The organism is uncultured Algibacter sp. (assembly GCF_947495675.1).
Taxonomy (GTDB): Bacteria; Bacteroidota; Bacteroidia; order Flavobacteriales; family Flavobacteriaceae; genus Algibacter_B.
This window is the reverse complement of sequence record NZ_CANLZX010000023.1, coordinates 1-57,146: the sequence shown is the minus strand read 5'-3', so window position 1 is coordinate 57,146 and position 57,146 is coordinate 1. Positions and strand designations below refer to the sequence as shown.

Sequence of the window (57,146 nt, the reverse complement as noted above, 5' to 3'; positions counted from 1 at the left end):
CTCTATTGCTAAAGCTAAAGAAGAAACTAGAAAACAAGCTAAAATTAAAAAACGTAACGATTCTATTGCTAAAGCAGAAGAGGTTCTTAAAATGCAACGTATTGCACAAAGAAAAAAAGATTCTCTTGATAGCATTATTAAAGAACAAAATAGAATTTTAGACCAAAAACGCAAAACTGACTCTATTGCTAAAGCTAAAGAAGAAACTAGAAAGCAAGCTAAAATTAAAAAACGTAACGATTCTATTGCTAAAGCAGAAGAGGCTCTTAAAATGCAACGTATTGCACAAAGGAAAAAAGATTCTCTTGATAAATTAATTAAAGAACAAAATAGAGTTTTAGCCGAAAAACGTAGAGCTGATTCTATTTTGCAAGAAAAAGAGAAACAAAAAAAGGCGCTTGAATTATTAAAAAAACGAAACGACTCTATCACCAAGATAAAAAAGAAAGAAAAAGAGTTAGCTGAAAAAAAATATAATGATTCTATTAAAAAAGTTCAAAAGGACAATCAAATAGCATTAGAAAAAATAAGAAAACATAACGATTCAGTTGCTAAATTAAAAGCTCAAAAAGAGGCATTAGCAGAAATAAAAAAGCAAAATAAATTAAATGACGCCAAAAAAGAAGAGCAAAAAATACTAATCGAAAAAAGGCGCTATGACTCCATACTAAAAGTAAGGGAGCAAGAAGCAAAACATTTAATAGCGTTAAGAAGGCAAAACGATTCTATAGCTAAAATTATAGAACAAGAAAGAAAAGAGCTAGAAACTTTAAGAAAAAATAATACTCAAGCTCAAAATAACAATAATTCACCAATTAATAAAGAGGATATAAAGAAACAAGCAATGCTTGAAAGATTGAAATTTAGAGATTCTTGTCATTATCAAATAAATGAGTATGATAGGTTTTATAACATCACAACAATTAGAACTGAGCCTTATAGCATTGGAAATAATTTAACTGTAGAATTATATAAACAAGGGAGAAAAGAAAATGTGTTTTTTAATTATGAAGGAGATTTAGGTTGTGCATCTTACTTGCCTAACCAAAGGTCAAGTGTTAAAATTACTTTAGAGAACAATAAAACTATTGCGTTTTATCATTCCTGGGATATTGAATGTGGAGAAACATTTCTTTTTAAAGCCAGTTTATCAAGTACTCAAATAGATATTTTAAAAAGTTCTCCAATTAAATCCATAGTACTTCGAGGAACCGAAGGTTATAAAGAAATAAACTTTATAGACTATAAAGAGTTTTTTATTGATAAATTAAAGTGCTTAGAGTAAAATAAACTTAAATAAAAAAAGCTTTCAAGAAATTGAAAGCTTTTTTTATTTAAATACTTTAAACTCTTGAATCTGTAATATTTTTAGTTAAAGAACACAGATTATAAACACTTAAGTAGTTTTATAAAAAAAGCGAGTTTCAATTTTGAAACTCGCTTAGAAACTCACTTTTTATTTGTGAATTATTCGTGACCATGGCAGGATTCAAACCTGCAACCTCTTGAGCCGTAATCAAGTGCGCTATTCAGTTGCGCCACATGGCCTTTTTTCGTGGGTGCAAATATACATTTTTTATTAAAACTGTACCAAATCTTATTTCATTTTAATCAAAATAAATTTTTCTTTTAATCTAATTTTAAAAATTACCTGAGTAACCATTGTTACAATACATTACATATTAATAAAGTATTTTTATATTTCACATCAAATCTAAATCACAAATGATAAAATTTGTAACACTTGTTCTACTTTCAATCTTTGTATTAAGTTGTAATAATTCCAAAAACAAAGAATATTCTGCTTTTGAAAAACAGTTAAAAGCTAACAAACATCCAGGTAAAAAATTAATGGAAACCAACTGCTATGTTTGTCATAGTCCTTCTGCAAGCCATGAGGATAGAATTGCACCACCAATGATAGCTATTAAAAAACATTATATTTCTGAAAATACAACAAAAGAAGAATTTATTACAGCTATGCAAACTTGGATAAAAAACCCAAATGAAGAAGATGCAAAAATGTTTGGTGCTGTAAGACGTTTTGGAGTTATGCCTAAAACACATTATCCTGAAAAAACAATTAAAGAGATTGCAGACTATATGTATGATTTTGATATTGAAGAACCAGAGTGGTTTGAAGCTCATTATAATGAAGAAAAAGGGAAACATAATGGGCAAGGAATGAAAAAAGGAAATGGAAAAGGGTTTGGAAATGGTTATGGAAAACAACAATCTAGACTCCAATTTCAAAATTTACCTTACGGCGAACGTGGCTTAAAATATGCTATAACTACAAAATCTGTACTAGGTAAAAATCTAATGGGGTCCATTCAAAAAAAAGGCATCCTAGAGGCATTATCATTTTGTAATGAAAGAGCATATCCTTTAACTGATAGTATGTCTGTTTTACATGATGCCATTATTAAGCGAGTATCTGATAAACCAAGAAATGAACAAAACCAAGCTAATACTGAAGAGTTAAAATATATTGAAACATTTAAAAAAGTTATTTCAAACAAAGAAGAACCAAACCCTATAGTAAAAGAATTAGATAATAAAGTACATGTTTATTATCCTATAACCACAAATGACATGTGCTTGAAATGCCACGGAACACCAAATAAAACAATCGAAAATAAAACCTTTAAAAAATTAAAAGCTTTGTATCCAAAAGACAAAGCTATTGGTTATAATGTAAATGAAGTTAGAGGTATTTGGAGTATTACTTTTGATAAATAATCAAATCAGGTATGAGCAAATTATTAAATTTAATATTCCAAATCCTTAATTAAATAAATACTTCTATTTTATTAAAATTAAAGATATTAGACAAGTTTAGGCAAATTAACATCAATTTAATTCCATACTGACAAATATCATATTTAATACATACTAAGATTAATATTTTTACCCATATAAAAACGAAAACCATTATTTATGATAACTCAAAACATTGCATTATATAATTGGAGCAACGGCGTAATAATGATTGCCATTTTTGGATTAGTATGCTTAACTTTAGTAGGTATATTAGTAAAATTCATGGCAAGTGGAGACAGAAACAAAGATAAACCTAAAGAAGAATAATTAATAGTTATTTTATAAAAAGGAGCGCATGTATTATGCGCTCCTTTTTTGTTATTAATAGTTTTATATTAAAATTTATATTGCAAAAAAGCTGAAAAATTTCTTCCAGGTTCTGTAATTGGTGTTCTTCCAAAATCTGATTGATTTGTAAAAGAGAAGTTTAAATGATTGTTGTAAGCTTTATCAAAAACATTAATAGCTGCAACACCTAAAGTAATATTCTTAACTGGTTTTATGCCAAATCTAACATCAAGAGTTTGATATCCATCTGTTTCAGTTTCGCCAAAACTTCTAGAAATATTGTCTTGTTTTGATACTATATTGTACTGTAAGTTCGCCCATAACTTTTCTTTTTGAAAACCTAAACTCAATTTTGTATTAAATGGAGGTGTTAAAGGTAATGACTCTTGTAAATCTTTATTTTTAGCATAAACATAAGAAAACTCAGTTTTAAAATAATAATCTTTTAAGAAATCTATTTGTACCATCGTTTCAAAACCAGTTTTATAAGCTTCATCTAAATTCTGAAATACTTTCACATTTCTAGGGTTAGCCATTGGCATGAACTTTCTTGAAATACCCGGATCTATAACACCAACTATATAGTTTTCAAAGAATGAATAATAAAAAGATGTTTCATATTTAAAACGATCAAAGCCATTTTTTAAAGCTAGATTTCCTTTAAAACCAATTTCAAATTGATTATTAACTTCGGCTTTTAAATTTGGGTTTCCTAAATACTCATATGGGTCTTGGCCTACTGTAAAATGATTAATAAAACGTTCAATCATATTAGCAGATCTTACACCACGACCATAAGCAGCTTCTAAAGTAAAATTTTCTGTAACTCTTTTTTTAATTGAAACAGTACCACTAACATAATGTTCTGTGCGTTTTTCTAAATTGTACATTTCAGCAAAATCTGCTTCTGGGTCTTGTATGTCTGATGTTATATTATCATAACGTATACCTGCTGTAATAACCGTTTTTGGATTTACATTATATTTTGCCTCTGTAAACACACCTAAATCTGTTATATATGAATCTTGCCAAACCTTGTCGTTAAACTCCATAGGCATAGGTAATGTATTACCATTCATAATTTTTACTAATCTAGTTCTTCCTCCATCTCTAGAGATATGCATAGCATCTATACCTGAAAAAATATTTAGTTTTTCTAGTGGCTTCCAGTTTAATTCTAATTTACCGCCTATTGTTACGGCATCAACTGAAGAGGCTGCTTCCATCATCATAAACGAAGGTCTGTTATAATTAGTCATTAAATGATCTACATAACTATAATAAGCTTTAGCCGTTAACGTTTTTGCTACATTACCAATATTATCCAATTTATAATCTAATGATATAATACTACTATTATCATACGCTGTATCCATTGGCAATGCAGCATGTAATACGTCGCGCCCAAAAGACTGTCTCCAATGTACTTGAAAACGTTGATCATCAGAAAAATTATAACCTAATTTAATACCATAATCGGTACTTCTAAAGGATGAAGGGATAGTAATTCCGTTCCCATCTTCATAATTTCCAAAATCTCTGTAACCTGCATTAGCTACAATATCATATTTTTTTTGAATGTATTGTATTTCTGCTAAGTTTACTAAAGAGTTCCCGTTACTTTCATAACCAGCAGATACTTTTCCATGTATTCCATAATCAAGATAATCTGGTTTTTGACTTACTAAGTTTATTATGCCGCCAAAAGTAGCCCCATACCTAACTGTATATGGCCCTTTAATTATTTCAATTCTTGAAATCTCTTCAGGAATAATATGTGTAGTTATTGGGTCCATTCTATTTGGACAAGCATGCATAGCTTTTACACCTCCATCATATTGAATATTTAATTGCTCGTATTGCGAGGCTCTAAATGAAGGATCAATAGCATAATTCCCTCTTTTAATAACCGAAAAACCATTAATGTTATTAAATAAATCGGCTACATTTTTAGGTTGTACAATTTGTTCTTCATATTTATTTGAAACTACAGTTAAAACAGGATCTGTTTTTAAATTTCCTGTAACAATTACCTCGTTTAGTTTAGTGATTTTTTGATCTGTGGTGTCTTTTTTTATGGCATTTTTTTCTTGACCATAAGACACAGTTGTAATTAGCATGCATAAAAGCATACCATATAATGTTTTCATTTTATAGTAATATTATATTAACTTGAATAATTAGTGTAGTAATGACTACAAATTAAAGAAGTATTTACACCCGTGGGGGTTGAAAACAATCATACGAATTAGTGAATGAATATAAATTTTGATAACCAGTTGGGTTTTGCTTTTCTATGTATTCTTTTTTTAGAAATACAATAGGTTCTATAGTATTTGTGAATAATAGGAGCTCTTTAAAATCAATAATATTATCTGGAGTATCTTGTTTTTTATTTTGCGATTTCGCTACTTTCATTAATTGGCATTTACCGTTACATTCTAACTCTGGCTTATCTGTATTCTCGCAGAGGTTTTCAATAAAACCAATAGGATCTAATTCAAAATACACATATGTCATTGAGACTCTTAAACTATTGAAAACAACCAATATTAAGAGAAGTAGCGCAACGATATAATTACTTTTATTCATTACCACAAAAATAAAAAAATATCCATAAAACAGTAATGACTTTTATCATATAAGTTTTATTATTTATAATAGATTTTTTTTATGGTTAGAGTTAACAAATTTCATGTTAAAAAAGCTTTTTGTGGTAACTTTGGTTACATAGTTAAATGCTATTACATATTACATTTGTTATAAATTATACTAATACCATATATTATGAATACAAATGAAATAATAAAAGAAGAGCAATCATTTTCAATGCCAAGAATTGGAGATAAAGCACCCGAATTTAAAGCAGTAACTACACAGGGAGACATTAATTTCCCCTCAGATTACAAAGGCGAATGGTCTATATTGTTTAGCCATCCAGCAGATTTTACTCCCGTTTGTACATCTGAGTTTATGACATTTGCTCATTTAGAAGAAAAGTTTAAAAAAGCAAACTGTAACTTAATAGGATTGTCTATTGATGGTTTATATAGTCATATTGCTTGGTTAAGAACAATTAAGGATAAAATAAAATTTAACGGCATGGAAAATATTGAGGTTAAATTTCCTTTAATTGAAGATATTTCTATGGATGTTGCCAAAAAATACGGAATGATTCAACCAGGAGAAAGCAAAACACAAGCTGTTAGAGCTGTATTTTTTGTTGACCCCGAAAGTACTGTGCGTGCTATAATTTATTATCCATTAAGCTTAGGGCGTAATTTTGATGAGTTGTATAGAGCTTTAATTGCTATGCAAACATCAGACAAATTTAATGTGGCAACTCCTGCAGACTGGAATCCTGGTGACGATGTTATTGTTTCTCCTGCTGGATCTTGTGGTGTGGCAGAAGAAAGAATGACCTCAACAGAAGATTTAGACTGTAAGGATTGGTTTTTCTGCACTAAAAAACTTGATAAAGATTTAGTTTTAAACGAAATACTAAAAAAATAATTCCTCAAATAAATTACACAAAAGAGACTGTTTACTATGTAACAGTCTCTTTTGTAATATTAGTTACAATTAACTTTAAATAAAGAGTATAAATTTGAAATCTAAATTTATACCAACATGGTAAAAGAACATTTATATCAGGTAAAAGTAAATTGGAAAGAAAATAGAGTTGGAAAACTTTCTTCTCAAGTGTTAGATGAAAAATTAACAATAGCTACTCCTCCAGAATTCCCAAATGGCCAGCCAAATATTTGGTCTCCAGAACATTATTTTATTGCAGCTATTAATGGTTGCTTAATGACAACTTTTTTAGCAGTTGCAGAAAACTTCAAACTGAATTTTATTGATTTTGAATCTGATGCTGAAGGAAAATTAGAAATGATAGATCGTAAATTTAAAATTACTGAAGTGGTTTTAAAACCAGTTATTACTATTACTTATAAAGCAGATACCGAATTAGCTATGAAGGTTATTGAGAAATCTGAAAAAGCTTGTTTAATATCTAATTCCGTTAATTCAAAAATTAAAATGGATATAACTATTTTGGTGCAAAAAGATTAAAAATTTAAACAAAAAACAGATAAGTTTAAGTATCAAATTACTTACTTTTATTTGCAATTATTTTAAACAAATATTTTATAGATTTTAAATAAGTTTTCTATGGAAGACATGCTCTTTTATGATAGAATGCAATTTGCTTTTACTATCACTTTTCACTATTTATTTCCACAATTAACAATGGGATTATCTTTAATGATAGTCTATTTTAAATGGAAATTTCTAAGATCAAAAATTGAAAAATATAACGATGCAGCAAAATTCTGGATGAAGATTTTTGCTCTAAACTTTGCCATGGGTGTAGTTACAGGAATTCCAATGGAATTTCAATTTGGTACAAATTGGGCTAAGTTTTCAGAACTTACTGGCGGTATTATTGGACAAACATTAGCCATGGAAGGCATGTTTTCTTTCTTTTTAGAGTCCTCATTTTTAGGGCTCTTTTTATTTGGCGAAAAACTACTTGGCCATAAACTACATTTTATTACTGGTTTTCTTGTCTTTTTAGGCTCTTGGGCAAGTGGTTATTTAATAATAGCAACCCATTCTTGGATGCAGTATCCTGTTGGATACGAAATTTTAGAAAATGGAAAATTTGTGCTAACTAATTTTGGCGCTTTATTTTCTAATCCTTGGTTGTTACCATCTTATTTACATAATCAAGCAGCTTCTTTAGTAACATCATCATTTGTGGTTGCCGCTATTGGGGCCTTTTATTTATTAAATAACAAACATCATGATTTTGGTAAACTTTTTGTAAAAACAGGCGTTGTTTTTGGTTTAATATCTAGCTTATTAGTAGCATTTCCTACTGGAGATTTAGCTGCTAAAAACGTTGTAAAATACCAACCTGTAACTTTTGCTGCTATGGAAGGTATTTTTGAAACCGAAGAAGGAGGTTCAGAAATAGTACTAATTGGACAACCAAATGTTTTAGAAAAAAAACTAGATAATAAAATAGCTGTACCTAATATTTTAAGCTTCTTAACCTATCAAAAATGGGATGCCCAAATAAAAGGACTAAATGAATTTGACGAAAAAGACTATCCTACAAATATACCAGGTTTATATTACGCCTATCATATCATGGTTGGTTTAGGAACTATCTTTATTGGTTTAATGTTGTTAGCAAGCATACAGTTATTTAGAAAAAAACTATACAAAACCAAATGGATTTTATGGTCGTTAATGTTTATGTTACCGTTTCCATATATTGCAAATACCACAGGTTGGTACACAGCAGAATTAGGCAGACAACCATGGCTAGTTTACAACTTATTACATACAGCAAAGGGAGCTTCGCCAACAGTTTCTTCAGGCAACACATTGTTTACTCTACTTGGGTTTATAGGTTTATATTTACTACTTGGCCTATTATTTTTAATGCTTGCAGGAAAAATTATTAATAAAGGGCCACAACTAAATCAACACTAATTATGGAATTATTTTGGTATATCGTTTTAATGACAATGTTAGCTGTTTATGTAATTTTAGATGGTTACGATTTTGGCGCAGGAATCATTCATTTATTTTTCGCTAAAAAAGAAAAAGACAAAAAAGCAATTACAAATGCCATTGGTCCTTTTTGGGATGCTAACGAGGTTTGGTTAATTGCTTCTGGAGGTGTGTTATTTTTTGCATTCCCAACATTATATGCGTCTTCGTTTAGTGGTTTTTATTTACCATTAATGATGATTTTGTGGTTGCTAATTTTTAGAGCTATTGGCTTGGAATTAAGAGGACAAGTACACAATAAGATATGGGAATCTATTTGGGATAAAGCCTTTGGGATTTCTAGTTTATTATTAGCTCTATTTTTTGGTGTAGCATTAGGTAATGTTGTTAGAGGTGTAAATTTAGGAGGTGTTGTTAATGGCGTTTCTACTCACGAAGCGCATTATTTCTTTTTACCGCTTTGGAATCCAACTTTTAGCCCTCAAGCAGAACAATTAGGGATTATAGATTGGTTTACATTATTATTAGGTATTATTGGTGTAGTAGCATTAACAATACATGGCGCTAATTGGATTATTTTTAAAACCAATTCTGATTTAAACGAAAAATTAAAAAAAGTAGTATTCAATCTAAATATAGTATTACTATTATTAGTTATTGTATCTCTTTTAGTTTGGCATATTATTGAACCTAAACCTTTTCATAATTTTTTAGACAAACCACTATTATGGATATTTCCAATTATTACATTTACAGGACTATTTGGATTATTTAAAGTAAGAGCATTCAAAAAACATGGTTTAGGCTTTTTGTTTTCGTCTTTATTTTTATTTGGAGGTTTAACATCTACAGTAGCTTCTATTTTCCCTAAAGTATTGCCTTCAACCAATTCTATAAATCCAGATTTAACTTTATATAATGTGGCAGCTCATGAGTACGGCCTATCTGTTGGTGTATATTGGTTTGCCATTGCTATCGTTTTAGTAGGTATTTATATGGTAATTCAATATAAAGTATTTAAAGGTAAAATGGACAATGTAGGTTATGGTGAGCACTAATTTACACGACCATCATGACAGGTACTTTAATTTCTTTAATTAGTGTTTTTATAGGCATAATTGCTGCAAACGTATTTGGCTATTTCAAAAAAAACTACTCTTTTGGTTTTACTGGAAATACTTTAATTGGTGTTTTTGGGAGTATTTTTTTAATCAAATCTTTTGGACGATTAGGTTTCGATCCTTGGTCGATTATGGAAAATGAAATATTTGATATTACCAGATTTATAATTAATTGTTTAGTGTCGCTTTTAGGAGGTGTACTTGCATTAATTATAATAAGAAAGACTTATAATGTAATGAATAAAAAAGCAGCAAAATAGCTGCTTTTTTTATGTAACAATAGTTACCATGCATTTACAATAAAAACACAATCTTTATTGCATTAAATAATTACTTTATTCAAATGATTATCTAATTGATATATATCATTTTACAACCTTAATTATTTAATTAATTTTAAAATATCAAATCATACAAAATGTCTAAAATTGTTATTTTAGGAGCAGGTATTTCTGGTCACGTTGCAGCATCGCATCTGCGAAGAAAATTAGCAAAAAAACATCAAGTTGTTGTGGTGTCTCCAAATAGTAATTATCAGTGGATTCCATCAAATATATGGGTTGGCATTGGTAAAATGAAATCAGAAAAAATTCGCTTTCCATTAGCACCTTTATATAAAAAAAAAGGCATTGAATTCAAACAAGCAAAAGCCATCTCCTTTTTTCCAGAAGGTGATAAAACTGAACAAAAACCATATGTTTTAGCTGAATATGTAACTGAAGAAAACAAAGGAAAACAAGAAAAGGTAACTTATGATTACTTAATTAATGCTACTGGCCCCAAACTAAACTTTGAAGCAACAGAGGGATTAACCCCGGGCAAAAATAAAACCTATTCTGTTTGTACATATACTCATGCAGATTATGCCTGGGAAGGCTTAAATACATTAATCCAAGAAATGAAGCAAGGTAAAAAAGCAAAAATATTAATTGGTACAGGCCATGCTAAATCCACTTGTCAGGGAGCTGCTTTTGAGTATATTTTAAACGTTGAGCAAGAATTGCACAAACACCATGTACGGGATATGGCTGAAATTACTTGGATTGCTAACGAACATCAATTAGGTGATTTTGGAATGGACGGCATGTTATTAAGTTATGGTAGTATGACCATGAAATCTAATGAAATGGTTGAAATGATTTTTGAAGACCGTGACATAAAATGGATAATTGGTGCTGGAGTCAATAAAATTGAAGACGGCCTAGCTTATTACGAAACTCTAGGAGGAGAATACAAAACAGAAACCTACGATTTTGCCATGCTCATTCCAGCATTTGCTGGCCATGGTTTTAAAGCTTTTGATAAAAACGAAAACGACATTACAGAAAAACTATTTAAAGGGTTTATGATAGTTGATGCTGATTATACTCCAAAACCCTACGAAGAATGGTCTGTTAAAGATTGGCCTGAAACTTATCAAAACCCAAATTATAAAAATATTTTTGCTCCAGGAATTGCCTTTGCGCCTCCTCATGCCATTTCAAAACCTAGAAAGAGTAAAAACGGAACCGATATTTCACCTTCTCCTCCACGTACAGGCATGCCCTCTGGTATAACTGCTAAGTTGGTTGCAGATAATATAATTGATTCTATAAAAAATGGAAAAGATTCGTTACATCATAAAGGTAGTTTAGGAAATATGGGGGCTGCATGTATTGCTTCTGCTGGCTATGGTATGATGACTGGTAGCGGAGTAAGCATCACAACCTATCCTATTGTTCCAGATTACGAAAAATACCCTAAAACACAAGGAAGAAAACTAGGTAAAACTTTTGGCGAAATAGGTTTAGCAGGTCATTGGCTAAAATTAGCTTTACATCATGCTTTTATTTACAAAGCTAAAATGAGACCATTTTGGTGGCTAATTCCTGAATAAAAAACATCATATCATGACACAAAGAATTTCAAAATATCAAAGATTTAAAATGATGAACCCCATCATTCAGTTTTTCAAATTCATTTATTTAAGTATAAAAATAATGATTATTGTAGCTGGTGGTCATGGTGGTACTAGAAAAGTTGACTGATGTGGTTATCAGTTTTTTTGGTTTGTTTGTTAAAGGCACTTTTAAGTAATTATAAGTGCCTTTATTATGTAACATAAGTTACTGATATTATTCTATTTATTACATAATTTTAGATAACTCAAAATCTTTTAAAAGATGAAAAAGAAACTAGTATATAAGGTAATTTCTATTTTTATTATATTTTTCTCAATTACACTTTTATCTGCATGTAGTGATAATGATAATAATGATGATGACTATAACATTAATGATGCCCCATTAACCCAAACAATAACAGAGATTGACGAAGCTGCTTTACTATTCATGCTAGAAGAAGAAAAACTAGCTAGAGATACTTATATTTATTTAAATAATTTGTGGTCTATAAATCAATTTGCAAACATTCAGAAAAGTGAACAATCACATATGAATGCTGTTGAAAATTTATTAATTAAATACAATATCACATATTCCATTTTACCCTCTGGAGAATTTAAAAACCCAGATTTACAAAATTTATACAATAAATTTATTGTTGATGGAAAAATAAATCAAGCCAATGCATTACAAATTGGTGCTACAATTGAGGATTTAGATATTGTAGATTTAGAAACACATATCGATGCTTCTAACGATGCAGAAATAATATCTGTTTTTGAAAGCTTACAATGTGGGTCTAGAAATCATTTAAGAAGTTTCGTATCAAATATTGAAAAAGGAGGTGATACTTATACACCACAGTTTTTAACTAAAGATGCTTATAATACTATTATATCATCAAGTAACGAAAAATGTAATTAATTTATAAAAACAGTATTCTTACTATGGGTGACTACTAAATATTAGGTAATTGTAAAGTCATTCTTGAATAAGGGTGCCTTTTTTAATGTAACGTTTGTCACATCATAAAAATAGAAAATTCTAGTATTTTTATCTTCTAAAAAATTCAAGTTACTTGGTTTCATTATTAATCTAAGGGATTAAATTTTATTTTTAAAATTAATATCAAATAAAAGCACTCAATTACTAGAGTGCTTTTTTTATACAAAACACTTAACTTTTATATTAATCTGTCTGATGGATATCATTGTAACAATTAGGCTTCTCTAATACATTTGGTTGTAAATTATAAGTCACAATGATTAGATCTATAAAAGGAATTCGAAAACCCATCTTAAATTTTACTTTAAACACTATAATGACATTATGTATGTCTGTTATTATAGGAACTGGATTTTTAATAAAATACACGTTAATATCTGGGCAAGAACGTTGGGATGTTTACGGACATAAAGTAGAGCTCTATTTATTAGGTTTAGATAGACACCAATGGGGCATGATTCATCTTATTTTAGGGTTTGTTCTTATAGGTTTATTAATAGCGCACATTGTTTTTCATTGGAAGGTTATAGTAAATGTTTATAAAAAAATAATTAAAGAGCCTATTACAAAAAAAATAGTGGCATTGATTTTTATAATCCTTTGTCTTCTAATGATTTTAATTCCATTTTTTGTACAACCAGAAGTTGAAACTATTAAAAAAGGTAACGGACGGCGAGTAACATTAGTTACAAACTTACACCAACAATACAAGTAATTTCGCAACAGAAATAAACAAATAATGAAAAAAAATAAACGTATCCTAATATTTAGTTTTTTACTAAGCTTTGTATCAATACTTCAGGCCCAAGAACTCAAACCAATTTCAAAATCTGAAGTTTTGAGTAGAGTTTCTGAAAACAATCAAAGCCTAAAGATTTCAGAACAGGAATTTAAACAAGCTAGAGCAGATTTCAGACAAACTAATGCTGTGTTTTTACCAAATATAACAGCAAGCCATACTGCTATGGCAACTACAAATCCGCTTATGGCTTTTGGCTCTAAATTAAATCAAGAAATTTTAACGCAAAACGATTTTAATCCAGTTTTGTTAAACGATCCTTCCCAAATTGAAAACTTTGCAACAAAACTTGAAATCCAGCAACCATTAATAAATCTAGATGGTATGTTTCAAAGAAAAGCAGCAAAATCTAAAATGGAAGCCATGTCTTTAAAAACGGAGCGAACTCAAGACTATTTAGTGTTTGAAGTTGATAAAGCCTATATGCAATTACAACTATCCTATAAAGCTGTTTATGTATTAGACAAGGCTTTGGAAGCTGCCATTGCTAACAAAAAATTAGCCGACAATAGTTTTAAACAAGGCTATTTACAACGTGCCGATTTGTTGAATGTAGAAGTACGCGTTACAGAAGTACAAAACCAATTACAAATGGCAAAAAGTAACGTGCAAAACGCTTCAAATTATTTATCTTTTTTAATGAATGATGACAGTTTTGTGGTTTACACACCAACCGATGAATTAACAGTAACAACAATCTCTTTGGAAGATAAAAAGGTATCTGAAAACCGTTCGGATATTAAAGCAATGCAATTAGCATCAAACGCTTATGAAGCTATGAATAAAGCAGATAAAATGGCGTTTTTACCAAGACTGAATGCCTTTGGCAGCTATGAGTTATACGACGATCAAATTTTTAAAACTGATGCCAATGGCTATTTATTTGGAGCTCAATTAAGTTGGGATCTTTTTCAAGGCTCAAAACGTTTTGGAAAGGCACAAAAAAGTAAAGCAGAATTCGAAAAATCTAAACTTGAATACAAACAATATGTATCGCAAAGTCGCTTAGAATTAAACAAAGCTAAACGTGCATTTTTAGATGCTGAAAACAAATTAAAACTTACCTCTTTGGCTTTGCAACAATCTGAAGAATCTTTAAGAATACGAACAAATAGATTTAAAGAAGGACTTGAAAAAACTTCCGATTTACTTATTGCCGAAACTCAATATGCACAAAAGGAATTAGAATATTATCAAACCATTTTTGAATACAATTATACACAAGCATATTTACAATTTTTAACTAAAGAATAATTTTTAAGATGAAAAATATATATACAATACTAACTGTAACAGTTGCTTTATTATTGGCTAGTTGTGGTGGTGATAGCAAAAAGTCAATTGAAGATAATGTACCAGCAATTACTGTAAAAGTAAACCAAGTTGAAGCTAATGGTAATAATCCATTTTTATCTGTTAGCGGAAAAATACAAGCTACTAATAGTGCCGACTTAAGTACCAGAATGATGGGATATGTTAATAACGTACATGTAAATGTTGGAGACAAAGTACGTAAAGGACAATTATTAGTTTCTATTAACAATACAGATTTACAAGCAAAAAAAGCACAAATAAATGCTGGAATCACAGAGGCTACAGCTGCTTTTAATAGTGCAAAAAAAGATTACAATCGTTTTAAAAATTTATTTGCAGATAATAGTGCATCACAAAAAGAAATGGACGATATGACTGCCAACTTTGAAATGGCTAAAGCACGTTTGGAAGCTGCTAAACAAATGAAAAACGAAATTAATGCTCAATTTACTTACAGTAATATTACTGCTCCTTTTAACGGTACTATTACCAGTAAAAATGTAAAAATTGGTGATATGGCAAATCCAGGAATGCCTTTAATAAGTATAGAAACACCAGGACATTTTGAGGTAATAGCTATGGTACCCGAAACTGAAATTTCTACTATTAAAAAAGGAACTACAGTTAATGTATTGGTAAAATCAATCAATAAAACCCTTAAAGGGAAAGTTACAGAAGTAAGTACATCTGCAAAAAATACTGGTGGACAATATTTAGCTAAAATAAATTTAAATAAAACAGACACCAACATTTTATCTGGCATGTTTGCTACAGTTCAATTTCCAATAGAAAGAAAAGCAACAACATCCATGATTTTAATTCCTACTGATGCTATTGTAACTAATGGGCAATTATCTGGAATATATACCGTAAGCCAAAGTAATACAGCACTATTACGTTGGATACGTTTAGGCAAAGTTTTTGAAAATCAAGTTGAAGTATTGTCTGGGCTAAATGCAGATGAGGCCTACATAGTTTCAGCTGAAGGAAAATTATTTAATGGTGCTAAAATTTCAATTCAATAACTAAAAAGTCGCGTTAAGGATAGTAATGGAAATCCTTTTTTTGCTGCCATATATGGCAAAAAAAGATTGTAATGAATAGCCTGTTAAAACGCCCAAAAATTAAAAAATAATGAAAGAAGGAATCGCAGGTAAAATTGCCAAAATCTTTATGCAATCTAAGCTAACAGTTTTGTTAATGATTGTATTTATGGTAGTTGGTGTATACAGTTCGTTTTTAATTCCGCGTGAAGAAGAGCCACAAATTGATGTGCCTATGGCAGATATTTTTGTGGGTTATCCTGGTGCTAGCCCAACCGAGGTAGAGTCGCGAGTTATTAAACCTTTAGAGCAACTCATTTCAAATATTAAAGGTGTGGAGTATGTGTATTCTACATCTATGAAAGAGCAAGGCATGGTGATTGTTCAGTTTTATGTTGGCGAAGACATTGAACGTAGTTTCGTAAAATTATACAACGAAATTAACAAACACATGGACCAAATGCCTGCTGGTGTTACGTTTCCGTTAGTAAAAACACGTGCTATTGATGATGTACCCATGCTAGGCTTAACGTTGTGGAGTAAAAACTACGACGATTACCAATTAAGTCAAATGGCACAAGAGTTAGAGAGTGAAATTAAAAAAATAAATGATGTAGCTATGACACACAAAATTGGTGGTAGAAATCGCCAATTGCGTGTCGTTTTAGATAAAGACAAATTGGCTGCCAGCGGATTGGATTTCTTAATGGTTTCTGAAATGATTAAAGCAAATAACAGCCAATTGAATTCTGGAAGCTTTGATAAGAATGATACCGAATTTTTGGTAAATACAGGGAGCTTTTTAACATCGTTAACAGATGTTGAAAACTTAGTGGTTGGTGTGCAACAAAATCAACCCATATATTTAAAACAAGTTGCTACTATTATTGATGGCCCAGAGGTTCCTCAAAACTATGTGAGCTTAGGTTTTGGTAAAGGAAGCGAAAAGGCTACAGATTACAAATCGGAATATCCAGCAGTAACGATATCTGTTGCTAAACGAAAAGGTGCCGATGCTATGAAAATTTCAGAAGTAATTATTGAAAAAGTAGACCATTTACGAACCACTTTAATTCCTGATGATGTACATGTGGAGATTACTAGAAACTACGGCGAAACGGCGTCTCATAAAGTATCAGAATTACTACTACACCTTATAGGCTCTATAATTGCCGTAACTATTGTTGTTATGCTGGCTATGGGCTGGCGTGGTGGATTGGTAGTGTTTTTATCGGTTCCAATTACGTTTGCATTAACGCTTTTAAGTTATTACATGCTAGATTATACATTAAACAGAATAACACTTTTTGCTTTAGTGTTTGTAACAGGAATTGTAGTAGACGACTCCATAATTATTGCCGAAAACATGCATAGGCATTTTAAAATGAAACGATTGCCTTTTAAACAAGCTGCATTATATGCCATAAATGAAGTTGGAAACCCAACCATTTTAGCCACTTTTACAGTTATTGCTTCGGTGTTACCAATGGCTTTTGTATCTGGATTAATGGGCCCATATATGGCACCAATGCCTATTGGAGCATCTATTGCCATGATTCTTTCGTTATTTGTAGCCTTAACAATTACACCATATTTAGGCTATATTTTCTTAAAAGAAAAAGATAAAAAAGGAGCAGAAGAAACACCAGAAAAAGCAGTTGAAGACACCCTTATTTATAGAGTTTACAATAAGTTTGAGCGCCCTTTATTAGAAAGCAAAGGGAAACGTTGGTTGTTTTTAGGTGGAACATTTTTGTTACTAATGGGAACCATGGTCCTGTTTTTCACAAAATCGGTTGCTGTAAAAATGTTGCCTTTTGATAATAAAAACGAGTTTCAGGTTGTAATAGACATGCCTGAAGGCACAACACTTGAGAGAACAGGCGTTGTAGCCCAAGAAATAGCTCAGTATTTATCAACTAGACCAGAAGTGGTTAATTACCAAAACTACATAGGTACATCTGCACCAATAACATTTAACGGTTTGGTACGTCATTACGATTTACGTGGTGGAAGTAATATGGCAGATATTCAAGTAAATTTATTGGACAAAGAAGAACGCTCTGCACAAAGTCATGATATTGCTAAATTATTACGACCAGATATTCAAAAAATTGCCGCTAAGTACAATGCTAATGTAAAGTTAGTTGAAGTACCACCAGGACCACCTGTATTATCTACAATTGTAGCCGAAGTTTATGGGCCAGATTATGATAAGCAAATAGAGATTGCTAATAACATTCAAAATATCCTTAAAAACACAGATGATGTTGTTGATATTGATTGGATGGTAGAAGCAGACCAAACGGAATATAAATTTGAAATTAACAAAGAAAAGTCCATGTTATATGGAGTAGCACCAAAGCAAATTGCCTACACAATGAATATGGCATTGTCTAACAGAGCAATTACTAATTTATATAATGAAGATGCCGTTAATCAAATTGGTTTAGTATTAGCTTTAGATGAAAAGGAAAAATCTACAATTTCTGATATTTCTCAATTAAAAGTTAAATCGAAACATGGCAATATGGTGCCAATTGCAGACTTAGTAAACATTACAGAAACAACGGCTGCAAAAAGCATTTATCGTAAAAACCAAAAACGTGTAGTTTATGTAATGGCAGATATGGCTGGAGAATTAGAAAGCCCTGCATATGCAATTTTAGGTATGGAAGAGAAACTAAAAGAAATTCCTTTACCAACAGGCTATCAAATTAACGAAATGTATTTAGGCCAACCAGATTTTGAAGATGATTATACGGTTAAATGGGATGGAGAATGGCAAATTACTTTAGAGGTTTTTAGAGATTTAGGTATCGCCTTTTTAGGAGCAATCATTTTAATATATATTTTAATTGTTGGGTGGTTTCAAAACTTTAAAGCACCAATCGTAATGATGGTTGCAATCCCTTTATCGTTAATAGGAATTATTCTAGGGCATTGGATTATGGGCGCTTTTTTTACGGCAACATCATTTATTGGTATGATTGCTCTAGCTGGAATTATGGTTAGAAACTCCGTTTTACTTATTGACTTTATAAACTTAAGAACTGCCGAAGGTGTGCCGCTTAAACAAGCAGCTATTGAAGCCGGAGCAGTAAGAACAACACCCATTTTACTAACAGCAGGAACCGTTGTTATTGGTGCATTCGTAATACTTTTTGATCCAATATTTCAAGGTTTAGCTATCTCTTTAATGGGTGGTACAATTGTATCAACTGTGCTTACCCTATTAGTGGTACCATTAGTTTATTATATGATAGAAAAAAAGAATTATAAATAAAATTCTTAATTAAGTTAAAAACGACAAATTAAAAAGTTAATTCATGAAATTAGTCATAGTTACAGCAGTAGAAGAATTTCAAAAAGAAGTTTTAAAATTATTCAAAAACGCTAATATCGAAAATTTAAGTAGCTCGGATATTGATGGTTATAAAAACAGCTCATCATTATTAATGGCTTCAAGTTGGTTTCCTGGTGAAAAACTTGGTAATGAATCGCGCTTATTCTTTTCGTTTGCTAGTGAAGAAAACATTGATGCCTTATTCAACTTAATAAAAGAATTCAATAAAAATTTAGAAACCAATAATCCTTTAAAAGCGATTGTGGTTCCTATTGAAAAATTTATATAAATTTAAATTCAAATAAAATGTTAAATACATATTTTAGAGTTATTGTTGGTTTTATGGTGCTTTTAAGCGTTGTATTAACCGTTTATGTAAACCCTAATTGGATGTGGTTTACAGTATTTATAGGTGTAAACCTAATACAGTCTGCTTTTACAAAGTGGTGTTTACTAGAAACTATTTTAGTAAAGCTAGGAGTTAAGAAAGAAGGTAAAAGTTGTTCTTCTTGTTAATTTATATTGCAATAAAATTAAGTATCATTTATACTTAACAAACATTTAATTAAATATTAAATTGTTATTTTTGGGTATGGATAATGACTTATTACAGCAAAAATTTGCGCATACTTTAGATGAAGATTTAATTACTGAAATTTCTACAAAGGGAATTTTTAAAAATTTTAAAAAAGATGATATTATAATTGATATCAATCAGACATTAAATTTCATTCCGCTATTGTTAACTGGTGATATTAAAATTATAAGAGAAGATAGTGATGGTAACGAGTTACTCATTTATTTTCTAGAAGCAGGAGACACATGTACTATGTCACTTACCTGTTGTTTGGGCACCTCAAAAAGTAAAATTAGAGCTGTTGCCGAAAAAGACTCCACTCTAGTTATGATCCCTGTTAAAAACATGCAAACGTGGTTTCATAACAATGAAAGTTGGAGGAATTTTATTTTACAAAGTTATCAAATACGTTTTGATGAAATGCTTGAAGCTATTGATAGTTTAGCATTTATGAAAATGGATGAACGCCTTTATAAATATCTAAAAAACATGTCTATGGTAGATGAGTCTAAAACCATATCAATCAAACATCAAGAAATTGCCGAAGACTTAAACACATCGCGAGTTGTAATATCTAGACTCTTAAAAAAGCTAGAAAATGAAAACAAAATTGAATTAGGCAGAAATAAAATAGTTGTTTTATAAATTACTATTAAGATCTGGTTTTCAACTAAATACTTAATGTATAAAACTTGTTTCAAATCCTAACTAAGTCTCTATAATTAGCTTATAGTATCGATTTTAACATATCTCATTAAAAGTTTAATAAGTTACTCTTAAAAAATAAACTTCAATTTTAAATTAGTATTAAACAACATATATGGACTATATTTTAAACCCTTGGCCTTGGTATGTTTCAGGCCCATTAATTACTTTTGTTATGGCTCTCCTACTCTACTTTGGCAAAACATTTGGTATGTCATCAAACCTTCGCACCATGTGTACAATAGCCGGGGCAGGTAAATTTTCAGATTTTTTTAAATTTAATTGGAAAGATCAAATCTGGAATTTAATTGTTGTTTTGGGAGCTATAATTGGTGGTTTTATAGCCGTTCATTTTCTATCAAATAATAATGCAACAGATTTAAATCCAACAACAATTAAGGAACTTCAAAATATGGGGTTTCTAAATCCAGGCGCAACACTAGTACCTAATGAAATATTTAGCTTAAATGTATTATCATCACCTAAAGCATTAATTATTTTAATTGTTGGTGGCTTATTGGTTGGGTTCGGTACACGATATGCAGGTGGTTGCACATCAGGTCATGCCATTGCTGGTTTAAGTAGTTTACAAAAACCCTCATTAATAGCTGTTATAGGCTTTTTTGTTGGTGGTTTAGTTATGGCAAATTTTATTTTACCTTTAATTTTTTAAGCACATGAAAGCAATAAAATTTCTGTTAGTTGGTATATTTTTTGGTATCGTTCTAGTAAAATCTGAAGCCGTTTCATGGTATCGTATTTACGAAATGTTTAGGTTTCAATCCTTTCATATGTATGGCATTATTGGAACTGCTATAGCGTCTGGAATTTTATTTTTACAAATTTCAAAAAAGAGCCACTTAAAAAGTGTAAAAGGTGTTGATATTTTTGTTCCAAAAAAAGAAAATGGTCTTATTAGATATATTGTTGGCGGAATCATTTTTGGATTAGGATGGGCATTAATTGGAGCATGCCCCGGCCCTATGTATATTCTTTTAGGCACAGGTGTTTGGAGTATGGTTATAATAATAGCTGCAGCCATTTTAGGAACTTTTATCTATGGGCTCTTAAAAAACAAACTTCCTCATTAGATGGATACTACCCAAATATTAGGATACATAGGCGCACTAATAGTAGGTTTAGTATTAGGACTAATAGGTGGTGGTGGTTCAATACTAACCGTACCTCTTTTAGTTTATCTTTTGGGTTATAATCCTGTAGTAGCAACAGCATATTCGCTTTTTGTTGTAGGTACTTCTTCTATGGTTGGCACATATCAAAAACATAAAAAAGGTTTAGTAGATTTTAAAACAGGTTTAGCCTTTTCATTCCCATCTTTTGTTGCTGTCTATTTATCAAGACGTTACTTAGTTCCTGGTATTCCAGAAACCTTATTATCAATTGGAGGCTTTCAAATTTCAAAAGGGATGGGTATTATGATATTTTTTGCAATTATTATGCTTTTAGCTTCAATTTCCATGATTAAAAAAGGAAAAGTAAAACAAGTATCATCTAAACCTCAACCCTATTATAAAACTTTTATTCAAGGCTTAACAATTGGTACAATTACAGGAATTATTGGCGCTGGTGGTGGCTTTCTATACGTACCTGCTTTGGTATTATGGGCTAATATTCCTATGAAAAAAGCAGTTGGAACATCTTTAATTATTGTAACTATAAATTCATTAATTGGTTTTATGGGAGATGTTCAAACTTTAAATATAGACTGGGCTTTTCTATTAACATTTACCATTATTTCGATTTTAGGCATTGTAATTGGTGTGTTTCTTTCAAAATTTATAAGTGGTGAAAAACTAAAAAAAAGTTTTGGTTTTTTTGTATTAGTAATGGCCGTTTACATCATTATTAAAGAGTTAAAATAATTACAAAAGTGATATTAGTCACATAGCAATATGGCAAGGTTTTGTAATTTTGTTTAGCTTATATGAGATTTTCTAATATGCAGAAGTATTAAAACAGTATTGAAATGAAAATAGAACAAATATATACAGGTTGTTTAGCTCAAGGAGCTTACTACATAGAATCAAATAATGAGGTAGCTATCATTGACCCTTTAAGAGAAACTCAACAATATGTTGATAAAGCAACTAAAGAAAATAGTACAATCAAATATATTTTTGAAACTCATTTTCATGCAGATTTTGTTTCAGGTCATGTTGATTTAGCAAAAAAAACTGGAGCTAAAATTATTTTTGGACCAGGAGCAGAAACTAATTACGATATTCATTCTGCAAAAGATAATGAAGAATTTAAACTAGGGAACATTATAATAAAAGTTTTACATACTCCTGGACACACTTTAGAGTCTTCTACTTACCTTTTAATTGATGAAAACGGAAAAGAGCATGCTATCTTCTCTGGAGACACTTTATTTCTAGGAGATGTTGGAAGACCAGATTTAGCTATTAAATCTGATTTAACAAAAGAAGATTTAGCTGCGATGTTATATGACTCGTTAAGAGATAAAATAATGACACTTCCAGACGATGTTATTGTTTATCCTGCACATGGTGCAGGTTCTGCCTGTGGAAAAAATTTAAGCAAAGAGACTGTAGGTGTATTAGGTGAACAGAAAAAAACAAATTATGCTTTAAGAGCAGATATGACAAAAGCCGAATTTGTAAAAGAAGTATTAGCTGGTATAGCGCCTCCTCCACAATATTTTGCAAAAAATGCCATGATGAATAAATCTGGTTACGATAATTTTGAAACTATTTTAAAACAAGGAGACACACCATTAAACCCCAATCTATTTGAATCGGTTGCTAATAATGAGGATGCTCTTGTTCTTGATGTTAGAACTGAAAAAGAATTTGTTAAAGCACACATACCTAACTCAATTTTTATAGGATTAAATGGAGCCTTTGCTCCTTGGGTAGGAGCATTAATTACCGATTTAAAACAACCTATTATATTAGTAACACCAGAGGGTAAAGAACAAGAAACAGTAACTAGGCTTTCTCGCGTTGGTTATGATAATACTTTAGGATACTTAGAAGGTGGTATTGATGCTTGGAAAAAAGCTGGAAAAGATATTGAAACCATTGAATCTATTCCTGTTGATGAATTTTCTAAAGCTTATAAAAATAATTCTATACATATATTAGATGTTAGAAAAGATGGCGAATATAAATCTGAGCATCTTGAGGGAGACCAAGTGCAACATTTTGCTTTAGATTTTATAAATGAAAATATGAATGCCATTAACAAAGACAAAACTTACTATATACATTGTGCAGGAGGTTACCGTTCTGTAATTGCAGCCTCTATATTGAAAGCTCGTGGTTTTGAAAACTTAATTGATGTTGCAGGTGGCTTTAATGCTATAAAAAACAGCGATTTACCTACTACTAATTATGTTTGCCCATCTACATTATAACAACTATAACTAATCAAACTAATAGATATGAAAAAAAATATGGGAAGTTTAGACAAAGGCATAAGAATAGTGGTTGCTCTTGTTATAGCGTTACTTTACTATTTTAATATTATTTCTGGAACATTAGCATATGTACTTATGGCGATAGCTATTATTTTTCTTATAACTAGCTTAATTAATTTTTGTCCTTTATATAGAATTTTTAAAATAAATACTTGTAATATAAAAAAATGAAAACAATACTTGAAATACAAAATTTAAAGTGTGGCGGTTGTGCAAACACTATATCTAAAAAAGTTTCTAACATTGAGGATGTTACTGCATTAGAAATTAATAACGAGAACAACACGGTTTCATTTAATTACGAAAATGAAAGTACTGTTAATAAAGTAAAAGAACTACTTAATAATATAGGATACCCTGTTGTAGGAGACAAAAACGCTTTAACGACTAAGGCTAAATCTTTTGTTAGTTGCGCTATTGGAAGAATGAATAATTAAATTATTTCAGCACTTAATCCAGCTTCTAAAAGCATAGAACAACGCGGTTTTAAATCGTCGTACAGACCTGTTTTAACTGTGCATTTACCTTTATAATGCACAAGTAATGCACATTGTTCAGCCTGTTCTGCTGTATGCTCGCAAGCATAAATTAGTGTTTCTATAACGTGATCAAAAGTGTTTACATCATCATTAAACAATACTATCTCATTTTGAGTTAATACGGCTTCTTCAACCAATAATTCTTCTGATGTTTTTTCTTTTTCGCTCATAATTTTACTAATCTTTGGGGATTAATGATACTACTAATTTAAAAATTTTAACGATACCCAATTGTTTCTTTCCAATTTTTCTTCAAATTTTAACAAATGTTTTTCGCATTCTTTTTGAATCATTGGGATATCATCATTATAAAATCCGCTTAAAAATAATACTCCTTTTTCATTTAAACATGACACATAAGTTGCCATATCTTGCATTAAAATATTGCGGTTTATATTGGCTATAATTATGTCGTATTTATTTTTTAAAACTGACGCATCTCCTTCAATTACTGTTATGTTTTTACAATTATTACGCTCAACATTTTCTAGACTATTTAAATAACACCAATTATCATAATCAATAGCATCAATTGGATTTGCACCTTTCATTTCTGCTAAAATAGCTAAAACACCTGTACCACAACCCATATCTAAAACTGATTTTCCTTCAAAATCGTTTTTTAAAATATGCTGTATCATCATATGTGTGGTTTCATGGTGGCCTGTACCAAAACTCATTTTTGGTTCGATTATAATATCGTATTCGGTATTAAATTTTTCATGAAATGGCGCCCGAACTGCACATACATCATCAACAACAATGGGGCTAAAATTCTTTTCCCATTCTTCGTTCCAGTTGGTTTGTTCTATTTCTTCAAAAGTATACGTTATTTCGAACTCATTAGAATTTAGAATTTGTATATCTTCAAGAATGGCCTCGTTCCATTCTTCTTTTTGAATGTATGCTGTAACACCGTCTTCGTTTTCTACAAAGCTTTCAAAACCTGCATAACCCAATTCGGCAATAAGAATTTCTACTGCTGGTTGTAAAGGTTGCACTTTAAAGTAATAACCAATATAGATAATATTAGACATGGCTTAAGATTTTGTTGTTGCGGATAGGCCCGCGTTAGTGATTGAAATGAAAAGCCCACAGCTATACCGATTTTTATCGGGATAGTGAGGACTTGTAATGTAAAGCGCGACCCCGATTTTTACGGGGTAACGCCCAAATTTATATTAATTTACTTTTTCAAGGAAATAATAAATGTATTTATTAAAATGCATTTACAATGGCAAAAAAGTCGTCTGCGTTAAGTGCAGCTCCACCAATTAAACCACCATCTACATCTGGTTTAGAGAAAATCTCTTCGGCATTTGCTGGTTTTACGCTACCACCGTAAAGTATTGACACCTCGTCTGCTATATCATTTCCGTACTTATCTGCTAGTGTAGCTCTAATAAATGCATGCATATCTTGCGCTTGCTCTGGACTTGCTGTTTCGCCAGTACCAATAGCCCAAACAGGCTCGTAAGCTAATACTATGTTTTGAAATGCTGCTGCATTTAAATGAAATAAGGCATTTTTAATTTGACTACCAACTACAGCTTCTTCTTTTCCTGCTTTTCTATCTGCTAACTCTTCTCCAAAACAAAAAATTACACGCATCCCTTTTGCTAAGGCTGCATCTACTTTTTTAGCAAGTAACTCGTCTGTTTCATTAAAATATTCACGACGCTCACTATGACCTAATATTACAGTATTAACGCCAATGCTTTTTAACATACTAGCACTAATTTCGCCTGTATATGCTCCATTTTCTGCAAAGTGCATATTTTGTGCAATTACTTCTATTTGAGTACCTTTTAATGCATTGTAAGCTTGCCATAGATTAGTTGCTGTTGGTGCAATCATGACTTCTGCATCGGTCGTTTTAGTTTGATTTTTTAAAGCTGATATTAGCGCTTCTGTTTGTGCTAAATCATTATTCATTTTCCAGTTTCCGGCTACGATTTGTTTTCTCATAATGTTTTGAAAATCTTTGTTTTATATTAAAGTATCTTTTTAATTTTAGCTAATTACTATCTCTTTAAAAACAAAAATAACTAATTTTTTATTGCTTCTATTAACTTTTCATCATTAGCTTCAATAACATTAAATACAACGATTTCGCCAGCTTTATTTATTACCATATATCTTGGAATCCAGCTAATATTTACAAAATTAGCAAAGTCACAATCTTTTGCATTTGGCAAGTAATAATGATCGCCAATTACATTATATTTTTCTATACCACGTTTCCATGCTTCTTGCCCTCTATCTAGAGATAAAAACACATATGCCACATCTGGAAATTGTTCTTGTAAAACTTTAACTTTTGGCATGCCTTTTATACAGTCTCCACACCATGAGGCCCAAATATCGATGACGATAGTTTTACCTTGATGCTTGCTTATAATATTTTTGAATGCTATGTTATCGCCTTCTAAATTTAATAAAGTATCGTTTAATGCTTGTTCTGAAAATTGTTTTGGTGCTTGAGAATCGCAACTAATTACGGTTATAAATAAGGCTAGAGTGTAAATTATTTTTTTCATATAGTTTGTTTCAGTTTGGAAGCATACTATTAAATGAAAAACTATTGTAATTTCACTTTAGGATCTAGCCAAACATAGATTAAGTCCACAAAAATATTGATAATTATAAACATTACGGCTATAATTAACACCGAACCCATAATAATTGGCAAGTCTAGAGTATTTAGTGCATTTACTATTTCTTTTCCTAATCCGTTCCAACCAAAAATATATTCTACAAATACTGCACCAGCCAACATAGATGCAAACCAACCTGAAATTGCTGTTACCACCGGATTTAATGCATTTTTAACAGCGTGTTTTTTTATTATTTGAAATTCGCTTAATCCTTTTGCTCTGGCTGTTCTGATATAATCTTGATTAAAGACTTCTAACAAAGAATTTCGCATAAGCTGAATAACAACAGCCAACGGACGGATACCCAACACTACTGCTGGTAATATTAAGTTTTTCCATTTAATGTGCATGGCTTCTCCAAAATCGTCTAACTCGTATAAACTACCTGTCATTTCTAAATTAGTGACATCGTGTAATAAATAACCAAAAAACCATGCAAATAAAATAGCACTAAAAAAGGATGGTATACTCATGCCAAAGGTGCTAAATATTTGTATTGTTTTATCTAGCCATTTATCTTTATAAAGTGCAGAAACTATACCTAATAAAACTCCTAGAATGATAGCAATTATAATGGCTGATACTGCCAAAACAAATGTATTTGGCAAGGTTTCAGATAATACTTGACTAACGCGTTTGCCTTGTTTTGCAAAAGACTCCCTTAAATATGGTTTTTTTAAAACAGTTGTTGTATTTCTTATTGAAAATAATTTTGAAGCACTATACTTTCCTTGGCTAAGAAATGTATAATCTTCTGGATTGTTTGAATGAAATGAAACGGGAGACAAATCATTTAAATAATAGAAATACTGTGTACTTATGGGTTTATCAAATCCATATTTTTTCTTGACTATAGCTAATTGTTCACTATCGTCGTTTTGCCCCATCATCATTTGAGCAGGGTCTCCGGGAAGCACACTAAATAAAAAGAAAATAACTGTGACTACTCCAAATAATGTGAGTAAGGCGTAAAAGATTTTATTTAGTAAGTAGTTTATCAGTTGTTATTGGTTTAATTATTCGTTCTTTAATTTTACTTCTACTATTCCTGTGTAAAAAGCATGGTCTTGCTTGTTTAATTCTTTAAGTTGAATAGAGTCTTTAATTACATTTACACTTTCAATTTTATCAGTATCAATAGCATCAACTGTTTCTTTAAGAGACCTTTCACCATTCAAAAAATAAGCAATATTATTTTTCGAATTCTTTAATTCAACTGTAATAATATTATAATAACTGGTATTGTTTTTTTTGTTAAATTCTTTTACTGGCTCTTTATCTTTATAAAAATATACATTCTTAATATCGTAATCTTTTAAAGCCTCTACTTCTTTCTTAGATGATAATTGACCATCAATAATAACAGCAACATTTTCTATAGTCGATAAGCCATTCAACTTACTTTCGACTTTCGGTAACTGTAAATCCTCAATATCATTCCAATGTACTTTTTGTTTTACCGTTGCTTTATCTAACTCTAAAATTCCAGGGTTAGAACGCACCACCGTTTTAAGTGCTTTTTCATCACATAGATACCAATTAAAATCTATATTGTAGGCTTCGTTAATACGTTGTTTAGCCTCGTCTCCTGAAGCAGTTAAACCAATAATTTGATAGTTATTTTTTCTAGCTTGATCTTGTAATGCTTTTAATTTTAAAGCACCGCCTTGCTCAATACTTTCTAAATTATAAGATACTACTACTATTAAATTATCTTGCTCAAGAAAATGTGTTGTTAGGTCTTCATCATCACTTTCAATTGAAAAATCGACTACTGGTGGTGTATAACCTTCTTGTATAACTTTGGTCTCAACACTAATAAAATCACCTTCAACTGATGGATAAGAGCCATTCGTTTTAATAATTTTTTCTTCACCATTTATATTAAATTTCCAACTATATTCTTGTATTGGCTTAGGTGCATCTTCTGGAACTAACATCCCTTCTTGAATATTTTTACCTATTGCATAGGCTCTAAAATCAATGGTTGGCAAATGCATTAATACATGATATCCAAACCATAAACTTACTATAAACCCTAGTAATGCCATAACTGTTGTTGGAAGTTTTCCAAATACAGGTTTTATATGTTTTACACCTACAAAAAGAATTAAGATTAAAACTAATAGTGCTACATCTTTCCAGAATGTTTCCCAAGGTTTTAATTTTATAAAATCTCCAAAACATCCACAGTCTTTTACTTTTTCAAAATAGGCTGCATAAAAGGTTAAAAACGTAAAAAACACCATCATTCCTAGCAAGCTCCAAACTGTAAATTTAGGTTTGTAACCAATAAGTAAAAATACACCCAAAACAACTTCGAACACCACCACAAAAACCGAAATTATTAATGCATAAGGTTCAAAAAACGGCATATTTAAAACATCTGGACTAAAATACTCCTGTAATTTATACGAAAACCCTAATGGATCGTTTAGCTTTATGAACCCTGAGAAGATGAATAATACACCAACAAGGATTCGTGATAGATTTACTAATACTTTCATATTTGTTTTTTTAAAAAGACCTTTAGACTATGCTCAAGGTGATATTACATTTTTAAATTATTTTTCGTTTAAGTGAATCATTGCAAAAACTGCATAATTAATCATGTCTTGATAATTAGCATCAATACCTTCGCTTACTAAAGTTTTGCCCTTATTGTCTTCAATTTGTTTTACACGAAGTAATTTTTGTAATATCAAATCTGTTAAGCTACTCACTCTCATATCGCGCCAAGCCTCACCATAATCATGATTTTTGTCTTCCATGAGCTGTTTAGTAACAGCTACTTTTTCTTCGTATAATTTTGTAGCTTCATTAGTAGACATGTCTGGCTGTTCTACAACACCTTTATCTAATTGAATAAGTGCCATAACACAATAATTAATAATGCCTATAAATTCACTTTCCTGCCCTTCATCTACCTTCTGAACTTCATTTTGCTGTAAACCTCTAATTCGTTGCGCTTTTATAAAAATTTGATCTGTTAATGATGGTAACCTAAGGATTCTCCATGCACTTCCGTAATCACTCATTTTCTTTATAAATAAACTTTTACAGGTATCTATTACGGCATCGTATTGTTTTGAAGTATCTTGCATTTATAAATTGTATTTTGCGTAAATTTCGCATAAATATTTAAAACCTTCAAGGTTTATGGTTTAAAGTTTTAAACTATGTACCAACACCTTACAAAACTGTATAAATGACTATTAATTGTAAAGGCAAACTTATTGATTTATCATCGCCAAAAGTAATGGGGATTTTAAACATAACACCCGATTCCTTTTATGATGGCGGCTCACATAAAAATGAAGTAGAAGTTTTAAAACATGTTGAACAAATGCTTAACCAAGGCGCAACTTTTATTGATGTTGGAGCCTACAGTTCTCGTCCAAATGCAGATCATGTTAGTGAAGCTGATGAATTAAAACGTATACTACCCATAGTTGCATTAGTATTAAAAGAATTCCCAGACATCTTACTTTCAATTGATACGTTTAGAAGTAACGTAGCAAAACAAACTATTGAAGCAGGCGCATGTATGATTAATGATATTTCTGCTGGATTATTAGACGACAATATGTTGCAAACTATTGCTAAATTAAAGGTGCCATATATTATGATGCATATGCGAGGTACACCTCAAACCATGCAACAACAAACCCATTATGACAATTTGGTTAAAGAGGTTATATTTTATTTTACTGAAAGAATTGCCGCTGCTAAAGCATTAGGTATTAATGATTTAATTATTGACCCTGGTTTTGGATTCGCTAAAAATTTAGAACAAAATTTTGAATTATTAAATAAACTAGAATTGTTTAATATGATTGAAAACCCTATACTTGTTGGGGTTTCAAGAAAATCTATGATTTATAAAACTTTAAAAACCTCAGCGAAAGAAGCTTTAAACGGCACATCGGTTTTAAATACAATAGCTTTACAAAAAGGTGCTTCAATTTTAAGAGTTCATGATGTTAAGGAAGCTTTGGAATGTATAACACTAGTTAGGTCTTTAAAAGGTTAAAAATGAAAAAATTTATTTTACTGATTACTATACTTATTATATTTTCTTGCGGAAATGAAAAAGTGCTTGAATTACCTCAAATTGAACATGCCAAAATTACAGATATAAAAGATGTCTCTCATGCGTATTTATTTTATGATGAATCAAAAGCAGATAGCGTAGAACTAAACAGAAAAAACCTTATTAGCACTACAAATTGGCTAATTAATGTAGATAAACGTTTAACACTAAAACAAGCTATCCCTCACATTAAATACTTGCAAGATAAAAAGGCTAATTCTAGTCATAAAAAAGAAGGTGTTAAAAACTATTTTACTTGTAATGATATCAATATAAATAATTTAGGCTTTATTGAGTTTACAGATATAGCCTATTTTACAGACGAAAAAGGTTATAATCACGACTTAAAAACCAACCACGCTAATATTGTATTCCTTAACCAAAACGATATAAGAATTATAACATCTGATAATAATGTTGTACAAACAAAAAAAACAACATTAGCAAAGACTATTATGGAACTTTTCGAATTAAAAGAAACCCTTTTGTATCTAGAATTTAATGACAGTCTTAGCTTTCAAGATTATATAACAATAAAGACTTTAATGTCTAAATTAGATTTAGAAAATATTGAGATATCAAATCACGAAATTATTTTTAATTAACCCTTTTTTACTAAATTTACCAAAACCCACTACTATTGGATATTTTTAAAGACCTTTTAAAGTTTACTGTTGTAGATATTATAGATGTTATTTTAGTAGCACTATTACTCTACTATGTTTACAGGTTAATAAAAGGCACAGTTGCCATTAATATTTTTATAGGTATTATAATTATTTATGGGGCTTGGAGATTAACCGATTTCTTAAACATGGAACTCCTAACAGGAATTTTTGGTGGTTTTATGAAGGTTGGTATTATTGCTTTAATTGTCGTCTTCCAACCAGAAATTAGGAAATTTTTATTGATGGTAGGTTCAACAAATTTAGGCTCACGAGGTAAATTTTTTCAGCAAATAAATTTCTTAAAAACAGAAACAAGTGACACAACTGATGTTGATGCTGTAATTTCAGCATGCAACAAAATGTCTATGTCTAAAACTGGGGCGCTTATTGTTTTTGAACGTAACAACAATTTAGATTTCTTAATGCAATCTGGTGACGAGATGAATATAAAAGTCACCCAGCCCATTATAGAAAGTATATTTTTTAAAAACAGCCCGTTACATGATGGCGCTATTGTGGTTAGTAATAATATTGTAAAAGCTACGCGTGTTATTCTTCCTGTAAATAACGAAAAAAACATTCCACAACGTTTTGGTTTACGACACAGAGCAGCAATTGGTGTTACCGAAAAAACAGATGCTTTGGCCTTAGTGGTTAGTGAAGAAACTGGACATATTTCCTATTTTAAAGATGGTGAATTTGTTGTTTTTGAAGACTCAACCGAGCTTAATACTATGATAAAAAAGGATTTAGCATAATGACTTGCAGAAACTGTAATAAACAAACTATTACTAATACTAACTTCTGTTCTTATTGTGGAGAAAAAATAGATTTTAAACGATTGACTGTAAAGTCATTTATTTTAAATTTTTTTTACGAGTTTTTAAGTATCGATAACAAGCTTATAAAAACAATTAAAGTCTTATTTACTAAACCAGAAAATGTTATAAATAGCTACATAAATGGTTTCAGAAAAAAATATATTAATGTGATACCATATCTTGGATTAACTTTAACATTAATAGGTTTACAATTTTTTATTTTGAAAAAATTCTTTCCAGAACTATTAAATATTTCATTTAATAAGGAAACAAAAGATGGTGTATTTGATATGCAAACCATCATGAAATACATTTATGATTACCAAGGATTGATAACAATAATTTCAATACCTATTTATGCCCTAATTTCAAGATTAGTTTTTATTGATTCAAAAAAATATAATACTGCAGAGCATTTTGTTATTGTTTCTTACGCATCAGCCCAACTATATTTTGTTTCATTTTTTATAGTTCTTTTATCTTTACCTGTAGGTGTAAATTATAATAGTTTATCTACTTATTTGGCTATTCCCATGTTTTTTTACATGATAATTATGTACAAGAGACTTTATAAAATTTCATTTATGTCAAGCTTTTTACGTGCTTTGTCATATACTATTTTGTCACTAGTATCAATTTCTATATTTTCAGCTGTAATTATGATTGTGTATTTATTAATTACAAAATTACTATAGTAAACTACGCTACTTCTTCTTGTAAAAACTGAACTTCATATAAGTTTCTATAAAATCCGTTTTCTTTTTTAAGCAACTCATTATGTGTACCTTGTTCTACAATTTTACCAGCGTCCATAACAATAATCTTATCTGCTTTTTTAATGGTTGCTAATCTGTGAGCTATAACAATTGATGTTCTACCATTTGTGATTTTATCAGTTGCATTTTGAATGAGTTGTTCTGAATATGAATCTACAGATGATGTTGCTTCATCTAAAACCAAAATACTAGGGTTAGTTACATACGCTCTTAAAAAGGAAATTAATTGACGTTGCCCTGAAGATAGCATTACACCACGCTCTTTAACATTATAATGGTAACCCTCTGGCAATGTCATAATAAAATCATGAATACCAATATCTTTGGCTGCTTGATAAACTTGATCTTCAGTAATCTCAGGATGATCAAGTGTAATATTATTCAAAATAGTATCAGCAAACAAAAACACATCTTGCAATACCACGGCAATTTGAGTTCTTAACGATGATAAAGTCACATCTTTTATATTTATACCATCAACAGAAATGACACCATCACCAATTTCATAAAAACGATTCAGTAAATTAATAATAGTCGATTTGCCTGCACCAGTAGCACCAACAATGGCAACTGTTTCTCCTGCTTTAACATCAAAAGAAATACCTTTAAGCACTTCTTCATCTTCAACATAACTAAAATGAACGTTATCAAATTTTATATCACCGTTAAAGGCTTGAGCTACATGTGTTCCTAAATCATCTATTTGAGAGGTGGTATCAATTATTTTAAACACTCTTGTTGCTGCTACCATTCCCATTTGTAAAGTGTTAAACTTATCTGCTATTTGGCGTAACGGTCTAAATAACATGGGTACAAACATGATAAATGCCACTAAATCACCTTGAGATACTGAACTATTTTGTAAAACCACATTTAAACCACCATACCAAGCTACTAAACCAATAGTAATTGACGATGATAAATCGGCCAACGGAAAAAATATAGAGTTATACCAAACTGTTTTAACCCAGCCTTTTTTATGGCGTTCATTAATAGCCTTAAAATTCTTTAATTCTAAATCTTCACGAGTAAATAACTGCAAAATTTTCATACCTGTTAAACGCTCTTGCACAAAACTATTTAGGTTAGAAACTTCTGTACGCACTTCCTCAAAAGCTTTTTTCATATACTTCTGGAAAATGCGGGTAGCATAAAGTAATAAAGGCATCATTATAAAAACAATACCACTTAACTTAAAATTCAAGTAAACCATAACTCCAAAAACAACAGCCATAGCTAATAAATCTTTAAAAATCATGAATAAACCTTGACCAAAAATATCGGCAATACGTTCCATATCTGTTACAGCACGTGTTATTAATAAACCAACCGAAGAATTATCATAATACTTCATTTTAAAACGCAGTAAATGATTAAAGAGTTTCACACGTACATCTTGAACCAAATTTTGCCCTAACCATGCCGCATAATAGATAAATAATAATTGAAAAATTGTTTGAAAAATTAAAACACCAAGCATTAAAATAATGTAAAACAAAAAGTCTTTTTCAATTTTATTTGTAATACTATCATCAATAGCATATTTAGTTATATATGGTGTTGCGGCACTAAAAACAGCCAATAAAACTACCAATAAAATTAGTCCAAAGAAAACCACTTTATAAGGCTTTATGTACTCAAAAAGGCGCTTAAAAAGTTTAAAATCAAATATGCTTTCTTTCTTATTACTCATTTATAATAGTATATCTTTTGGGTATTCAACATGTGTTAAAAATAAACCATGAGCCGGGACCGAAAATCCAGCTTCACTCCTATTTTTAGATTTTATAATAGTATGCAATTCTTCAACTTCTATTTTTTCTAAACCAATATTTATCATGGTTCCTACAATGGCTCTCACCATATTTCTTAAAAATCTATTAGCTTTAATAACAAAATGTAACTCATCATCCTTAACTAGCCATTCTGCTTGTACAATATCACAATTATACGTTTTTACATCTGTATTACTTTTCGAAAAACATTGAAAATCTTTATACTCCAATAAAATTTTGGAAGCTTCGTTCATTTTATCAACATCCAAACCATGCTTAACATAAAAACAACTATCAACGTTAAACACGTTTTTCTTAACAGCCACGCGGTACAAATACGCTCTACTCAAAGCATGAAAACGGGCATGCACATCAGGTTTCACTTTAAAAATATCATGAATTGCAATATCGGCAGGCAAAAAAGAATTTAATTTAAAAATTAAATTAGGTGTGTTAAAAACAGTATCTGTATCAAAATGAGCAAACATTTGCGTTGCATGCACACCAGCATCGGTACGTCCGGCCCCCATTATAGAGACAGGCTCATTTAGCAAAGTTGATAAAGCTTTCTCAACAACTTCCTGAACAGTTATTGCATTTGGTTGATTTTGCCAACCATGATACCCTTTACCATTATAAGAAAGTTCAATAAAATATCGCAATTCGTTAGTTTTTCAAAAAGCAAAGATAACTAGATTTGGCGGGCCTAAAAAAAGCAGAATCTTAATTAAATATTAAATGATTTGCACGTTACCACAAGGGTCGTGCTTTCACTACTCACTCCTTCCTGCGTCAGGGAGTTCAAACATGCCGTTCAATCCCTAACGCGGGTTGTGTTTACAAAGGTTTAGGTTTTAACTAACAAAGTTTCTTATACAATAAATCTTCAGCGTAAATTGAAGCTTTCATTTTATATTTTACTTTTTTATTATCAGCTTCTTGATAAATTCACCATGATCATGTTTAAGCTTAACAAAATAGAGTCCTGGTTCAAAATTTAAAACGTTAATTTGAAGTGTTTTACTAAGCCTGTCTTGTAAAATAATTTTACCTTGAACATCTACAATTTCAACAAAAACATTGCCACTTAAAGCACTATTTAATTTAATATTTACAGCCTCTTTTACCGGATTTGGGTATAATGAAAATGTATTAGTATTAAATTGAGATACCGATAATGTATTTACATACTCCGTTATAAAAGTGTTTGTTATAACTGGAGCATTAAAATCAAAATAAATCTCTGCAGAATCTGGTATTAAGGTACCTACATTGTAACCTGCTGTTGGTTTTATTTTAAGATATACATAACCGTTACTACCTAAATCGTCTTGCGATTGGGCTGGTAAGTTTATATTATCAAAAGTCCATGTTAACTGGTTGCCATTTTGTACCATCACATAATCATGACTCGAACTAAGCATTTGCATGGTGCTAATATCTAATAGCGCATTTATGGTGTTTTCTATACGTACTGTTATGGCTTCGGCAGTTCCTACATTTTGAAACCTGATGGTGTAATATAAATACTCATCAGAAGTAATAAAATCATCGTAAACAATTTCTCTACCGTGAGATTCTATAATATCATTAGGGTCGTAAGAACCAATAACTTCAAGTGTTACTGTTGATGTATTGTTAGCCGTAATAATATCGTTTGATGCGGTTGTATATTCTAAATTATGTGTTACTAATTCACCCAATGATACACTAGTTGGGGTATGAAGTAAAACCATAACGGTTTTGGTTTCTTCTGGTAATAAATTGGTAAAATCAATTGTTACACCCGTTCCTGTAGGTGTTATAGTAAGCCCCGTTCCAATGGAATTTGAAGATACATAATTTACTAAAGCATCATGTTGAAAAGTAACAGTACCAGTTGTAATTTCAGAAGAACCAACGTTCTCCAATCGCAATTCACACCAAGTATCAAACCCTGGTCTAGGTGAATCTACAGGTACTAAATAAACGGCTAAATCTTCGCAAGGCATTGCCTCGGTTATCGGGAAATTCACGTTTATCGTATTACCATGTAAAACTGAAATGTTTTCAACAAGAGCTGTTGGAATATTGAAACAATTCTCATAATCAGGATAAACTTCATAGGTAATATCGTAACTATTTGCTTCATCTAGGTTTGCTATTGTATAGCTTTCAGTATTTGAATTAACTGTTATTATGTTACCATCATTATTCACTTCGTAAGTTGAGAAGCCATTTGTAAAAGGTGTGTCTATACCATTAAAAATGCCATCGTTGTTTTCATCTAAAAAGGCATTAACTTGAATATAACCAACGTTACTAGCACATAACACATCAAAATCTAAAGATGTATAGCCTTCATCTGAGCAGCTAATTATATCATCTGAATTAATAATTATAGTTAAACGGTCGCCCGACGACGTAAAATTTAAACCACTTACATCGCCTACATCTCCTCCAGCGTTTACATTGCCCCAAGGTGTTACTGTATTTAAATTAGTTGCACCATCGGAATCGATTACATTTAAAACATCATAACCATATTCAATTTGGCCTGCATTAAAAACAACGACTAGCGGACTGCCATCGGTACTTTTAAACCTAAATTCGGTAGTATCATTTTCTGTATAACAATAGGTGGTATTTACTGTTGTGCCACAAGTAACAAATTCAGGACAATCTTCGACTACTAACTCTAATTGAACAGCTGTAGCACAACCTGAGCTATTTGTTGCTTTGGCCCAAATGGTTCCAGGTGTGTAATAAGGACTTGTGAGGGCGTTACTCTCGTCCAGAGATTCTGCCAAAATTCTATAAAATTTTATTTCGGTATCTGGCGTACCGTTTAATATGTCGTCTACTATAGAATCCAAATGAAATACCACAATACCGTCGTTATTTTCATCGCAACCAAACAATTGAAGATTACTCCGTATTGTTGTCGCAGGAGTAGATATAACATTTAATTCTACTGGTACTACGTAATAACAGTCTATATCATATTGCCATTCTGTTCTGGCATAAATAGTTTGTTGGTTTGCTGTAGTATTAGTATAAGTTACTGGTAGTTGATTTGTATAATTTTCGGCATCAGTTAAATTTTCAAAGTAGGTTACAAAAAAATCACCAGTAAGATTATTTCCTAAAACTTCATTTTGGATATCTGATAAAGTGAATTCTGCAAATCCGTCATTATAATTATCATCACATGTATCTAATGAAGACACACTTGTAACTGGTTCTATTGCAGAAACTAATAAGTATAGTTGTTGGATATTTACACATCCTGATATGTGTTCTGCTCTAGCATAAACAACTTGAACATCTGGCGTTGTATTTGTGTAGTTTTCTGGGTTGGTTATTACATTAGTATTAACTTGAGCATCTTCAATACTTTCAAAAAATGTCATAGTTAAACCTGTTTCTATAGTAATATACTGTAACGCCTCTTCTAGGTTAAAGGTAGAAATGCCATCGAAATCATCATCGCACTTACTTAGATATGTATCATAGGTATCAAAATTATCTCCTACCAAAAATTCTATTTCTACGTAACTATAACAATCTGTTAGGTCTGAATCTACACGAACATAAAATGTATAGGTTCCTGCATTATCAAAGTTAAAAGTTGTTGCGTTGGTTATAGGATTAAGATTAGATTGTAAGTCTGCAAGTGTTGTGAAATATGAAATGGAAACATCTGTTTGGCTTCCTATGATAGCGCTCTCAATAATTGTGATATCATGTTCTTGAGGAAAGCCACATAAGTTTTGTGTTGGAATTGTATTTGCGGTTGGTGTGTTATTTGATATTAACTCGACCGTTCCTACGCCATAACATGTATCAGATATTAATCCTCTTGAAAATAGGGTTTGGTTATTTGAACTCGCTGTATAAGTATTAATATTTGCTATAGCATTGCTATTGGAAAGTCCATCCGCTTCTGTTAGATGAAATGTAATATTGCTATCAAAAGCATTATTGATTTGACTGATAGCTAACTGTAAATCATAATCTAATGAATTATCACAATTATTTAAAGATGCAGCATCTAAAGCTAAATCACTTTGAACTGTTACGTTAATTTCTGTTGTATTAAAACAGTTTGAAGCATCGGCATTTACACGCACGTAATAGGTGTTGGTTCCAAATTCGTTTAGCGTCACATTATTTGGATTCGTTATAGGCTCAAAACTTTGCAATAAATATTCTAAACTATTGTAATAAGAAATCGTAGTTCCTGTTTGTCCGCCAGTTATTGCTGCTTCGTTTTGGGTTAAATCGTAATTTAATTCTGAACCACAAATAGCAATATCTCCAATGACGTTTGCTGTTACTGGAGTTCCTGTATTTACTACTAAATCTAGAGGTTTTACGTCATAACAGTCTGTTATGATTCCTGAAGGGCTATCGTTTAAGGTAGCTCTAATATATATAGTCTGCGGATTGATAGTATTTTGGTAATTAAATGGTAATGCATTAATGTTATTATACGCATCGCTTGAAGAAGCATGATAAGTAACGACTTGATCAGTAGTTTCATTTAAAACATGATTAAGCTCTAAATTAAAAGTAGCAGTATCTGTAGTACCGCAAAGCTCTAAAGCATCGGTATTATTAAGGTATGGAACATATTCGTGCAACTCAAACGAAGTCGTTTCATAATAACATCCTAAAAATTTAGAAGTAGCTCTTAAATAAAATACGAATAAATTATTAAAATTATTATAATTGGATGGGTCGGCAATGGCATTAATATCTGCGTCTGCATCTTCTTGTGTCTCATAATATGTATATGTATAGAGAAAATCTGCATTGTCGTTAGTAATGGCACCATTATATTCAACAGCATTAATATTTTTACCAAATACAGTACTGTCACCACATATTTCTGCAACCAGATTAGTATTAAAAATTGGCTTTATTTCGGCTAATATTATAAAACTCGTCGTAGCAAATGTACCCATAGAAGTATTTTCTAACCTCACATAAATTGTTTGGTATCTATAAGTATTAGTATAATTAGACGTATTAGCTATTGGGTTAATATTATTATTAAAATCATTTAAACTAGCATAATAAGTTAATACTAAATCCTGAGGGTCTTGAGTGCCTAAGACTTGTGGTGTAATTACTGTATCAAAATCAAATTGAGCAAAACCATCATCATCAGTATCACAAATAATATAATCATTAGGTTTATTGGCAATTTGAGAATAACTTAAAACAGCAACTAATAAAGCAACTAAACAAAGTAATTTTTTCTTCATAATTTGTAGGTTATAGCTTGCTAATATATTAATTTTTTAAATTTCATCGGTAAAAAACATTATTTTATCGATGAAACACAAAAGCCACTTATATTTATGCCTTAAGAAATCAGCACCCAGCCATAATAAATTGCTAAACATGATAAGAAAAAGATGCCCGCATAGGTTAAAAGTTGCAAGCCTTTTTTAGGTTTATCAACTTCTGGAATGTCACTACTCATTACATTTTTTAAATTCATATAACCCACAATTGGCGCCAAAACAAATGAGGTAGCGGTGGCAATAGCTAGAATTAATCCCATATTAGCCCCCAAGGTATATAATACAATAATGCTCATAACTGCGATTATAATAATACCTGCGGTATAGTACTTTTTTCCTTTGAATTTTTCATGCTCTCCAACAAGTAACCCAATAATATCTACACTAACTCTTGAGATGGCATCATGTTGCGTTAAACATGTACTATACATGGTAGCAAAAGCAGACACCGCAATAAATACATAAGCCCAATTACCTATATGTGTAGTAAATAAGTTTATTACTTGGTCTGCAAAGGTTACGGCATTGCCACTTAATTCTTTACCTGTACCAAAAAGCGTCATACACCCAATAACTAAAAAGAAAATTGCAAGTATTGACGTTATTAAATAACCTGTATTAAATTCGTGAAGCGCTTCTTTTAATGGTGGTTTATTTTGGTCTATCTTATATTTTTCTGCACTCCATAAACTTAACCAACTACTAGCTTCCACAGCTGTAGGCATCCATCCAATTAAGGTGATAAGAAATAGAATTCCCAATTCGTTAAAAATCTTTGGTGGATTAAAGTTAACTATTTTCTCTACTGGTCCTGCATTAATTACAAATACTGTGGTTGCCAACAAAGCAATAAACAAGATAGGAATCAAGAATTTTAGTAAAGTCTCTAAAAGCTTATACTTACCAATAATTAAAATAATACTATTTAGTACGAATAAGCAAACCGCAATAGTAGTAAGCGATACGCTTTGTATGCTAAAAAGGTTTATAAAAAGACCAGCAGTAATCGAACATAGTGCAGCTGGACTTGCTATACTTGTTATTAATGTTATGAAAGCATATAACCATAAATAGCCTTTACCTCTTGCATTATAACCTTCAATAATACTTTTGCCTGTTACGTTGGTATATCTAATTCCGAATTCAAAAAACGGATATTTTAAAACATTTGCTAAAATTATTGGAATAATCATGAACCAACCATACTGCGCTCCAGCTTTTGTAGAAAGTACTAAATGCGATGTACCAATAGCCATACTTGCGAATAATAATCCGGGGCCAAGGTTTTTAAGAAGCGTTTTAAATTTTGACATAGTGGTGGTGTATTAGCTAGTTTTGGTAATAAATATTAATTTACCTTTTAAATAGTTAGTACAATATTTTAAGTTTCTGTTGGTCTTCAACTTTTATAGTTCCAGAATTAATTAAAATATTTCCTTTTTGATGGTTATTCTTTTCACCCCAAAGGATAGCAACATGTTTTATTGGATTATTTTTAAAAGTGTTATCAAAAATATTCACATTGATAATACCTCTAGTTTTGAGCAATATACTGCTTTTTTCATTTTTACCACATGCTGTAAACAAGCTATTGAATACCGTTAAACACCCTCCTATGGTGGATTCATCATAACCACCTCTATAGAAATTTATAACATTACTTTTTATATTATTAAACTCGCATTGATTGATTGTTACCATTTCTGCGTTATAGTCACCCTTTTCTTCAGAAGCCAAAACAATACCATATTCACAGTTTTTAATTCTTGTTTTTTTGAAGGTAATTGAATCTGAAAAAGATCCTTTTGTTGCTTTTAAAACATGATTAAAATCTTCAATTACACAATTATTAACAAATAAATTATAAGCTGAAGCCATATTTTCTTTTAAAGGTGCAAATGCCTGTTTTTTGTTATGACCTTTTAATATCAAACTTTCTAATTTCAGGTTTCCTTTAGGGTTCATTTTAAATGCTACAGAATTATCTTCTCCTGCGAATACAAGTTGAGCCATATTTTGAGAATCTTTAGAACGAATACTAATTTCTTTATCGATTTTAAAACTTGAGCTAATTAAATATAATGAATCTGTTAGTTCGATGATATCTCCTGATGCAGACTGACGTATTTTCTCTGCGAGGTCACCTTCAGCCGATGAAGCAGTTAATACTTTTGGCTCTTTACCTACTTTCTCAATAGAAAACCAATCTGGTCCGTAGGCCTTTTTATCTATTTTAAATTTTTCGGCTGCGAACAATTTAGTAATTGCGCCAATGCTGTTATTTTCACCTCTTGTGGTTCCAAATATATCCTTTTCAATACTTCCGAAATCAAATCCTTCAAATACATCATTCAACTTTTTATCTTGTGAATTTTCTGGAGCATACAACCATTCATTTATCTTTTTCATCTTTAAAGAACCGTTCTGTAACACATCATATTCAGAATATTCACCCCCATTATTATCAATCATATTATTCTTAAATACTATACCGTCCATTTCGCTGTGGTTTATAATAGGGGTTTCATCCTCCACGGAATTATAAATTATATTATTAGCTACTGTTGATCGTATTGGTGCCGCAGATCGGATTTCGCTTATTGGAAGCACATCTGCACTTTTTAAATTTTGGCCAACACCTATTTGCCAAGGCGATTTACAATCTACCCAAGTATTATAAGCCACAATAATATCTGACACTTGTAAATATCTATTTAAAGGTGTCATAGGAATACCATTCATAATAGCTAATGGTGCTCTAAATTTTTCGCCTTTAATTTTATAAAAATAGTTATTGGTGATTTTATGTCCGGCGTTTACAACTCTTATGCCTCCGTAAAAGTTAGAATCATCACCGCCAATAAAAATATTACTATCAACAGTTGTATAACATCCGTGTCTTAAAACTAGTGAGCCTTCACATTTATAAAACACATTGTTTTTATAAGTATTGAAATTTGTTTTATCTGAAATAATTTCGACTTCGCCATTACAAGCATCAAAATAATTATTAGCCACATTAACGTAGCCCGGCGAAAATCTTGTTTTACTATCGCCCACACGAATGGTTTCTGCTCTAGGTCCGCCTTTACGAGGACGAGGACCAAAATAATTATTTACAATTTGATGGTGCGCATTAACGTGCTGATTTCCAGTAAAAAAAACTCTTACTGTTTCACCATCATTAGACTTTCCTGTTATATAATTATGGTCTAGCTTGTTATGTTTACCGTAAAACACAACCCAGCGATCGTTAATTAAACGGTTTGGTTTAGTAAACCCATCAATTACGGTATTGGAAATTCGACAATGATTGGCCGTACTATCCTTACCTATTCGATATTGAATAACAGCATTTTTTGGTGAATAGCCATTCCTGAAATATAAACCATCTACATGCAAATATTCGCCTCCCAAATGCAAATACGAAATACCCTCAATAAAAACCTTTCCAGGAGTTTCTGCTCGTAAAGTTATAGGCTGTTCTTTTGTGCCCAATCCATAAAAATTTATTTCTGCATTTTTCCAAACACCATTAGCTAATACAATATCGTCACCTGGTTTAATTTGCTCTAGGGCTTTATTAAGTTCAAGAATATCTTTTACGATGACCTGATTTTTATTTGAATTCTCTTGACAAGACAGTATAAAAAGTAAAACACCTACTAGAAATATACTTTTTTTCATATTTAATTATTGTTTAATAATAGAAAATTAAAGGTTTAACTCCTTTTTATTACAGCTAAGAGTACGTTCTTCATTTAATTATTGAATGTCTTGAGCAATTAAAAAACTGATGAAAGCTAAAATTAGTAATACTGCGGAAATAGACTTTTTAAGGATCACATCTTTAGTTTTTATAGATTGGTACACCAATCTGGATTACCAAATATATATCTAATTATTTAAAAAACAATGCTAAGCCATTTATTTTGGCTAAGTAGTCTTAAATTATAATATTAAAACACTATCATTTTTTTGTTTAACCTCAATAATTCTATAAACCTATTTTTTAAAAAAATTACTATTCAATTTAAAAATGTAAAAACTTCATTTTTACTTTTGTCAATTAACAGCTTTAATCTATAACTTTACAAATTGATAATACACCTATAGTAATGACCAAAATACTCCTCTTATCTGACACACATAGTTATATAGACGACGACATTTTAAAGTATGTTAAGCAAGCTGATGAAATATGGCATGCCGGTGATATAGGCGACTTAAAAGTTACAGATACTATAAAGGCTTTAAAACCATTACGAGGTGTTTACGGTAATATTGACGATGCCGAAGTGCGTTTAGAATTTCCCGAGCACAGCCGTTTTATGTGCGAAGGTGTCGATGTTTGGATAACACACATTGGAGGTTATCCACCTAAATACAATCTTAGAGTTAGTGAAGCTATAAAGCAAAACCCACCAAGACTTTTTATTTGTGGGCATTCGCATATTTTAAAAGTAATGCCCGATAAAAAACTAAACTTAATACATATGAATCCTGGTGCCGTTGGCAAACATGGTTTCCATAAAGTTAGAACGATGCTTCGTTTTACAGTTGATGGTAAAAAAATTGAGAATCTAGAGGTTATTGAATTTCCTGTTAGACATCCTAAAACTACAACTTAAAAATAAAAGGCTAAGCAAGTAGTACTTAACTTAATACTTTAAAACTATTAGTAGTTACATGCGTTTGAGATTTAACGGTTTGTATGAGCTCCCAACTTTGGAGGAGCGAGCTGTGAAAGCCCGACCCATGTAGTAACACCCAAGTGATTCTTAAAATTTCAATTAAAAATATCATAATCAGTTTAAGTGATAAGAAAAAGTACGTTCTTTTCGCCTTATAAGTTGTAAATTTGCTGACTTATTTATAAAACAGTAAACTTAGATAGTTATGAGTCAAGTAAAAGAAAATGATACGGTAAAAGTACATTACACAGGAAAGTTAGGAAATGGGCAAATTTTTGATAGCTCTTTAGAACGTGAACCGTTAGAGGTTACACTAGGCCAAGGAATGCTTATTCCTGGTTTTGAAAAGGGTATTATTAATATGGAAGTAAATGAAAAGAAAACAATTAACATTCCAGTTTCTGAAGCTTATGGCGAGGTAAAAAAGGAATTGTTTTATGATGTTAAAAAAGAACAATTACCACAAGATATGGCTCCTGAGGTTGGCATGGGATTGGCATCTAAAGATGAAAATGGTAGAGAAGTACAGTTTCGAATTGCCGAAGTTAAAGAAGACCATATTATTGTTGATGCTAACCACCCTTTAGCTGGACACGATTTAACTTTTGATCTTGAACTTGTTGAGATAAAATAATATTCCCTTATAGGTGAAATTAAAAAAGCTTAGATATGTTCTAGGCTTTTTTTGTAATTACATATAAACAAAAAAACCCAAAGCTTTCACTTTGGGTTTTACGCACTAATACTACTAAGATATAAGGTTTTAACGTAACCTATCTACAGATTTTACAAGATCTTCATCCTTCTTGATGGCCTTATTGGCTAATGCCAATAACACGATAGAAACAATAGGTAGAAGCATCCCAATACCTTTCTCAGAAACCGCCGTTTCTCCAGATATATTTAGTGATTGATACACGAAAAATCCTAGTATAATAAAGTTTAATATGATATTAAGTCGACCCAGCATAAACTGAGACTTCCTATTTTTGTATCTAAATATTGTTATGATTGAATATAAAGCAGACATTAAAAAAGCTCCAAACACGTATTTATTATCAATTGCAAATACTTTTTCTCCTGTATCTGTAACCCATAAATGGAACACAAAAATTAGACCAACAGAAACTCCTGCAGCTAATAAGAGGTATATAGTTTGAATACGTTGTAACATATTTTTTTTATTCTAGAAGGCAAAAATACTAGATTTTATATTAAAAAATAAAATAAAGTTGTATTATTGCAGTAATAATTCACAACAACCGCACTTACAAGCGGTTAATTCTTCAAGATTTTAAAAATCATTTTCAGAATAACTCAAGTTAAGTATTCAAATAATATATCCAATTAAACATAAATGTTTGAAATTTCACAATTAAAAGAAAAAAAACTCACTGACTTACAGGAGATTGCAAAAAAATTGAGCATCCCAAAATACCGTTCAATGAAAAAATTAGATTTAGTTTATCAAATACTAGATCAACAAGCTGCAGACCCAAAAGCAGTAAAAGCTGTAGTTCCAGAAGCTACAATCGAAACAAAAACTGAAAAACCAGTTAGAAAACCTAGACAGCGAGTACAAAAACCTGTAAAAAACGAGAAACCACAAAGTAACGATGTTGCTGTAGATAATACAACTACATCAAAAGTTGAGGCTCCTCAAAATAAAGAAGAAAGAAAGCCCGTACACAAGCCTAACCCTAGACCTAAAAACGATAACAATAAAAAACCTAATCCTAGACCTCAAAATAAAAATCAACATAAAAACCAAAAAAGTGGCAATGTAGACAGAGGAAATAAAGATAACAGAAACCGTTATCGTGAACCAGATTATGAGTTTGATGCTATTATTGAAAGTGAGGGTGTATTAGATATCATGCAAGATGGTTATGGTTTTTTACGCTCTTCTGATTACAACTATTTATCATCTCCAGATGATATTTATGTTTCTCAATCTCAAATCCGTTTATTTGGATTAAAAGTTGGAGATACTGTATTAGGTAATGTTAGACCTCCTAAAGAGGGTGAAAAATATTTCCCTTTAATTAAAGTTAGTAAAATTAATGGTCAGAATCCAAATGTTGTAAGAGACCGTGTATCTTTTGAGCATTTAACGCCTTTATTTCCTCAAGAAAAATTTAATATAGCAGAACGCCAAAGTACAATTTCTACTCGTATTATGGATTTATTTGCCCCTATTGGTAAAGGGCAACGTGGTATGATAGTATCACAACCTAAAACAGGTAAAACTATGTTACTAAAGGATGTTGCAAATGCTATTGCAGCTAACCATCCTGAAGTTTATCAAATGATTTTATTAATTGATGAACGTCCTGAAGAAGTAACTGATATGCAACGTAATGTTCGTGGAGAAGTTATTGCATCTACCTTTGATAAAGAAGCGCATGAGCATGTAAAAATTGCTAATATTGTTCTTGAAAAAGCAAAACGCTTAGTAGAATGTGGGCATGATGTAGTTATTTTATTAGATTCAATTACGCGTTTAGCAAGAGCTTACAACTCTGTACAACCTGCTTCTGGAAAAATATTAAGTGGTGGTGTTGATGCTAATGCATTACACAAACCAAAACGTTTCTTTGGTGCTGCTCGTAATATAGAAAATGGCGGTTCCCTTACCATAATCGCTACAGCTCTTACAGAAACTGGTTCTAAAATGGATGAAGTAATTTTTGAAGAATTTAAAGGAACCGGTAATATGGAACTTCAGTTAGATAGAAAAATATCTAACCGTAGAATTTTCCCTGCTATTGACTTAACATCTTCAAGCACGCGTCGTGATGATATTTTATTAGATCCTGTTACCGTACAGCGTATGTGGGTAATGCGTAAATATCTTGCAGACATGAACCCTGTTGAAGCCATGGAATTCATTAATGAGCGTTTCAAGCAAACTAAAAACAATGAAGAGTTTTTAATTTCTATGAATGGATAATTAAAAGAAAATTTTATTCCCGTGAAGACGGCAAACTTTATAACTAACTCAAACTAAAAAAAGCCTCAACATTAAATTGTTGGGGCTTTTTTATTTAATTTTTATAAGGTGCTACCTCTAAATATCAGGGTAATAATTATACCTTGATGTATACCATGTAAATAAGCTAATAAAGCAGATAAACAACTTCAAAAAAGTTTCTTTTAAAATAAAAAATAAAGCCTTAGTATTACTAGAATGCTAAGGCTTTAATGGTATTATAAAATTTTAAATATTAGTAACTATTTAAAAGGTCTCTATATTCTTTTAAATCAGATATGTTTCCTTTGTTATTAAGGTTTTTAATAAGTGCAATTAAGTACTTAAGACTTTCAACAGGAGCTACTTCTTGATTTGCTTCAATTACATCAACATCTTCAATTGGCTCATCATCAAGCATCGGAATCATAAAAGACTCTGTTGCTTCAATATGTTCATAAGTTAATCTAAGCACTTTTACTACTAAAGGAATTTGCGCTTCTAAAGCATAAGTTCTTAATTCCTTAATGTCATCGATTAATGTATCTGTATTAATTCCTGATTTATCAAGATTTTTAAGAATTTTATCGATTAATTTTATTGCTTTTTTATTTTCCAAAGGAGTAATATTAAATGGTTAAGTAATATTTGCAAATTTATATTTTTAAAGTGTAATCTTATTAAAAAATATCACAAAAAAAGCTCCTCATTTCTGAGAAGCTTTAAATTTTTTAAACTTTAAATGATATTAAAGTGCAGCAACGTGTTTTGCTAAACCAGATTTAAGGTTCGCAGCTTTGTTAGCATGAATTACGTTTTTCTTAGCTAATCTATCTAACATAGACACTACAGATGGAAACATTGCTTCAGCTTCTTTCTTATCAGTTAACTCACGTAATTTTTTTATTGCATTACGAGTTGTTTTGTGCTGATACTTGTTAACCAATCTTTTTGATTCGTTACTTCTAATTCTTTTTAATGCTGACTTGTGATTTGCCATTTTGTTTTTTTCTTAATTTTTTAATTGTAGCCCGTAGGGGAATCGAACCCCTCTTACATGGATGAAAACCATGCGTCCTAGCCGATAGACGAACGGGCCATTTGTTTTAAGTGTGCAAATATAATATTAAAATTAAAACTTGCAATACCTTTCAAATAACTTACAACGTTTCCATTGCGGATGCAAAAATACAACTATTTTTAAATGTTGCAAGAGGTAAATAATATTTTTTTAAAAAAATTTTTATTCACCTCATTTTCAGCACCTATTAATATGCTTTTGCGAACAATACTCTGCGTTTTGAAGGGTTTCCTGTATAAACGCATTTACCAGCTTCTACTTTACCTTCTAAAGGAATACACCTAATTGTTGCTTTTGTTAACTCCTTTATCTTGTCTTCTGTTTCATTAGTACCGTCCCAATGCGCAGAAATGAAACCTGTTTTTGTTTCTAAAACTGTTTTAAATTCTTCAAATGTATTTACTTCTGTAATATGCTCATTTCTAAATTTTAAAGCTTTGGCAAACAACGTTTCTTGAATTTCTTTTAATAGTAATTCAATCTTTTCATTTAAACCATCTAGAGCAACAACTTCTTTTGTTAATGTATCGCGCCTTGCAATTTCTACTGTTCCATTAGCTAAATCTCTTGCTCCAATGGCAATTCGTAATGGTACACCTTGTAACTCGTGTTGTGCAAATTTAGCTCCAGGCCTATGTGTGGTTCTATTGTCAAATTTAACAGTAATGTTTTTACCTCTTAAATCAGTTAAAATGCCATTTGCTACTTCTGTAATAGCATTTAAATCTTCTTCAGTCTTATATATAGGTACAATAACAACTTGATTTGGCGCTAAGCTTGGAGGCAATACTAAACCTTTATCATCGCTATGCGTCATTATTAAAGCTCCCATTAATCTTGTAGAGACTCCCCATGATGTTGCCCAAACATAATCTTGCTTACCTTCCTTATTAGCAAATTTTACATCAAATGCTTTTGCAAAATTCTGTCCTAAGAAATGAGATGTTCCTGCTTGTAAAGCTTTACCATCCTGCATTAACGCTTCAATACAATAGGTTTCATCGGCTCCTGCAAAACGCTCACTTTCAGTTTTTAAACCTTGAATTACTGGAATTGCCATAAAATTCTCAACAAATGTTGCGTAAACATTGTTCATTAATTCGGCTTCAGCCACAGCTTCTTTTTTAGTTTCATGAGCTGTATGCCCTTCTTGCCATAAAAATTCTGCTGTACGTAAAAATAAACGTGTACGCATTTCCCAACGCACTACGTTTGCCCATTGGTTTATTAAAAGTGGTAAATCTCTGTAGGATTGAACCCAACCTCTAAAAGTATTCCAAATAATAGCTTCACTCGTTGGTCTAACAATTAGCTCTTCTTCTAATTTTGCTTCAGGATCAACACGTAATTTTCCAGGCTTATCAGGATCATTTTGCAATCTATAATGTGTAACTATAGCACATTCTTTTGCAAAACCCTCTGCGTTTTTCTCTTCTGCTTCAAACAAACTTTTAGGAACAAATAATGGAAAATAAGCGTTTTGGTGCCCAGTTTCTTTAAACATTTTATCTAATTCTGCTTGCATTTTTTCCCAAATTGCATAACCATAAGGTTTGATTACCATACATCCTCTTACTGCTGAGTTCTCAGCTAAGTCTGCTTTGACAACCAATTCGTTATACCATTTTGAATAATCTTCTGCTCTACTAGTAAGTTTTTTGCTCATATCTGTGTTTTGGCATAAATATTGTATCTATTTTAAATAGAAAAATAGTTCAGCAAAACTAACTATTTTTGTTATGTTCAACAATAAAATTATAGAGATATGCAATTTAACAACTACTTAAAAGGAAAAGTGCCATTTGTAGCCCTACTTGGTTTACTATTTGGCCTAGCTTCATGTGGTTCTTACCAATATGTTGGTGTGGACAACGATGGAATTTATGGTGATGCTCCACAAACTCAAAATACTGAGGCAGTTGTTGAAGTGCCTAATGAAGGAAATAGTAATTATTATAAAAATTACTTTAAAACTAAATCTATAGAATCTGAAAACATTTATGCTGGTGATGAAATTTTTACTGACATAGATGCCTATGAAAGTAATAATTTTGTTGAAAACGATACCTTACAAAACGATTATCAAGGTTATGCTGGCTGGGGCCAAGACAGTAACAATGTTACCATTAATTACATAAATAATGGTTGGAATAACTGGGGCTGGAACAACTGGGGCTGGAACGGTGGTTTTGGTTACGGATGGAACAGATGGAATAACTGGGGCTATGGTGGATATTATGGTGGCTGGAACAACTGGGGCTACGGCGGTTTTTATAATCCGTTTTGGAATTCACCTTTTTACGGAGGAGGCTTTTATGGTGGAGGTTTTTACGGAGGCCTAGCATTCTATAATGGTTGGGGATACAATAGAGGTTTTTACAATAGAGGATTTTACAGCAACAATTTCTATAATAATAGACGCTCGCTTTCATACAGCAATAGTAGACGAAATAGCTACGCAAGTAACTCAAGAAGTACAAATAACAATTTAAGCAGACGTAGTTCTGTAAATACTCAAAATAGATCTACATCTAAATACAATACATCTAGAAGAAGTAGCGTAAACAGAAACTCTACCTCGACAACAACAAACAGAAGAGTTTACAACCCTAATGGTACACGAACAACAACTGGTGTAACAAGACGATCTACGGTAACAAGAACACCATCAACAAATTCAACAGCAAGATCTTCTTCACCTACAGCAAGAAGAAGTTCAAGTTCAGTTTACAGACAACCTACAAGCAGTAGTTCAAATTCTAATACTTACAGAAGATCATCTTCTTCTAGTAACAGAAGCTACTCACCAAGTAGCAGTTCTTCTAGCTCAAGGTCTAGTTCTGCATCAAGGTCATCAAGTAGCAGCAGAAGTTCTGGAAGTAGCTCAAGATCTTCATCTCGTAGTAGCGGAAGAAGACGTTAATCAAAATTAATAAAGAATAAGATATATGAAAAAGTTAAATTTACTATTCATAGGTTTACTATCTATGTCTACAATTTACGCTCAAGATATAAGTGATGCCGTAAGGTTTTCACAAAGCGAAATTCAAGGTACAGCTCGCTACAGAGCTTTAAGTGGAGCTTTTGGTGCCTTAGGTGGCGACATGAGTGCTGTAAGTGCAAATCCAGCAGGTTCTGCTGTTTTTAGCAGAAGTCACGCTTCTTTTACAGGATCTAACGTAGACTTAGAAAACAATACAGGATATTTTAATGGATTAACCAATACAAACACTTCTAATTTTGATATTAATCAAGGTGGTGCTGTATTTGTATTTGCAAATAAAAGCAACAATTCGCCTTGGAGAAAAATAACTCTTGGTATTGCTTACGACAGAACAAATAATTATGACGATGTTTGGAATGCCGTTGGTAGGAATACAAATAATCAATCTATCGATTTATATTTTTTAAACTATGCTGATGGCGTAAGATTAGGAGACATATCGTTGTTAGATGGTGAATTTATTGAAGATGCTTATGCAGATATAGGAAATACATTTGGTTATGCTCACCAACAAGCTTTCTTAGGATATCAAGCTTTTGTTCTTGAACCAGATGCTGATGACGATGAAAACACAACGTATTTTTCTAATTTAGTAGATGGTAATTTTGATCATGATTACCTGTATACTAGTACCGGATATAATGGTAAAATTTCATTCAACCTAGCCGCTCAATACGAAGACAATTTATATTTAGGAATAAATTTAAATTCACATTTTATTGATTACCAACGAACAACATCTTTAAAAGAAGATAATACAAATGGTGGCTTAATTAATTTTATTGATTTTGATAATAACTTATCTACAACTGGTAATGGGTTTTCATTTCAACTTGGTGGGATCATGAAATTATCTCCAGAGCTAAGAGTTGGAGTAACTTACGACTCTCCTACTTGGTATACCATTGAAGAAGAAACAACTCAATATATAAACTCAAACGAGGCAGATTCAGACATCTCTTTTGTAAGTGATATTATAAATATTTACCCACGTTATAAACTACAAACACCTTCAAAAATAACAGGTAGTTTGGCATATGTTTTTGGAAAGCAAGGATTAATTAGTTTTGATTATTCTAAAAAAGATTATGGAAACACAAAATTCACTCCAGAATCAGACTATACAGATGTTAACGCAGGAATAAGTGATATTTTAACAGATGCTTCAACCTACCGATTTGGAGCAGAATATAAGCATAAACAATTTAGCTTTAGAGGTGGTTACCGTTTTGAAGAAAGCCCATATGTTGATGGTATAACAGTAGGCGATTTAACAGGATTCTCACTAGGTTTAGGCTATAATTTTGGAAACACAAAACTAGATTTAACTTATGATAAATGGGAACGTACTGATGAGACACCGTTATACAATATTGGCTTAATAGACACAGCTACTATTGATAGAGAAAACGCAAACATCACATTATCATTAAGTTTCAACATTTAATTGATTATAAAATATTAAATAAAAAAGCTTGAAATTTATGTTCAAGCTTTTTTTATTACATGTAATTTTAAAGTTAGTTAAGAGACTAAACTCAAATATTAATTATTTGCAAACAAAAAGCGTAACAAAAAGTGAAATGCTTATCTTTGCAACTTAAATTTTGACTTATAAATCATGGCTTTTGATAGTAATATAGAAGATTTTGATGCACTAGATAATGAACACATTGGCACATCTGAAAACACACCAATGCGAAGTGATGCATTCAAATTAAATAATGAAGAAAAGATTGATATCATTAAAGATGATGTTCGTCATATCATGGAAACCTTAGGTTTAGATTTAACAGACGATAGCTTAAGCGGCACACCAAACCGTGTAGCAAAAATGTTTGTTAATGAGATTTTTGGCGGATTAAATCCAGACAAAAAACCAAGTGCATCTACTTTCGAAAACAAATATAAATATGGTGAAATGCTAGTTGAAAAAAACATTACCGTATATTCAACTTGCGAACATCATTTATTACCAATCGTAGGGCGTGCTCACATTGCATACATATCCAATGGAACTGTAGTTGGCTTATCTAAAATGAATCGTATTGTTGATTATTTTGCAAAACGCCCGCAGGTACAAGAACGCTTAACTATTCAAGTGGTTAGAGAACTCCAAGAGGTTTTAGGCACCAAAGATGTCGCTTGCGTTATGGATGCAAAGCACCTTTGTGTAAACTCAAGAGGTATTCGTGATATTGAAAGTAGTACTGTGACTTCAGAATTTGGAGGAAAATTTAAAGACATGGCTACTCGTCGCGAATTTCTTGATTATATTAAGCTAGATACCAATTTCTAAAAAATATTAGCCCTAATTAATATCTCATCAAAAAACAATAATGCAGTTATACCAATCAAACCCAATAAAAATATACAATTCTCTTACAGGTAAAAAAGAAAATTTTACACCCATCAACGAAGGCCATATTGGCATGTATGTTTGTGGTCCTACTGTTTATAGTAATGTACATTTAGGAAATGTAAGAACCTTTATGTCTTTTGATATGGTTTTTAGATACCTTAAACATTTGGGTTATAAAGTTCGTTATGTTAGAAATATTACTGATGCAGGCCATTTAGAAAATGATGCAGATACTGGTGAAGATAAAATAACCAAAAAAGCACGTTTAGAGCAAATTGAACCTATGGAAGTCGTACAACAATATACAGTAGATTTTCATAACGTGTTAAGGACATTTAATTTTTTACCTCCAAGTATTGAACCTACAGCAACAGGGCATATTATTGAACAGATTGAGTTAATTAGTAAGATTATTGAAAATGGTTTTGCTTATATAGTGAATGGTTCTGTATATTTTGATGTACATAAGTTTAATGAAACTCATGAATACGGAAAATTAAGTAAACGTAAGCTTGAAGATTTAATTCATAATACAAGAACATTAGACGGACAAAGCGATAAAAAGAATCCTCAAGATTTTGCTCTTTGGAAAAAAGCCGAACCTCAACACATTATGCGCTGGCCTTCTCCATGGAGTGATGGTTTCCCTGGATGGCATCTAGAATGTACAGCTATGAGTACAAAATATTTAGGTGAACAATTTGATATACATGGTGGCGGTATGGATTTAAAATTTCCGCATCACGAGTGTGAAATTGCACAAAATGAAGCTGCCAAAGGGATAAGTCCCGTTAATTATTGGATGCACGCTAATATGTTAGAGTTAAATGGACAACGTATGTCTAAATCAACTGGAAACACGGTTAATCCAGATGAATTATTGTCTGGTAATAATAAGTTTTTCAGCAAAGCATATTCTCCTAGTGTGATTCGATTCTTTAATGCGCAATCATCTTACCGAAGTGTATTAGATTTAACTGATGATGGATTATTAGCAAGCGAAAAAGGGTTTTACAGATTAATGGATGCTGTAAAACTTTTAGATGATTTAAAAGCATCGTCAACATCATCAATCGATATTAAAGCATGGAAACAGACATGTTATGATGCAATGAATGATGATTTTAATTCGCCTATATTAATTGCTCATTTATTTGAAGCTGCAAAATATATTAACCAAGTTAAAGAAGGTTCTGAAACGCTATCTGCAGAAGATTTAGACTTATTAAAAGAAACTATTAATAGCTTTGTTTACGATATTTTAGGTCTTGAGAACACAACAAAAAGTAATTCTGGAACCGATAAACTTTCAGGAGCTGTTGATGTTTTAATTAGATTAAGACAAGAAGCTAGAGCCAATAAAGATTTTGCTTTATCTGATAAAATACGTGATGAATTAGCTGAAGTTGGTATACAACTTAAAGATGGTAAAGAAGGTACAACGTTTACGACCAACTAAGTCTAAAATAGACATTTAATTATTATTTTTCTTTTCGCAATAGTCATGAAAAAAATACTCATTGCACCGTTTTTATTTCTGATAAAAGTGTATCAAACACTTATATCTCCATTAACGCCTGCAACTTGTAGATATACGCCAACATGCTCGCATTACTCAAAAGAAGCATTACAAAAACATGGTTTATTTAAAGGCGGTTGGCTGGCTATAAAGCGTATTTTTAGTTGCCATCCCTGGGGCGGTTCGGGTTATGATCCAGTTCCATGATTATAATTTTAAGAACTTGACTTTGTAATAATTTTCTACTATCTTCGTTTAACTTCGAATATAATTCATTAAAACGGAATCATATTCGCTTTACGTTGCCAGTAATGTAAACCAATCTTTATGTTGAAAGGAATATTTAAGAAAAAAACACCAGTCGAAAAATATTTGGCTCATTTAGACAGGATTTTTCAAACTGAACCTGAATATTTTATAGAGAAATCTGAAAAAGATGGAATTGATGGAGTTACAACAATGGTTTATAAAGATATTCCCGAAAAAGGAATGATAACTGGAATAACTTACGGGCTATCACTCGGAAATCATCCAGATTGGAAATTCGGACGACCTGAACTGATAATTACTGTTGATTCAAAAGACATTTCTTTCGCTCAAGTTGCGGGTTTTTTAGCAAATAAGTTGAGAGAAAATTGTCCATTTAGTTATAGTAATACTATCAATTTTAGAGAAAAAATATCTGACGAATCTGAAATGGATGCTTTTTTAGTTTTTACACCATCGATTTTGGATAAAAAAGATTTTTCGAATGTTGACATTGGATTAAATTACAAAATAAACATTGCTGGACTTTATCCAATTTACTCTTCTGAAATGGAATTTATAGAAAATAATGGACTTGAGAAATTTTGGAAACATCCGAATTTTGATATGTACGATGTAAATAGAAAACGAGTAACGAAATAAAAAACACTACTGGCAACAAAGTACTGTGGTAAAAAACAAGTAAAATTCACTTAATTTTTAGCCAACACACTTCTATAAGTATTATCATAT

The 57,146-nt window shown here is 31.1% G+C and carries 55 protein-coding genes, 2 tRNA genes and 1 pseudogene; 38 read left to right on the top strand and 20 right to left on the bottom strand.

Annotated elements, in window-relative coordinates; translation table 11 throughout:
* Positions 1-1,285 (top strand): hypothetical protein (locus Q0842_RS14570; protein ID WP_298499721.1); only part of this gene is annotated, 1,285 nt, incomplete at its 5' end.
* 189 nt (positions 1,286-1,474) lie between these two features.
* Here the strand turns inward: Q0842_RS14570 and Q0842_RS14565 are convergent.
* A tRNA-Arg gene (locus tag Q0842_RS14565) sits at positions 1,475-1,548 on the bottom strand.
* 177 nt (positions 1,549-1,725) lie between these two features.
* Between Q0842_RS14565 and Q0842_RS14560 the strand changes: the two genes are divergently transcribed.
* Positions 1,726-2,742, top strand: coding sequence for a DUF3365 domain-containing protein (locus tag Q0842_RS14560; RefSeq protein ID WP_298499718.1), 1,017 nt, complete (start codon positions 1,726-1,728; stop codon positions 2,740-2,742).
* Between the two features lie 198 nt (positions 2,743-2,940).
* Positions 2,941-3,090 carry a hypothetical protein gene (locus tag Q0842_RS14555; RefSeq protein ID WP_298499715.1) on the top strand — a complete coding sequence of 50 codons (150 nt, stop codon included), beginning with the start codon at positions 2,941-2,943 and terminating at the stop codon, positions 3,088-3,090.
* A 68-nt stretch (positions 3,091-3,158) separates the two neighbouring features.
* Here the strand turns inward: Q0842_RS14555 and Q0842_RS14550 are convergent, their stop codons facing one another.
* Both Q0842_RS14550 and Q0842_RS14545 read right to left on the bottom strand, forming a co-directional pair.
* Positions 3,159-5,261, bottom strand: a complete 2,103-nt coding sequence (locus Q0842_RS14550; RefSeq protein ID WP_298499713.1) for a TonB-dependent receptor — start codon at positions 5,259-5,261, stop codon at positions 3,159-3,161.
* A gap of 64 nt (positions 5,262-5,325) precedes the next feature.
* Positions 5,326-5,703, bottom strand: coding sequence for a hypothetical protein (locus Q0842_RS14545; protein ID WP_298499710.1), 378 nt, complete (start codon positions 5,701-5,703; stop codon positions 5,326-5,328).
* A 195-nt stretch (positions 5,704-5,898) separates the two neighbouring features.
* Here Q0842_RS14545 and Q0842_RS14540 point away from each other — a divergent pair, with 195 nt between their 5' ends.
* The 21 genes from Q0842_RS14540 (at position 5,899) to Q0842_RS14440 (ending at position 24,330) form a co-directional block, all read left to right on the top strand.
* Entirely contained in the window at positions 5,899-6,624 is a 726-nt protein-coding gene (locus Q0842_RS14540; RefSeq protein WP_298499707.1) for a peroxiredoxin, read from the top strand.
* Positions 6,625-6,741: 117 nt separating this feature from the next.
* A complete protein-coding gene (locus Q0842_RS14535) occupies positions 6,742-7,185 on the top strand; it encodes an OsmC family protein (RefSeq protein ID WP_298499705.1) in 444 nt (147 codons plus the stop codon).
* Positions 7,186-7,284: 99 nt separating this feature from the next.
* Positions 7,285-8,616, top strand: coding sequence for a cytochrome ubiquinol oxidase subunit I (locus tag Q0842_RS14530; RefSeq protein ID WP_298499702.1), 1,332 nt, complete (start codon positions 7,285-7,287; stop codon positions 8,614-8,616).
* Positions 8,617-8,618: 2 nt separating this feature from the next.
* On the top strand, positions 8,619-9,695 hold the full coding sequence (gene cydB, locus Q0842_RS14525) for a cytochrome d ubiquinol oxidase subunit II (RefSeq protein WP_298499699.1): 1,077 nt from the start codon (positions 8,619-8,621) through the stop codon (positions 9,693-9,695).
* Positions 9,696-9,709: 14 nt separating this feature from the next.
* Entirely contained in the window at positions 9,710-10,018 is a 309-nt protein-coding gene (locus Q0842_RS14520; RefSeq protein WP_298499696.1) for a hypothetical protein, read from the top strand.
* A 158-nt stretch (positions 10,019-10,176) separates the two neighbouring features.
* Complete coding sequence (locus Q0842_RS14515) at positions 10,177-11,634, top strand: FAD/NAD(P)-binding oxidoreductase (protein WP_298499693.1); 1,458 nt, start codon at positions 10,177-10,179, stop codon at positions 11,632-11,634.
* Between the two features lie 13 nt (positions 11,635-11,647).
* On the top strand, positions 11,648-11,785 hold the full coding sequence (locus tag Q0842_RS14510) for a hypothetical protein (RefSeq protein WP_298499690.1): 138 nt from the start codon (positions 11,648-11,650) through the stop codon (positions 11,783-11,785).
* Between the two features lie 135 nt (positions 11,786-11,920).
* Positions 11,921-12,565 carry a DUF2202 domain-containing protein gene (locus tag Q0842_RS14505; protein WP_298499687.1) on the top strand — a complete coding sequence of 215 codons (645 nt, stop codon included), beginning with the start codon at positions 11,921-11,923 and terminating at the stop codon, positions 12,563-12,565.
* A gap of 337 nt (positions 12,566-12,902) precedes the next feature.
* The gene (locus tag Q0842_RS14500; RefSeq protein WP_298499683.1) at positions 12,903-13,361 is read left to right on the top strand and encodes a DUF4405 domain-containing protein; all 459 of its coding nucleotides are present in this window, start codon (positions 12,903-12,905) and stop codon (positions 13,359-13,361) included.
* 24 nt (positions 13,362-13,385) lie between these two features.
* The gene (locus tag Q0842_RS14495; RefSeq protein WP_298499681.1) at positions 13,386-14,699 is read left to right on the top strand and encodes a TolC family protein; all 1,314 of its coding nucleotides are present in this window, start codon (positions 13,386-13,388) and stop codon (positions 14,697-14,699) included.
* An 8-nt stretch (positions 14,700-14,707) separates the two neighbouring features.
* Entirely contained in the window at positions 14,708-15,784 is a 1,077-nt protein-coding gene (locus Q0842_RS14490; RefSeq protein ID WP_298499678.1) for an efflux RND transporter periplasmic adaptor subunit, read from the top strand.
* Between the two features lie 109 nt (positions 15,785-15,893).
* Positions 15,894-19,088, top strand: coding sequence for an efflux RND transporter permease subunit (locus tag Q0842_RS14485; protein WP_298499673.1), 3,195 nt, complete (start codon positions 15,894-15,896; stop codon positions 19,086-19,088).
* Between the two features lie 43 nt (positions 19,089-19,131).
* Positions 19,132-19,437 carry a hypothetical protein gene (locus tag Q0842_RS14480; RefSeq protein WP_298499671.1) on the top strand — a complete coding sequence of 102 codons (306 nt, stop codon included), beginning with the start codon at positions 19,132-19,134 and terminating at the stop codon, positions 19,435-19,437.
* A gap of 17 nt (positions 19,438-19,454) precedes the next feature.
* Positions 19,455-19,664, top strand: a complete 210-nt coding sequence (locus Q0842_RS14475) for a DUF2892 domain-containing protein (protein WP_298499668.1) — start codon at positions 19,455-19,457, stop codon at positions 19,662-19,664.
* A 76-nt stretch (positions 19,665-19,740) separates the two neighbouring features.
* Positions 19,741-20,370: a Crp/Fnr family transcriptional regulator gene (locus Q0842_RS14470; protein WP_298499664.1), complete on the top strand. Its 630-nt coding sequence runs from the start codon at positions 19,741-19,743 to the stop codon at positions 20,368-20,370.
* 175 nt (positions 20,371-20,545) lie between these two features.
* Positions 20,546-21,103, top strand: a complete 558-nt coding sequence (locus Q0842_RS14465; protein ID WP_298499661.1) for a YeeE/YedE thiosulfate transporter family protein — start codon at positions 20,546-20,548, stop codon at positions 21,101-21,103.
* 4 nt (positions 21,104-21,107) lie between these two features.
* A complete protein-coding gene (locus Q0842_RS14460; protein WP_298499658.1) occupies positions 21,108-21,521 on the top strand; it encodes a DUF6691 family protein in 414 nt (137 codons plus the stop codon).
* Entirely contained in the window at positions 21,522-22,313 is a 792-nt protein-coding gene (locus Q0842_RS14455; RefSeq protein WP_298499655.1) for a sulfite exporter TauE/SafE family protein, read from the top strand. It begins immediately after the preceding gene.
* Positions 22,314-22,417: 104 nt separating this feature from the next.
* Positions 22,418-23,830 carry an MBL fold metallo-hydrolase gene (locus Q0842_RS14450; protein WP_298499653.1) on the top strand — a complete coding sequence of 471 codons (1,413 nt, stop codon included), beginning with the start codon at positions 22,418-22,420 and terminating at the stop codon, positions 23,828-23,830.
* Between the two features lie 27 nt (positions 23,831-23,857).
* A complete protein-coding gene (locus tag Q0842_RS14445; RefSeq protein ID WP_298499650.1) occupies positions 23,858-24,064 on the top strand; it encodes a DUF2892 domain-containing protein in 207 nt (68 codons plus the stop codon).
* Positions 24,061-24,330 carry a heavy-metal-associated domain-containing protein gene (locus Q0842_RS14440; RefSeq protein ID WP_298499647.1) on the top strand — a complete coding sequence of 90 codons (270 nt, stop codon included), beginning with the start codon at positions 24,061-24,063 and terminating at the stop codon, positions 24,328-24,330. The genes Q0842_RS14445 and Q0842_RS14440 overlap by 4 nt, the downstream gene beginning before the upstream one ends.
* Here the strand turns inward: Q0842_RS14440 and Q0842_RS14435 are convergent.
* The 7 genes from Q0842_RS14435 to Q0842_RS14405 form a co-directional block, all read right to left on the bottom strand.
* Complete coding sequence (locus tag Q0842_RS14435; protein ID WP_298499644.1) at positions 24,327-24,602, bottom strand: ATP-dependent Clp protease adaptor ClpS; 276 nt, start codon at positions 24,600-24,602, stop codon at positions 24,327-24,329. The two genes, Q0842_RS14440 and Q0842_RS14435, sit on opposite strands and share 4 nt — an antisense overlap.
* A 33-nt stretch (positions 24,603-24,635) precedes the next feature.
* Complete coding sequence (gene prmA / locus Q0842_RS14430) at positions 24,636-25,469, bottom strand: 50S ribosomal protein L11 methyltransferase (protein WP_298499641.1); 834 nt, start codon at positions 25,467-25,469, stop codon at positions 24,636-24,638.
* 181 nt (positions 25,470-25,650) lie between these two features.
* A complete protein-coding gene (tpiA, locus tag Q0842_RS14425) occupies positions 25,651-26,400 on the bottom strand; it encodes a triose-phosphate isomerase (RefSeq protein ID WP_298499638.1) in 750 nt (249 codons plus the stop codon).
* A gap of 80 nt (positions 26,401-26,480) precedes the next feature.
* Complete coding sequence (locus Q0842_RS14420) at positions 26,481-26,972, bottom strand: TlpA disulfide reductase family protein (RefSeq protein WP_298499635.1); 492 nt, start codon at positions 26,970-26,972, stop codon at positions 26,481-26,483.
* Between the two features lie 41 nt (positions 26,973-27,013).
* The gene (locus tag Q0842_RS14415; RefSeq protein WP_298499723.1) at positions 27,014-28,090 is read right to left on the bottom strand and encodes an ABC transporter permease; all 1,077 of its coding nucleotides are present in this window, start codon (positions 28,088-28,090) and stop codon (positions 27,014-27,016) included.
* Positions 28,091-28,105: 15 nt separating this feature from the next.
* Entirely contained in the window at positions 28,106-29,596 is a 1,491-nt protein-coding gene (locus Q0842_RS14410) for a BT_3928 family protein (RefSeq protein ID WP_298499632.1), read from the bottom strand.
* Positions 29,597-29,653: 57 nt separating this feature from the next.
* The gene (locus Q0842_RS14405; RefSeq protein ID WP_298499629.1) at positions 29,654-30,193 is read right to left on the bottom strand and encodes a DUF1599 domain-containing protein; all 540 of its coding nucleotides are present in this window, start codon (positions 30,191-30,193) and stop codon (positions 29,654-29,656) included.
* A gap of 104 nt (positions 30,194-30,297) precedes the next feature.
* Between Q0842_RS14405 and folP the strand changes: the two genes are divergently transcribed.
* The 5 genes and pseudogenes from folP to Q0842_RS14385 all read left to right on the top strand — a co-directional run bounded on the left by folP (position 30,298) and on the right by Q0842_RS14385 (position 33,366).
* Entirely contained in the window at positions 30,298-31,122 is an 825-nt protein-coding gene (folP, locus tag Q0842_RS14400; RefSeq protein ID WP_298499626.1) for a dihydropteroate synthase, read from the top strand.
* A gap of 2 nt (positions 31,123-31,124) precedes the next feature.
* On the top strand, positions 31,125-31,787 hold the full coding sequence (locus Q0842_RS14395) for a hypothetical protein (RefSeq protein ID WP_298499623.1): 663 nt from the start codon (positions 31,125-31,127) through the stop codon (positions 31,785-31,787).
* Between the two features lie 35 nt (positions 31,788-31,822).
* A complete protein-coding gene (locus Q0842_RS14390; protein ID WP_298499620.1) occupies positions 31,823-32,608 on the top strand; it encodes a diadenylate cyclase in 786 nt (261 codons plus the stop codon).
* Positions 32,608-32,859 (top strand): annotated as a pseudogene (locus tag Q0842_RS16400) (DUF3667 domain-containing protein); the annotation flags it as partial. The gene Q0842_RS14390 and the pseudogene Q0842_RS16400, both read left to right, overlap by 1 nt.
* A gap of 33 nt (positions 32,860-32,892) precedes the next feature.
* Positions 32,893-33,366, top strand: coding sequence for a hypothetical protein (locus Q0842_RS14385; RefSeq protein ID WP_298499617.1), 474 nt, complete (start codon positions 32,893-32,895; stop codon positions 33,364-33,366).
* 4 nt (positions 33,367-33,370) lie between these two features.
* On the opposite strand, the gene Q0842_RS14380 is transcribed toward Q0842_RS14385, so the two are convergent.
* The 5 genes from Q0842_RS14380 to Q0842_RS14360 form a co-directional block, all read right to left on the bottom strand.
* Positions 33,371-35,140: an ABC transporter ATP-binding protein gene (locus Q0842_RS14380; RefSeq protein ID WP_298499615.1), complete on the bottom strand. Its 1,770-nt coding sequence runs from the start codon at positions 35,138-35,140 to the stop codon at positions 33,371-33,373.
* Positions 35,141-35,884 (bottom strand): tRNA pseudouridine(38-40) synthase TruA, encoded by a 744-nt coding sequence (truA, locus tag Q0842_RS14375; protein WP_298499612.1) that lies wholly within the window; start codon positions 35,882-35,884, stop codon positions 35,141-35,143.
* A 255-nt stretch (positions 35,885-36,139) separates the two neighbouring features.
* The gene (locus Q0842_RS14370; RefSeq protein WP_298499609.1) at positions 36,140-40,474 is read right to left on the bottom strand and encodes a T9SS type A sorting domain-containing protein; all 4,335 of its coding nucleotides are present in this window, start codon (positions 40,472-40,474) and stop codon (positions 36,140-36,142) included.
* Between the two features lie 101 nt (positions 40,475-40,575).
* Positions 40,576-41,829, bottom strand: coding sequence for an NRAMP family divalent metal transporter (locus Q0842_RS14365; RefSeq protein ID WP_298499605.1), 1,254 nt, complete (start codon positions 41,827-41,829; stop codon positions 40,576-40,578).
* Between the two features lie 55 nt (positions 41,830-41,884).
* Positions 41,885-44,203: a chondroitinase-B domain-containing protein gene (locus Q0842_RS14360; RefSeq protein WP_298499602.1), complete on the bottom strand. Its 2,319-nt coding sequence runs from the start codon at positions 44,201-44,203 to the stop codon at positions 41,885-41,887.
* 431 nt (positions 44,204-44,634) lie between these two features.
* On the opposite strand from Q0842_RS14360, the gene Q0842_RS14355 reads away from it, so the two are divergent.
* Both Q0842_RS14355 and Q0842_RS14350 read left to right on the top strand, forming a co-directional pair.
* Positions 44,635-45,147, top strand: a complete 513-nt coding sequence (locus Q0842_RS14355; protein ID WP_298499599.1) for a metallophosphoesterase family protein — start codon at positions 44,635-44,637, stop codon at positions 45,145-45,147.
* Positions 45,148-45,415: 268 nt separating this feature from the next.
* Positions 45,416-45,844 carry a peptidylprolyl isomerase gene (locus Q0842_RS14350; RefSeq protein WP_298499596.1) on the top strand — a complete coding sequence of 143 codons (429 nt, stop codon included), beginning with the start codon at positions 45,416-45,418 and terminating at the stop codon, positions 45,842-45,844.
* Positions 45,845-45,973: 129 nt separating this feature from the next.
* On the opposite strand, the gene Q0842_RS14345 is transcribed toward Q0842_RS14350, so the two are convergent.
* Positions 45,974-46,384 (bottom strand): DUF4293 domain-containing protein, encoded by a 411-nt coding sequence (locus Q0842_RS14345; protein ID WP_298499593.1) that lies wholly within the window; start codon positions 46,382-46,384, stop codon positions 45,974-45,976.
* Positions 46,385-46,567: 183 nt separating this feature from the next.
* Between Q0842_RS14345 and rho the strand changes: the two genes are divergently transcribed.
* The gene (rho, locus tag Q0842_RS14340; RefSeq protein WP_298499589.1) at positions 46,568-48,163 is read left to right on the top strand and encodes a transcription termination factor Rho; all 1,596 of its coding nucleotides are present in this window, start codon (positions 46,568-46,570) and stop codon (positions 48,161-48,163) included.
* 274 nt (positions 48,164-48,437) lie between these two features.
* On the opposite strand, the gene Q0842_RS14335 is transcribed toward rho, so the two are convergent.
* The 4 genes from Q0842_RS14335 to proS form a co-directional block, all read right to left on the bottom strand.
* Positions 48,438-48,800: a hypothetical protein gene (locus tag Q0842_RS14335; RefSeq protein WP_298499587.1), complete on the bottom strand. Its 363-nt coding sequence runs from the start codon at positions 48,798-48,800 to the stop codon at positions 48,438-48,440.
* A 129-nt stretch (positions 48,801-48,929) separates the two neighbouring features.
* A complete protein-coding gene (gene rpsT / locus Q0842_RS14330; protein WP_298499584.1) occupies positions 48,930-49,181 on the bottom strand; it encodes a 30S ribosomal protein S20 in 252 nt (83 codons plus the stop codon).
* Positions 49,182-49,208: 27 nt separating this feature from the next.
* Positions 49,209-49,280 (bottom strand) — tRNA-Glu (locus Q0842_RS14325).
* A 169-nt stretch (positions 49,281-49,449) separates the two neighbouring features.
* The gene (gene proS / locus Q0842_RS14320; RefSeq protein WP_298499581.1) at positions 49,450-50,928 is read right to left on the bottom strand and encodes a proline--tRNA ligase; all 1,479 of its coding nucleotides are present in this window, start codon (positions 50,926-50,928) and stop codon (positions 49,450-49,452) included.
* A 99-nt stretch (positions 50,929-51,027) separates the two neighbouring features.
* On the opposite strand from proS, the gene Q0842_RS14315 reads away from it, so the two are divergent.
* The 6 genes from Q0842_RS14315 (at position 51,028) to Q0842_RS14290 (ending at position 57,056) form a co-directional block, all read left to right on the top strand.
* Positions 51,028-52,185 carry a hypothetical protein gene (locus Q0842_RS14315; protein ID WP_298499577.1) on the top strand — a complete coding sequence of 386 codons (1,158 nt, stop codon included), beginning with the start codon at positions 51,028-51,030 and terminating at the stop codon, positions 52,183-52,185.
* 25 nt (positions 52,186-52,210) lie between these two features.
* Positions 52,211-53,713, top strand: a complete 1,503-nt coding sequence (locus Q0842_RS14310) for an outer membrane protein transport protein (protein WP_298499574.1) — start codon at positions 52,211-52,213, stop codon at positions 53,711-53,713.
* Between the two features lie 174 nt (positions 53,714-53,887).
* Positions 53,888-54,565 carry a GTP cyclohydrolase I FolE gene (gene folE / locus Q0842_RS14305; protein WP_298499571.1) on the top strand — a complete coding sequence of 226 codons (678 nt, stop codon included), beginning with the start codon at positions 53,888-53,890 and terminating at the stop codon, positions 54,563-54,565.
* Between the two features lie 40 nt (positions 54,566-54,605).
* Complete coding sequence (cysS, locus tag Q0842_RS14300; protein ID WP_298499568.1) at positions 54,606-56,087, top strand: cysteine--tRNA ligase; 1,482 nt, start codon at positions 54,606-54,608, stop codon at positions 56,085-56,087.
* Positions 56,088-56,132: 45 nt separating this feature from the next.
* The gene (gene yidD, locus Q0842_RS14295; protein ID WP_298499565.1) at positions 56,133-56,354 is read left to right on the top strand and encodes a membrane protein insertion efficiency factor YidD; all 222 of its coding nucleotides are present in this window, start codon (positions 56,133-56,135) and stop codon (positions 56,352-56,354) included.
* 120 nt (positions 56,355-56,474) lie between these two features.
* A complete protein-coding gene (locus Q0842_RS14290; RefSeq protein ID WP_298499563.1) occupies positions 56,475-57,056 on the top strand; it encodes a suppressor of fused domain protein in 582 nt (193 codons plus the stop codon).
* Positions 57,057-57,146 lie beyond the last annotated feature (90 nt).

Coding starts and splice junctions, on each gene's coding strand:
- rpsT (WP_298499584.1), bottom strand. CDS start 49,181: ATGGCAAATCACAAGTCAGCATTAAAAAGAATTAGAAGTAACGAATCA.
- Q0842_RS14500 (WP_298499683.1), top strand. CDS start 12,903: ATGATTAGATCTATAAAAGGAATTCGAAAACCCATCTTAAATTTTACT.
- Q0842_RS14470 (WP_298499664.1), top strand. CDS start 19,741: ATGGATAATGACTTATTACAGCAAAAATTTGCGCATACTTTAGATGAA.
- Q0842_RS14450 (WP_298499653.1), top strand. CDS start 22,418: ATGAAAATAGAACAAATATATACAGGTTGTTTAGCTCAAGGAGCTTAC.
- proS (WP_298499581.1), bottom strand. CDS start 50,928: ATGAGCAAAAAACTTACTAGTAGAGCAGAAGATTATTCAAAATGGTAT.
- yidD (WP_298499565.1), top strand. CDS start 56,133: ATGAAAAAAATACTCATTGCACCGTTTTTATTTCTGATAAAAGTGTAT.
- Q0842_RS14530 (WP_298499702.1), top strand. CDS start 7,285: ATGGAAGACATGCTCTTTTATGATAGAATGCAATTTGCTTTTACTATC.
- Q0842_RS14490 (WP_298499678.1), top strand. CDS start 14,708: ATGAAAAATATATATACAATACTAACTGTAACAGTTGCTTTATTATTG.
- Q0842_RS14460 (WP_298499658.1), top strand. CDS start 21,108: ATGAAAGCAATAAAATTTCTGTTAGTTGGTATATTTTTTGGTATCGTT.
- Q0842_RS14455 (WP_298499655.1), top strand. CDS start 21,522: ATGGATACTACCCAAATATTAGGATACATAGGCGCACTAATAGTAGGT.
- Q0842_RS14510 (WP_298499690.1), top strand. CDS start 11,648: ATGACACAAAGAATTTCAAAATATCAAAGATTTAAAATGATGAACCCC.
- Q0842_RS14560 (WP_298499718.1), top strand. CDS start 1,726: ATGATAAAATTTGTAACACTTGTTCTACTTTCAATCTTTGTATTAAGT.
- Q0842_RS14505 (WP_298499687.1), top strand. CDS start 11,921: ATGAAAAAGAAACTAGTATATAAGGTAATTTCTATTTTTATTATATTT.
- prmA (WP_298499641.1), bottom strand. CDS start 25,469: ATGTCTAATATTATCTATATTGGTTATTACTTTAAAGTGCAACCTTTA.
- Q0842_RS14380 (WP_298499615.1), bottom strand. CDS start 35,140: ATGAGTAATAAGAAAGAAAGCATATTTGATTTTAAACTTTTTAAGCGC.
- Q0842_RS14315 (WP_298499577.1), top strand. CDS start 51,028: ATGCAATTTAACAACTACTTAAAAGGAAAAGTGCCATTTGTAGCCCTA.
- Q0842_RS14370 (WP_298499609.1), bottom strand. CDS start 40,474: ATGAAGAAAAAATTACTTTGTTTAGTTGCTTTATTAGTTGCTGTTTTA.
- cydB (WP_298499699.1), top strand. CDS start 8,619: ATGGAATTATTTTGGTATATCGTTTTAATGACAATGTTAGCTGTTTAT.
- Q0842_RS14365 (WP_298499605.1), bottom strand. CDS start 41,829: ATGTCAAAATTTAAAACGCTTCTTAAAAACCTTGGCCCCGGATTATTA.
- Q0842_RS14290 (WP_298499563.1), top strand. CDS start 56,475: ATGTTGAAAGGAATATTTAAGAAAAAAACACCAGTCGAAAAATATTTG.
- Q0842_RS14555 (WP_298499715.1), top strand. CDS start 2,941: ATGATAACTCAAAACATTGCATTATATAATTGGAGCAACGGCGTAATA.
- Q0842_RS14345 (WP_298499593.1), bottom strand. CDS start 46,384: ATGTTACAACGTATTCAAACTATATACCTCTTATTAGCTGCAGGAGTT.
- Q0842_RS14475 (WP_298499668.1), top strand. CDS start 19,455: ATGTTAAATACATATTTTAGAGTTATTGTTGGTTTTATGGTGCTTTTA.
- Q0842_RS14420 (WP_298499635.1), bottom strand. CDS start 26,972: ATGAAAAAAATAATTTACACTCTAGCCTTATTTATAACCGTAATTAGT.
- Q0842_RS14405 (WP_298499629.1), bottom strand. CDS start 30,193: ATGCAAGATACTTCAAAACAATACGATGCCGTAATAGATACCTGTAAA.
- folP (WP_298499626.1), top strand. CDS start 30,298: ATGACTATTAATTGTAAAGGCAAACTTATTGATTTATCATCGCCAAAA.
- Q0842_RS14485 (WP_298499673.1), top strand. CDS start 15,894: ATGAAAGAAGGAATCGCAGGTAAAATTGCCAAAATCTTTATGCAATCT.
- Q0842_RS14540 (WP_298499707.1), top strand. CDS start 5,899: ATGAATACAAATGAAATAATAAAAGAAGAGCAATCATTTTCAATGCCA.
- tpiA (WP_298499638.1), bottom strand. CDS start 26,400: ATGAGAAAACAAATCGTAGCCGGAAACTGGAAAATGAATAATGATTTA.
- Q0842_RS14410 (WP_298499632.1), bottom strand. CDS start 29,596: ATGAAAGTATTAGTAAATCTATCACGAATCCTTGTTGGTGTATTATTC.
- Q0842_RS14520 (WP_298499696.1), top strand. CDS start 9,710: ATGACAGGTACTTTAATTTCTTTAATTAGTGTTTTTATAGGCATAATT.
- Q0842_RS14445 (WP_298499650.1), top strand. CDS start 23,858: ATGAAAAAAAATATGGGAAGTTTAGACAAAGGCATAAGAATAGTGGTT.
- Q0842_RS14360 (WP_298499602.1), bottom strand. CDS start 44,203: ATGAAAAAAAGTATATTTCTAGTAGGTGTTTTACTTTTTATACTGTCT.
- Q0842_RS14355 (WP_298499599.1), top strand. CDS start 44,635: ATGACCAAAATACTCCTCTTATCTGACACACATAGTTATATAGACGAC.
- folE (WP_298499571.1), top strand. CDS start 53,888: ATGGCTTTTGATAGTAATATAGAAGATTTTGATGCACTAGATAATGAA.
- Q0842_RS14435 (WP_298499644.1), bottom strand. CDS start 24,602: ATGAGCGAAAAAGAAAAAACATCAGAAGAATTATTGGTTGAAGAAGCC.
- Q0842_RS14495 (WP_298499681.1), top strand. CDS start 13,386: ATGAAAAAAAATAAACGTATCCTAATATTTAGTTTTTTACTAAGCTTT.
- Q0842_RS14480 (WP_298499671.1), top strand. CDS start 19,132: ATGAAATTAGTCATAGTTACAGCAGTAGAAGAATTTCAAAAAGAAGTT.
- Q0842_RS14515 (WP_298499693.1), top strand. CDS start 10,177: ATGTCTAAAATTGTTATTTTAGGAGCAGGTATTTCTGGTCACGTTGCA.
- Q0842_RS14545 (WP_298499710.1), bottom strand. CDS start 5,703: ATGAATAAAAGTAATTATATCGTTGCGCTACTTCTCTTAATATTGGTT.
- Q0842_RS14350 (WP_298499596.1), top strand. CDS start 45,416: ATGAGTCAAGTAAAAGAAAATGATACGGTAAAAGTACATTACACAGGA.
- Q0842_RS14440 (WP_298499647.1), top strand. CDS start 24,061: ATGAAAACAATACTTGAAATACAAAATTTAAAGTGTGGCGGTTGTGCA.
- Q0842_RS14465 (WP_298499661.1), top strand. CDS start 20,546: ATGGACTATATTTTAAACCCTTGGCCTTGGTATGTTTCAGGCCCATTA.
- Q0842_RS14395 (WP_298499623.1), top strand. CDS start 31,125: ATGAAAAAATTTATTTTACTGATTACTATACTTATTATATTTTCTTGC.
- Q0842_RS14550 (WP_298499713.1), bottom strand. CDS start 5,261: ATGAAAACATTATATGGTATGCTTTTATGCATGCTAATTACAACTGTG.
- rho (WP_298499589.1), top strand. CDS start 46,568: ATGTTTGAAATTTCACAATTAAAAGAAAAAAAACTCACTGACTTACAG.
- cysS (WP_298499568.1), top strand. CDS start 54,606: ATGCAGTTATACCAATCAAACCCAATAAAAATATACAATTCTCTTACA.
- Q0842_RS14310 (WP_298499574.1), top strand. CDS start 52,211: ATGAAAAAGTTAAATTTACTATTCATAGGTTTACTATCTATGTCTACA.
- Q0842_RS14535 (WP_298499705.1), top strand. CDS start 6,742: ATGGTAAAAGAACATTTATATCAGGTAAAAGTAAATTGGAAAGAAAAT.